The following is a 56767-nucleotide window of genomic DNA, read 5'->3' as shown; positions in this document are numbered from 1 at the left end:
ACCTGGGACAGGAGGCCGCCGATCACGCCGTTCCCGCCAGGTACCAGGATGAGGTCGCCCTTGCGCGCGTTGGCGATCCTCGGCGGAATCACGTCATGGTGGTAGTCGCCGGTGAACTGGCAGGCGAAGTCCGCCGGGATCTCGCCGGGCAGATCGTCCGGGTCGCACGGGCCGTCCTGGACGACCGGGCCGGGCGCCGCCAGCGGGGTGACTTCCAGCCCCGAGTGCCAGCCGCGGCCCGCCACGGTGCGGTCTTCGCCGTTCCGCGCCACGCGGGCGGCGTACCGCAGGTTCCAGAGGTTTTCTTGGGTGAGGCCCCGTGGCGCGAGGACCTTGACGGCGCCGGAGTCCTCGACGCGGACGGACACCGGGGCGGCGGGGCGGTCGTTGACGATCGTCGCGAACCGCTCACGCCAATCGCCGGATCCCGCCTCGGCGAAGAGGAACCCTGGATGCTCCGTCAGCTGTGCTCGCGGTGGCCGGACCAGCGAGAACGCCGCGCTCGTATGGACGGCGGTCCCGTCCGGCGTCTTCCCGAAGAGATGGACGATCGCGCCATGTGCCCCGTGGCCCTGACTCCGGTCGAGGACTACGTCGACGGACACCGAGGCGCCGGGCAGGACCGTGACGTCGATGGTCTCGTCCGACCCGAACGGGGCCGGTTCGTCGTCGTCGGCGGTCCATTCGATCCGCCGGCGATCGAATCCGATCTGCACCGGCTCGAGATTGGTCACGGTGAACACGCCGCGGTAGTGCGAGTCGCGATCGGCGAGCTGGACGGCCTGCCCGTCGGTCCGCACCGGTGGGCGGATCTGTGCCAGCTCGTCGCGGAGTACCCGGTACGAACTGCCCAGCACCAGCGTCCGTTCCACGGAAAGGGAAGTCCCGTCCGAGTGGGTGACGTCGAGCCGGACGGGGATCGGCGTCCACGCCCGCGCGTGGTCGACATCGGCGGCCAGTTCGCCGCCGAACACCGGTTCCGAGGTGGTGTACCCGGCCGACCCGATCTGCCACCGGAAGGAATCTCCTTGCCGCAGAACGGGATTCGCGTCGTCGATCTCGACGGCGCGGACGAACACGGCCAGCGGGTTGAACGGGTTCTGTGCGATGTCGAGCAGGGGGACCTCGGGTGCCCCGGCGATCTCGACCAGCAGGACCCGTTCTTCCCGCAGTGTTCCCGCCGTCGCCGTGACCGGCACCCGCCAAACACCGGGTTTGGGCGACGCCTGCAGCCGGACGTCCAGGCCGGCCAGCCCGTTGATCGTCACCCGTGTCCCGGCCTCGGCGTCCGGTTTCAGCGCGACGGTCACCTGGACGGCACCGCCCGGCGTGGTCGTGGCAGGAGCGGTCACCGCGGCGATCAGCGCGCCCGGCTGGACAAGGCCCTGCAGCGAGGCGAGCAGCTGTTTCGCGGCTTCGAGCGCGGCGGTGAAGCGAGCAGGGTCCAGCCTGACCAGGAGTTCGTACAGCCGCACCGCCTCCAACGCGGCGTTGAGCGCCTCGCCACGCCGGTCCGCCGCGATGAGCCGGTGCGCGAGGATGAATGCCGCGTACGCCCAGGAAGGCCGGTGCCCGGCGCCGCCTTCGGCCTCGGTGAGTTTCCGGTAGATGTCGCGGCATTCCCGTTGCGGGGCGACGGCTTCAGCAGTGCGGCCCGCGCCGGCGAACCGGATTGACAGATTGTCGAGCGCCCAAGCGAGCGAAGGCCGGTTGTCCAGCTCGCGGAAGACAGCTACACCTTCCTGCGTCGCGGCGATGGCCTCGTCGGGAAGTTTCGCGTTGGAGGCGTGTGCTCCGAGCATCACGGCGGACGAACCCCACGACGGCTTGTGGGCCGCGTCGGCCTCGGCGAGTTTCCGGTAGATGTCCCGGCATTCGCGGGCAGGCCTGACCGCTTCGTCGTACTGGCCTGCGCCCGAATACCGCATCGCGAGGTTGTCCAGCGCCCAGGCCAGCTTCGGCCGATCGTCGATCCTCCGGAAGACCTGAACGCCTTCCCTGGTCGCCTCGATGGCTTCGTCGAAGAGCTTCGCGTTGACAGCGTGTGCGCCGAGCATCACCGCCGCGTGTCCCCACGAGACCTGGTGAGTCGCGTTGTCCTCGGCAAGGGCACGGTAGATGTCGCGGCTTTCGCGCGCCGGTGGGACGGCTTCGGAGTAGCGGCCCGCGCCCGAGTAGCGCATGGCGAGGTTGTCGAGTGCCCAAGCGAGCCGGGGCCGGTCGGGGATAGCGCGGTAGATGTCGGCGCCTTCGATGGTCGCGGCGATGGCCTCGTCGAAGAGCTTGGCGTTGACCGCGTGCGCGCCGAGCATGACCGCGGCATGTGCCCAGCCCGCCCGCTGTGCCGGATCGGCCTCGGCCAGTCCACGGTGGATGTCGCGGCTTTCCCGTGCCGGTGGGGCGGCTTCGGGGTAGCGGCCTGCGGCCGAGTAGCGCATGGCGAGGTTTTCGAGCGCCCAGGCAAGCTGGGGCCGGTCGCCGATCGCGCGGTAGACATCCGCGCCTTCGGTGGTCGCGGCGATGGCCTCGTCGAAGAGTTTCGCGTTGACCGCGTGCGCGCCGAGCATCACCGATCTGAACGCCACCAACGGCTTGAACGCGGCCGGATCCGCGGTTGCCAGCCGCCGCGCGACGTCGCGAGCGTGCCGCGCCGGTTCGACCGCTTCGGCGTACCGGCCCGCCTGGGAGAGCCGGGAGGCCAGGCCGTCGAGTGCCGAGATCACGGCCGACATACCGGGGTGGTCCTCCGGCGGCGGTGTGCCGCCGGTGCCGCCCCACGGGCGCTGCCAGCCCGGCCCGCCGGAGAACGGCCGGGCGTACAGCAGCCCGTCCGCGGGCCGGAGGACGGCGAGGTCGAACTTCCCGTCGTAAGCCGCGGGCACCGGCAGGTCGCCCACCTGGCCCCACTGTTCCTCCACCGGGCGCCCGGACGAGGAGGGGGTGATCCTCCAGAGCCCGGAGGCGGGTTGCCAGATCGCCTCGTCGACGGTTCCGTCGCCGTCGTAATCCGCCGGCACCGGGACATCGGACGTGATCGCTTTTGCCGGTGAAATCGTCATGCGTGCCCCACCCTGTCACCGTTGTGTCGTGCAGGGATCACAGTGGCCCGCTCGGCTTCCGCGCCGCTATCGCGTCCGGGCGCCCTAAAGGGCTTCAGACGGCGCCCTTTCGCGCCAAGCACTCAGAGGACTAAATGCACCGTGTGGGTCTCGGCCTTCGGATGGGCCCAGGTCAGGAGGCGGTGAGCGGAGCTTTCGAGGGCGTCCAGATCGCGCTTCGGGACGCGCTCGAACGGCGTGATCGACAGTGCCGCCGCCTTCTTCGCCGCCTTGATCTCCCAGAAACCCTTCACGGATCCGTCGACCAGGATGGTGCCCTTGACCAGGCCGTTCTGCGTGATGACGACCTTGCGGTACTCGTCGCTGATCACCCGGGTGCGGTCGGCGTAGGACAGGACGGTCTGGTCGAACGGGCCCAGCAGGCGGGCAGGCGCGGGGGTGTCCGGATCCGGGCGCGGGGCGTCGGGCAGGTCGAAGAGCTCGCGGCCGTTCTCGTCGCGGAACGTCCGCAGCTCCGGGCGCAGCCGTTCGACGGCCTCGCCGAGCTTCGTGATCCCTGCCCACGCCTGCGCGTCCTGCACGCTGGCAGGCCCGAACGCCGCCAGATAGCGCTTGAACATCGCTTCGGGTGACAGGGACTCGTCCGGTTCGACGCCGAGCCAGTCGCCGGTCGTCTGATAGGTCGGCTGTCCCGACTTGCCCCACACACCGCGCGGCGGGATCTGCACCAGCGGCAGGAGCGCCCGCGCGACGTGCACCAGCGCCGACGGTCCCGCGCTCTCCCAGCGCTTCGTGAGTTCCGCGCCGAGTTCCGCGGACGACAACGGCCGCTCGCCGAGCAGTTTGCGGGCGGTGCGGGCGATCTCCTGGTGGTCGAGCCCCTTGATCTCCGGGGTGAACTGGGTGTTGTCCATGGAGCGGTCGTAGAGGGGCTGCACGATGGGCCGCCACGCCAGCGCGTCCGACGGCGTCACCAGATGGACCGTGCCGCGCATGAGCGCGATCCGCACGACACTCTTGTCCAGCAGCAGGTTCGCCAGGTCTTCCTGACGGAAGCCGTGGAGACGTGTCCAGAGCGCGAAGTACGGCGGGTTCGGTGCCTGCGCCTGCAACCCGGCGAGATGCTCGACCGCTTGGAGCGCGGTCATCTTCGAACGCCGGAGCAGCAGCTGCCGGTCCAGCATGGCGCGGTTCAGGGCGCGCCTGCTCAACGTGTCGGACATGGGGTTCACCTTAAACAGGATCAAGGACAGTTACGGTCCTCAATGCGCCGATCGTTGCCAGGGGATCCATAATCCCGGCCATGGAACTACCGCCGCCGGTGATCCGGGACTGGGACTACCCGCGCGGCACGGCGAGCATCGTGCTCATGGCCCGCTTCGCGGCCGAGAACGGCATCAAAGGACTGGAGTCCTACGAGCACGCCCCCGTGGACGGTCAGGTCGATGCCCGGCAGGAACTCGCGGTGGTCCGTGAGCTGGCCCGCGGGCTCGGTGGCGGGGACGACATCGCGCTGCGGCTGAGCAGGCGGTACCGCGTCAGCGCGTTCGGCATCTTCGGTTTCGCCTGCATCAGCAGCCCGACACTGGGTGACGCGATGCGCTTCGCCCTGCGGTACCTGGACCTGAGCTTCACCTTCTGCATCCCGCACGTGACCGTCGAGGCCGGACGGCTCGCGCTGGCGATGGACGACAGCCGCGTGCCGGGCGACGTCGCCCGCTTCCTGGTCCTGCGCGACCTCGGTGCCATCCACACCGTCATGCGTGACATCCTGCCGGAAATTTCCCTTCGCTCCTTGGCCTTCCGGCACGACAAACCCTCCACTGTGGACGAATACGTGCGGACCTTCGGGCTGGCGCCGTCGTTCTCCGCGCCGTCCCACGTCGCCACCCTGGACCCGGTCTTCCTCGACAGACCGCTGCCGCAGGCCAACGACCAGACGGTCGCGGTGTGCGCCGCGCAATGCGATCTGCTGGTGTCACGGAAACGGGAGCGGTCCGGGATCGCCCAGCAGGTGCGGGAACGGCTGGTGCGGCTCGGCGGGGTCGATGCCGGGATGGAGGAGGTCGCGCGGCGTCTCGCGCTCAGCCCCCGGACCCTGCGACGGCGGTTGTTCGAGGCCGGGACCGGCTACCGGGCACTGCTGGACGAGGTCCGCCAAGCGCTGGCGGAGGAGATGCTCGACACCGGGGCGCTCAGCGTGGAGGACGTCGCGCTGCGGCTGGGTTACGCGGAGGCGTCGAGTTTCATCTACGCCTTCAAACGCTGGAAGGGGATGACGCCGGCGGCCTATGCCCGGCGGAACGCGTTGCGAGCACGGCCGGGTAGGTGACGCGCAGCAGGTGCAGGATCGAATCGGTGAGGAAGACCCGAAGTTCCTCCCGGCCGAGCGTGCCGCGGATCAGCCACTCGCGTGACGCGGCGCGCAACATCCCGCCGTACGACCGGATCATCGCGCGGAGTTCCTCGCGGCCTTCGGTGATGTCGCTCATCAGGGCGGCCGCGAGCACGCGGTCGGCGGCGATCTCGTCGCCCTCCAGCATGATCCGCTCGATGTCCGGATCACGGCCGACGGCCTCCTGGCCGATCGCCGTCAGCCACGCCTGCTCGTTGCGCTCGACGACCTCGATCCAGTGCCGGACGCTGATCGCGAGCCGCTCTTCGGCGGAGGTGTCGGGCAGGTTTTCGATCACCGGCGCCGGCACGATCATCATCTGCCGGACGACTTCCAGGTACAGCTCGCGTTTGCCGCCGAAGTAGTGGTTGATCAGCGGCCGGGCCACCCCGGCCGCTTTCGCGATGTCCGAGGTCGAAACCGAGGCGTACGTGCCCGCGCCGAACAGCCGCCGGGCCGCGGCGAGGATCTCGGCACGCCGGGCGGCCGGTTCGAGGCGGCGCCGCCGGGTTTCCGGATCGGTGCTCATGGGCCGAGCGTAACCGTTTCAGGTGAGCGCCTGCCGTTATTCATTCGGAACAACCCGCAGGTAACCCCTGGGGCCTTCGAGGCGACGTTGGGGGCGGGGGGACCGGGTGTCATGGGTAGGGACGAATGACCAGTGCTGAACGCGATCCGGTCCGCCGTGTCGGCCGGTGGGTCAGTGTGCGGCTGCAGAAGCGTGACGTCCTGATCGAGGGTGACAGCGGAGACGAATGCGTCTCGTACGCGGGGATCGTGATCACCAGTTTCGAGAACGGCGACGAGGTCGGCGAACGCTGGATCCCGCTCGGCGTCGATCCGTCGGAGGCCGACGACGAGCAGCTCATCCAGCAGTTGCGGGACGCGCTGATCTGGCAGGCGAGGCGTCCGCCCCAAGCCGCGGGGGAGTAGCTGAAGGGGCCTTTCCCCGCATCCGACGAGGGGAAAGGGCCCTTCACCGCGTCACATGAGGGGAAAGGGCCCTTCAGCCCGCCCCCGTCACTGCGTCCGCAGGCCGTCGAAAGCGATCTTGCACACCGCGTCCGCCAGTTCCGTGCCCGCCGAACCCCGGCGCGGCCGGTACCACTCGATCAGCGAGTTCACCATGCCGTACAGCAGCCGCGCGGTGACCGCGGGATCGATGTCGGGCCGCACGTCGCCCTCGGTCTCGGCCCGTTTCACCAGTTCCGTGACCAGCCGGTCGAATTCGCGCCGCCGCGCCAGCGCCGCCCGCTCGATCTTGGTGTTGCCCCGCACCCGCAGTAGCAGCGTCACGAACGGCAGCTGCTCGACCAGCACGAGGACACTGCCCCGCACCAGATGCTCCAGCTTCTCGATCGCCCTGCCCTCGAAGGATTCCGTCTCCGCGGCGACGGCGAACAGGCCGTTCAGCGCGCGGTCGACGGCGAGCCGCAGCAGCTCTTCCTTGCTCGGGACGTGGTGGTAGATGGCGGATTTCGTGATGCCGAGCTTGCGGGAGAGGTCCTCCATGCTGGTGCCGTCGTAGCCGCGTTCGTTGAACAGTTTGACCGCGACCTGCAGCAGCGACTCGAGGTCGTAACCGGGGCGCCCCCGGCGGGCGGGGGTGGTCACCCGCGGTCCCGCTCGTCGAGGACGCGGCGCATCTTGCCCAGCGATCGCTCCAGCGTGTCCGGGTCGACGACCTCGACGCCGACGCTCACGCCGACCCCGTCCTTGACCCCGGCGACGAGCCGGGCGGCGGCCTGGTCGCGTTGCTCGGCCGTCGCGTCCGGGCGTGCTTCGACGCGGACGGTCAGGGTGTCCATCCGGCCCTTCGTGGACCGGATCAGCTGGAAATGCGGCGCGAGCGCGGGGGTGACCAGCACGACTTCCTCGATCTGCGTGGGGAAGACGTTGACGCCACGCAGGATGATCATGTCATCGCTGCGCCCGGTCACCTTCTCCATCCGCCGGTACGACGGCCGCGCGGTGCCGGGCAGCAGCCGGGTGAGGTCGCGCGTGCGGTACCGGATGATCGGCAGCGCCTGTTTGGTGAGCGAGGTGAACAGCAGTTCGCCGGTGTCGTCGACGGGTTTCTCGGTGAACGGGTCGATCACCTCGGGGTAGAAGTGGTCCTCCCAGATGTGCAGCCCGTCCTTGGTCTCGACGCATTCCTGCGCGACGCCGGGGCCCATCACCTCGGACAGGCCGTAGATGTCGACGGCGTCGATACCGACGCGTTCCTCGATCTCCGTGCGCATCTGCTCGGTCCACGGCTCCGCGCCGAAGATGCCGACCTTGAGCGAACTCGACTGCGGGTCGATGCCCTGCCGCTCGAACTCGTCGAGCAGGGTGAGCATGTACGACGGGGTGACCATGATGATCTCGGGCTTGAAGTCGGTGATGATCTGCACCTGGCGCGCGGTCATCCCGCCGGACGCCGGAATCACCGTACAGCCCAGTTTCTCGGCGCCGTAGTGCGCGCCGAGCCCGCCGGTGAACAGGCCGTAGCCGTAGGCCACGTGGACCTTGTCGCCCGGCCGTCCGCCCGCCGCGCGGATCGACCGCGCCATCACCGTCGCCCAGGTGTCGATGTCCTCGGCGGTGTAGCCGACGACGGTCGGTTTCCCGGTGGTGCCACTGGACGCGTGGATCCGGCTGACCTGCGCTTCCGGCACGGCGAACATGCCGAACGGGTAGTTGTCGCGCAGGTCCTGCTTGGTGGTGAAGGGGAACTTCGCCAGGTCTTCCAGCGTCTTGCAGTCGTCCGGGTGAACGCCAGCCTCGTCGAACTTCCGGGTGTAGAACGGCACGTTGTCGTAGGCGTGCCGCAGCGTCCACCGGAGGCGGCTCAGCTGAAGCGCCTGGAGTTCGTCGATGGTCAGGTTCTCGGCGTCGTCGCTGAAAGTCATCGTCATGCCTTCTGGATGGTGCGGCTGCGGCCGCGGAATTCGGCGACGACCTCCGGCCCGTCGGGGGTCTCCCGGTGCACGGTGACGTCGTAGATGCCGTTGCGGCCGTAACGGGTCCGCTCGGTGGCGGTGGCGATGAGGTGGTCGCCGAGCCGTCCGGCGGCGACGAAGGAGATCTCCGCGCCGGAGGCGACGGTGACCGGGCCATGGCTGTTGCAGGCGCAGGCGAACGTCGTATCGGCCAGCAGGAAGACATAGCCGCCGTGCGCGATGTCGTGGCCGTTCACCATCGTCTCGGTGATCTTCATCGAGGCGACCGCGTGCCCTTCGGCGGCCTCGATCAGCTCGATGCCCAGCGCGTTCGACGCCCGGTCGCCGGTGAACATCGCGTGGGCCGCGTTGGTAGTCAAGGCACCGCCTCGTGAGTTACTGACCGAATGGACGGTTGTTAAAGGATGCCGCCAGTAAAGGCGCGACGTCGCGCAGATGTCAAGGGTCCGCCGCCGTCCGGGGGTTTGCAAGTGCCGGGGCACGAGCTACAGTGAATTACTGAACGGACGGTCTGTAAATCAGTCAAGTATCCAGTCCACCATGAAGGGTCGCCCCATGGCATTGCTGCGCAGCTACGTCTCCGGCGGATGGCACACGGCGGAAAAGGACGGCGTACCGCTGCACGACGCCTCGACCGGTGAAGAGGTCGCCCGGGTCTCGTCCGACGGCATCGACTTCGCCGCCGCGCTGGAGTACGGCCGCCGCACCGGCGGTCCCGCGCTGCGTGAGCTGACCTTCCACCAGCGTGCCGCGCTGCTGAAGGCACTGGCCTCCCACCTGCGTGAACACCGCGACGAGCTGTACGCGCTCTCGGCCAGGACCGGCGCGACCAAGGGCGACTCGATGGTCGACATCGACGGCGGCATCGGCGTCCTGTTCGCCTACTCCAGCAAGGGCAAGCGCGAACTGCCCAACGACACCGTCTACGTGGACGGCAACGTCGAGCCGCTGAGCAAGGGCGGCACGTTCGTCGCCCAGCACATCGCCGTCCCGCTGCGCGGCGTCGCCGTCCAGATCAACGCCTTCAACTTCCCGGTCTGGGGCCCGCTGGAGAAGTTCGCGCCCGCGTTCCTCGCCGGCGTGCCGAGCCTGATCAAGCCGGCCAGCCAGACCGCGTACCTGACCGCGCGGCTGGTCGAGATCATCATCGAGTCCGGCATCCTGCCCGAGGGCACGCTGCAGTTCGTCGCGGGCAGCGTCGGCGACCTGCTCGACCACGTCACCGCGCAGGACCTCGTCTCGTTCACCGGCTCCGCGTCCACCGCGCAGAAGCTCCGCGCGCACCCCGCGATCGTGCGCAACTCCGTCCGGTTCAACGCCGAGGCCGACTCGCTGAACCTGTCGATCCTCGGCCCGGACGCCAAACCCGGCACCACCGAGTTCGACCTCTTCGTCAAGCAGCTCACCACCGAGATGACCGTCAAGGCAGGCCAGAAGTGCACCGCGATCCGTCGCGCCTTCGTGCCCGCGGACCTGCTGGACGCCGTCGCCGAGGCCGCGAGCGCGCGGCTGGCGAAGACCGTCGTCGGCAACCCCACCGCCGAAGGTGTCCGGATGGGTGCCCTGGCGAGCCTGGAGCAGCGCGAGGAGGTCCGGCGGTCGCTCAAGGCGCTGCTGGACGTCGGCACGATCGTCTTCGGTGACCCCGAGCAGGTCGAGGTCGTCGGCGCGGACGCCGAACGGGGCGCGTTCATCTCGCCGGTGCTGCTGAAGGCCGACCCGGAACGTTCCGAGCCGCACGAGGTCGAGGCGTTCGGCCCGGTGTCGACGCTGATGCCCTACACCTCGACCGAGCAGGTCATCGAGCTCGCCGCTCGCGGCGGCGGCAGCCTGGTCGGCTCGATCGTCACCGCCGACGCCGAGTTCGCGCGCGAGGTCGTCCTCGGTGTCGCGCCGTATCACGGCCGCCTGCTGGTGCTGGACGCCGACGACGCCAAGGAGTCGACGGGCCACGGTTCGCCGATGCCGCAGCTGGTGCACGGCGGACCCGGCCGCGCCGGTGGCGGCGAGGAGATGGGCGGCGTCCGCGGCGTGCTGCACCACATGCAGCGCACGGCGGTCCAGGGCAGCCCGAAGGTGCTCAGCACGGTCACCGGCCGCTGGGTCACCGGCGCCCCGCGTACCGAAGGCGACGTCCACCCGTTCCGGAAGTCCTTGGCTGAGCTGAAGATCGGTGACTCCGTCGTAGCCGGACCGCGCGAGGTCCTGCAGTCCGACGTCGACCACTTCGCCGAGTTCACCGGCGACACCTTCTACGCCCACACCGATCCCGAAGCCGCCGCGGCGAACCCGCTGTTCGGCGGGATCGTGGCGCACGGGTACCTCGTGGTCTCGTTCGCCGCGGGCCTGTTCGTCTCGCCGGAACCCGGCCCGGTCCTGGCCAACTACGGCCTGGAGAACCTGCGGTTCCTCACCCCGGTCAAGGTCGGCGACACCCTCACGGTGACCCTGACCGCCAAGCAGATCACCCCGCGCATCGACCAGGAGTACGGCGAGGTCCGCTGGGACGCCGACGTCACCAACGCCGACGGTGACTCGGTCGCCAAGTACGACGTGCTGACCCTGGTGGCGAAGGAGCAGTCATGACGGCCACGTTGCCCGAGGAAGACCTCGAACGGCACTTCGAGCACACCATCGAGCGCGACCAGCGCGTCGAACCGCGCGACTGGGTGCCCGAGGGCTACCGCAAGACGATGATCCGCCAGATCGCGCAGCACGCGCATTCGGAGATCATCGGCATGCAGCCCGAGGGCAACTGGATCACCCGCGCGCCTTCCTTGCGGCGCAAGGCGATCCTGCTCGCCAAGGTGCAGGACGAGGCCGGGCACGGGCTGTACCTGTACTCGGCTGCGGCCACCCTCGGCGCCGACCGCGCGGATCTGACCGACAAGCTGATCAACGGCAAGCAGAAGTACTCGTCGATCTTCAACTACCCGACGCTGACCTTCGGCGACGTCGGCGTGGTCGGTTGGCTGGTCGACGGCGCGGCGATCTGCAACCAGGTCCCGTTGTGCCGCAGCTCGTACGGGCCGTACGCCCGCGCCATGATCCGCATCTGCAAGGAGGAGTCCTTCCACCAGCGGCAGGGCTTCGAGCTGCTGATGACGATGATGCGCGGCACCGAAAAACAGCGCGCCATGGTGCAGGAGGCGGTGAACCGCTGGTGGTGGCCGTCGCTGATGATGTTCGGCCCGCCGGACGCGGATTCGCCGAACACCGCGCAGTCGATGGCGTGGAAGGTCAAGCGGCACACCAACGACGAGCTGCGCCAGCGCTTTGTCGACATGTCCATCCCGCAGGCTGAGGCGCTGGGCGTCACCTTCCCGGACCCGGACCTGAAGTGGAACGCCGAACGCGGGCACTACGACTTCGGCGCCGTCGACTGGGACGAGTTCAAGAACGTGTTGAAGGGCAACGGCCCCTGCAACGCCCAGCGCATCGCGCACCGGCGGCGGGCCCAGGAAGACGGCGCTTGGGTGCGCGAGGCAGCGGCCGCCCACGCCGCCAAGAAAGGGGCTTCGTGATGAAGCACGACTGGCCTCTGTACGAGGTGTTCGTCCGGGGCAAGCGCGGCCTGAACCACGTGCACGTGGGTTCACTGCACGCGGCGGACGACGAGATGGCACTGCACCACGCGCGGGATCTGTACACCCGTCGCAACGAGGGCGTGTCGATCTGGGTCGTGCGCGCGTCGGACATCACCGCGTCCTCGCCGGACGAGAAGGACCCGTTCTTCGCGCCCAGCGGCGACAAGGTGTACCGGCACCCGACGTTCTACGACATCCCCGACAACGTTCCGCACATCTGACATGAGCTTCGACAACGCCTACGAGGCGATCACCGAGGAAAACGACGCGCGCTGGGCCTTCGGCACCGGATTCGAGGATCCACTGTCCGGAGTGGACACCACGGTCCCGTCCGGTGTGGACGGTGCGCGGCTGGCGGCCTACTGCCTGATGCTCGGCGACGACGCGCTGATCTTCTCGCACCGGTTGCAGGAGTGGTGCACGAACGCGCCCGAACTCGAGGACGAGGTCGCGATCGCCAACATCGCGCTCGACCTGCTGGGGCAGGCGCGGCTGCTGCTCGCCCGCGCCGGCAAGGCAGACGGGAGCGAGCGTACCGAGGACTCCTACGCCTTCTTCCGGAGCGAGCAGGAATACCGCAACGTCCGGCTCGCCGAACTCGAAGGCGGGCACTTCGGGCACTTGATCGCGCGGATGCTGGTGTTCTCCATCTGGCGGCTGGCATTGCTGCAGCGACTCCAGTCCTCTGTGGACCCGGTGCTCGCGGCCATCGCGGACAAGGGTGTCAAGGAAGTCGCCTACCACCGCGACTACGCGGCACAGTGGGCCGTCCGGCTGGGCGACGGGACCGAGTTGTCCCGCTCCCGCATGCAGGAAGGGCTCGACGCTGTCTGGCCCTACGTCGGCGAGCTGTTCACGGCACACGAGATCGAGTTCGTCGAGTCGCCGTCGCTGCGGCCCGAGTTCGACGCGATCCTCGACCAGGTGCTCGCCGCCGCGACCCTGGACCGCCCTGAGATCGGCGCGCTCGCCGGGGTCTCCGGCCGGATGGGCCGCGACGGCGTGCACACCGAGCGGATGGGCTTCCTGCTGGCGGAGCTGCAGAGCGTCGCCAGGGAACACCCGGACGCGACATGGTGACCGCGTACGCCGTGGCGGCCACGGTCACCGATCCGGAACTGCCGATGCTCACCCTCGCCGATCTCGGCGTGCTGCGTGAAGTGTCCGAATCCGACGGCCGGGTGGTCGTCGCGATCACCCCGACCTACACCGGCTGCCCGGCGATGGACACCATGCGCGACGACCTCGTGCACGCGCTCACCGGTGCGGGCTACGGCGAGGTCGAGGTCCGCACGGTCCTGCAGCCCGCCTGGTCCACCGACTGGATCACCGAAGACGGCAAACGGAAACTCGCCGAAGCAGGCATCGCGCCGCCCGGAGCGGCGCCGGTCCGAACCGGTCCGATCCCGCTCACGCTGAGCCCGCCGGTGTCGTCGGTCCGCTGCCCGCACTGCGGCTCCGCGGACACCGAAGAGCAGTCCCGGTTCAGTGCGACGGCGTGCAAAGCCTTGCGCCGCTGCCGGTTCTGCCTCGAACCGTTCGAACACGTCAAGGAGATCTAGTGACTGCCACTCTCCGCCGCACGGGCTTCCACACCCTCAAGGTGTCCGACGTCCAGCGCCTGTGCGACGACGCCGTCGCGGTGACCTTCGACGTGCCCGAAGATCTCGCGGAGACCTTCCGTTTCAAGGCGGGCCAATCGCTGACCCTGCGCCGCGAGGTCGACGGCCGCGACGAGCGCCGCTCGTACTCGATCTGCGCGCCCGCCGGTGCGGCGCCGCGGGTCGGCGTGCGCGAGGTGCCGGGCGGGCTGTTCTCGTCGTGGCTGGTGCGTGACGTCAAGCCCGGCGACGAGGTCGAGGTCGCCGCGCCCACCGGTAACTTCAGCCCGGATCTGGAAGCCGCCGGACATCACGTGCTGATCGCGGCGGGCTCCGGCATCACGCCGGTCCTGTCGATCGCGTCCTCGCTGCTGAGCGATTCCGACGCGACGGTGACCGTGCTCTACGGCAACCGGCGCACGGACACGGTCATGTTCGCCGACGACCTCGCGGACCTGAAGGACCGTTATCCCGCGCGGCTCGAACTCGTCCACGTGCTCTCCCGCGAGCCGCGCGAGGCCGAACTGTTCACCGGCCGCCTCGACGTCGAGAAGCTGCGGCGCCTGTGCACCGTGCTGATCCCGGTCGAAGACGTGGCGCACTGGTGGCTGTGCGGACCGTTCGAAATGGTGACCGGCGCCCAGGAACTCCTTCGCTCGCTGGACGTCGCCGACGAGAACATCCACCAGGAACTGTTCTATGTGGACACTCCACCGGAGCCGGTGCACCACGTCGACCCGGCCGTCGTGGGCTCTTCCAGCGAGGTCACGCTGGTGCTCGACGGCCGGTCGACGACGATGACGCTGCCGCGCAACTCCTCCCTGCTCGACGGCGCGCAGAAGTACCGCCCGGACCTGCCCTTCGCCTGCAAGGGCGGGGTGTGCGGGACCTGCCGGGCGAAGATCTGCGACGGCAAGGTGGACATGCGGCGCAACTTCGCCCTCGAGAAGGCCGAAGTGGACGCCGGGTTCGTGCTCACCTGCCAGTCGGTGCCGGTGTCCGAAGCCGTCACCGTGGACTTCGACGCCTAGGACCTCGTGAGTGGTAAGGACGGTTAGAACCGCCCTTACCACTCACGAGGCTTTACCGCTCCAGCCATCTGGTGATGCCGATGTCCTTCAGGAACGGCCGGTCGTGGCTCGCCACGATCAGCGTGCCCCGATAGGCCAGCAACGCTTCGGTGAGCCGCCGCACGCTCGCCAGGTCGAGGTTGTTCGTCGGCTCGTCGAGCAGCAGCAGTTTCGGCGTGGGTTCGGTCAGCAGCAGTGCCGCCAGCGCCGCCCGGAACCGTTCCCCGCCGGACAACGACGCCACCTCCCGGTCGGCCGTCGTGCCACGGAAGAGGAACCGCGCAAGCCTCGCGCGGATCTCGTTGTCCGTGAGCGACGGCGCGACCAGGCGCACGTTGTCCACAATGGACATCGCGTCCTCGAGGGTGTCGATCCGCTGGGGGAGCAGTCTGCCGGGGACGAACAGCCGCACTTCGCCCGAGCGCGGCGGGAGCTCGCCGGTGATCGTGCGGAGCAAGGTCGTCTTCCCCGACCCGTTCGGGCCGACGAGCGCGATCCGCTCGGGGCCCATGACGTGCAGGTTCACCGGCGGCCCGAACCGGGGTTCGGCGTCGATCCGGAGTACGTCCGTTCCCCGCGCGACCGTGGTCTCCGGCAGCTCGACGCGGATCTCGGCGTCCTCCCGCACCAGTTCCTCGGCGGCTTTCAGCGCTTCGACGGCGTCCTCCAGCCTCCCTGCGTGCAGGTTCCGGTGCTTGCCCGCGGCGATCTGCGCGTCCTCCTGGCGTTTGCGCATCCGGACCTTGGGTTCGCGTTTCTGGTCCCACATCTTCTGGCCGTAGCGGGCCCGCCGGGCGAGTTTCATGCCGGCCTCGATCAGCTCGCGCTTCTGCCGCTTGACGTCCGATTCCGCCGCGCGCACGTGCCTGCGCGCGGCGTCCTGGGCGACCTCGACGGCATGCTCGTAGTCCGCGAGGTTGCCGCCGTACGTGGTCACCTCGCGGTCGCGGACCTCGACGATCCGGTCGACTAGCTGGAGCAACTCGCGGTCATGGGAGACCACCACGAGAATCCCGCTCCAGCCCTCCACCTCGCGATGCACGAGTTCGCGTGCCCGCAGGTCGAGGTTGTTCGTCGGTTCGTCGAGCAGCAGCGCGGCGGGACGCCGCAGGAGCAGGGCGGCCAGCCCGAGCAGCGTGAGTTCGCCGCCGGACAGCTCACCCGCCCGCTGGTCGAGGCGGACGGCACCCAGCCCGAGCCGATCGAGGATCGCGCGGATGCGTTCCTCGACGTCCCAGTTGTCGCCGATGGTGGTGAAGTGCTCCTCGGTGGCGGCGCCGCTCTCGACGGCCCTGATCGCCGCGCGGATCGCGGTGACGCCCAGCACGTCGTCGACGCGGCGGCCGGTGTCGAGGGCGAGGTTCTGCGGCAGGTAGCCGAGCTCGCCCGGTGCGGTGACGGAGCCCGTGGTGGCCTTCAGCCTGCCCGCGAGCAGGCGCAGGAGCGTGGACTTGCCGGATCCGTTGGTGCCGACCAGGCCGGTGCGGCCGGCCCCGATGGTGAGCGAAAGGCGCTCGAACACCGGGACACCGTCGGGCCAGGTGAAGGTGACGTCGGAAAACGTCAAGGAAGAAGACATGAGACTCCCTGCGAAGGAGGTGGGATGAGGGCGCAGGTTCGTCTCAGAAGATCACTGGGCCACCGTAGCCGGGCGGCGGTCCCGGTGCGACCGATTTAGCGGGAGCTGCCAGTCGGTGCCAGAGGCCGGTTGCCGTTTCGTGGCAACGGAGTCAGAACGATGGTTCCTCGGTGCGGGGTGTGTGCAGCGGCGGAGGCTTGCTGTCGTAGGCCTGGCCGGTTGGTGTGGTGATCGTCAGGGTTCCGTCCGGTGCCAGTCGGTAGATCCACCCTGGTTCGTCCTTGAGCCGATGGTCGCGGCGGCAGAAGTCGATGAGGTCGGCGGCGTCGGTGTTGCCCTGGAACTGCCACGGGATGGAGTGGTCGAGATCGCAGGCCTGGGCGGGCCGGTGGCACCCTGGTCTCCGGCATTCGCGGTCGCGGACCCGGACGAACTCGTCAAGACCGGCCGTCGGTCGATACCGGTCCCGGCCGAGATCTGCGACCTGGCCTGACAGCGGGTCGGTGATGATCCGCCGCAGCACCGTGTTGGGTCCGCTCGCGATGTGCCGCGCCAGCGACGCCGGGATGTGGCCGTGTCCGGCCATTTCCGTCGGGTCGTCGTTGAGGCCGAGGTAGGTGAAGAGGTCCATGTAAAGGAATACTTCGGCGCGTTCACTTTTCCCGCCGGTGCCGCCCAACAAGAGGTCGAGGGCGACGTCGGCGCGAAGCTGGTCCAGAGTGCGGGTCTCGTCGCCGGTCTTGAGCGCGCGGGCCTCCCGGTTGATCCGGTTGTAGGCGGCGGCGACCTTCTCCACTGGGCCGTCCTCGATCTCCAGCGAGGCCACGCCCGCCTCACCCTGACTTACCACGAGGCGGCGGCTTTCGCGGGCCTGCTCGCAGCGCTTGTCCGCGCCCTCACGATCGACAGTTGTCGCCGCGTGGTTCGCCGCTTTGCGGATCTGTTCGGCATTCTTACCGGGCAACCGGTCTTCCAGCAGGGCATCAGCGGCGAGCGCGTGCTCGTCTGACAGCCACGCGGTGGCCGTGACGACTTTCATCGCGCCGAACCCGTCCACCTGACCCTTGTCCATCAAGCCAAGGGTGCGGGGCAGCCTGGTGGTGAACGCCTCGGCGGCGGCGACCAGCCCGGCCGCGTACTTGTCGCCCACCGACAGGGCGAACGCGACTTCCTGAGTGACGCTACGCGCGCCTTCGCGATGCCGGTTCAGCTGGGCCAGGGCACGGAAGCGGATCGCTTCCAGCCGGGCGATCCCCGCCGACGCCGCTTGCGCGAGGGCGACGGATTCGTTGTCTTCCAACGAATCCACGGCGGTATTGATGGCCTTCAGGTTGTCGGGGTCGGTGATTCCTCAAGTAGCGCCACAGCGGTGGCTCGGTAAGTGTCCACCCGACGAACCTACAATCCCTCACCGACAGTTCTGGATCTTGTGGCTGCCGCCGCCGTTGTCGAAATTCGGTAATGGCAGTCGTGGTAAGCGAAGTCTGGAATGTACGCGCCGGGTGACGTTCACCCGGTAGTGGTAAACAGTGCGTGGGCTGGATTTCTCGGGCGCTATCCCGGATTTCAAGCGTCTCGTCGCAGGGGGGAGGCGATCAGGTCGATCGCGGCGAAGGTGGGGTGTCGGCTGAATCGACCGGCCGGGGCATACTGGCGGCGTGATTGAACGCCCCCACGTCCTGCTTTCCGCCGCGGTCTCGCTGGACGGTTACCTCGACGACGCGACCGACACCCGGCTGGTGCTGTCCACCCAGGACGACTGGGCCAGAGTGGACGGCCTGCGCGCGGCGTCGGACGCGATCCTCGTCGGCGCGAACACGGTCCGCGCGGACAATCCCCGGCTGCTGGTCCGTTCGCCGGAACTGGTCGCCGAGCGGGTCGCGGCCGGGCGTCCGGAACAGCCGGTCAAGGTCACGCTCACCCGGAGCGGCTCGCTCGATCCGGCGGCACAGTTCTTCACCGTCGGGGACGCGGAGAAGCTGGTCTACGCGCCGCCCGGTGTCGTCACGGGCCTGAAGGCGACCGTCGTCGAACTGGCGGGCCTGCGGGAAATGCTGGCCGACCTCCACGCGCGCGGCATCCGGCGGCTGATGGTCGAAGGCGGCGGCGCGATCCACACCCAGTTCCTCACCGAGGGACTCGTCGACGAACTGCACCTGGCGATCGCGCCGTTCTTCGTCGGCGATCCGCGCGCGCCGCGGTTCACCGGCCCAGGCGCGTTTCCTCGCGGGCTCACGCTGGTCGACAGCACCCGGCTGGGCGAAATCGCCGTCCTGGAGTACCACGCGACGCCGGAACCGTCCGAAGTGGACATTCTGCGGCTGCGCGAGGCCATCGCGCTGGCCGAGAACTGCCCGCCGCGCACCTTCCGCGTCGGCGCGGTCATCACCGGCGCCGACGGCGAAGTGATCTCCACCGGTTACTCGGGCGACGGCGATCCGAACAACCACGCCGAAGAAGCCGCGCTCGCCAAACTCGAACCAGGAGACCCGAGACTGGCGGACGCGACCATGTACACGTCGCTGGAGCCGTGCAGCTCCCGGACGTCACATCCGCGGAGCTGCACCCAGCTCATCCTCGACGCCGGCATTCCCCGCGTCGTGTTCGCCTGGCGCGAGCCGTCGGTGTTCGTCGACTGCGTCGGCGCCGAAACGCTGGAAGCGGCCGGACGCCGGGTGATCGAGGTACCCGCCCTCGCCGCCGACGTCCGCCGCGCGAACACCCATATCCCGGGTGTCCGCCCCTGATCTACTTACAGGCGTCGCAGCAGCCGCAGCCCTGACCGGTGCACGCCGAGCAGCAACCGTGGCGAAGCACGACCTTCAACAGACGCTTGATCATCGCTGTCCTCCCGATCGTTGTCGTCCCACCGCCCTGTCACGCTAAGTTCTGCGCATACGACAGTGGTACCGCCGGGAGGGCCATGACGCTGCTCCAGCGGGTGACGTCAGGACTCGAGGTCCCCCTCCAGCGATAGGTAGACCTCGCGCAGCTGAGCCAAAAGATCGGCGTCCGGCTCCGCCCAGAGCCCCCGATCGGCGGCTTCGTTCAGCCGCTCGATGATGCCGCGCAACGCCCACGGGTTGGCCTGGCGCAGGAACTCCTGGTTGACCTCGTCGAGTACGTAGGACTCGGTGAGCTTTTCGTACATCCAGTCGCCGACCACGCCGGCGGTGGCGTCGAAACCGAAGAGGTAGTCGACAGTCGCCGCCAGCTCGAAAGCGCCCTTGTAACCGTGCTTGCGCATCGCCGCCAGCCAGCGTGGGTTGACCACGCGGGCACGGAAGACACGGGCGGTCTCCTCGCCGAGGGTGCGGGTGCGGACCGCGTCCGGCGTGGTGCTGTCGCCGACGTAGGACGCGGGCGCGGTGCCGGTGAGCGCGCGGACCGTCGCGATCATCCCGCCGTGGTACTGGAAGTAGTCGTCGGAATCGGCGATGTCGTGCTCGCGGGTGTCGGTGTTCTTGGCCGCGACCACGATCCGCTTGTAGGAGTTCTCCATGTCCTCCCGCGCGGGCCTGCCGTCGAGGTCGCGGCCGTAGGCGAAGCCGCCCCAGACCGCGTAGACCTCGGCGAGATCCTTGTCGTCGCGCCAGTTCCCGGAATCCATCAGCGGCAGCAGGCCCGCGCCGTACGCGCCGGGCTTGGAACCGAAGATCCTGGTGGTGGCCCGGCGTTCGTCCCCGTGCGCGGCCAGATCCGCGCGGGTGTGGGCGCGGACGAAGTTCTGCTCGTCCGGTTCGTCCAGATTCGAGACCAGGCGCACGGCGTCGTCCATCAGCGCGATCACGTGCGGGAAGGCGTCGCGGAAGAAGCCGCTGATCCGGACGGTGACGTCGATGCGCGGGCGGCCGAGTTCGGCGAGCGAGATGGCTTCGATTCCGGTGACACGGCGCGACGCCTCGTCCCAGACCGGCTGGACTCCCAGCAGGGCCAGGACTTCCGCGGCGTCGTCACCCGACGTGCGCATGGCCGACGTGCCCCACACCGAGAGGCCGACCGAACGCGGCCAGTCGCCCGTGTCCTCCTTGTAGCGGCGGAGAAGCGAGTCGGCGAGCGCCTGCCCGGTCTCCCAGGCGAGACGGCTCGGGATGGCCTTCGGGTCGACGGTGTAGAAGTTGCGGCCGGTCGGCAGCACGTTGATCAGGCCACGCAGGGGAGACCCGCTGGGGCCCGCCGGAATGTAGCCGCCGTCGAGCGCGTGGAGCACGGCGTCGATCTCGGCGCCGGTGCCCGCCAGGCGAGGCACGATCTCGGTGGCGGCGAAGGTCAGCACGCGGGCGACGTCCTGGTGTTCCGGGACGTCGGCGACGACTTCGGCGACGGCGGCGGGGGACCAGTCACGGGCCTCCATCGCCTCGACGAGCGACCGGGCCTTCTGCTCGATGGCGTCCACTTCGGACAGTGGTGCGTCGCTGTTCTCCTTGAGGCCCAAAGCGGAACGCAGTCCGGGAACCGCGCCCTGCTTGCCGCCCCACATCTGCTGGGCGCGCAGCATCGCCAGCACGAGGTTGATCCGGGCTTCGCCTTCCGGCGCGGCACCGAGGATGTGGAGGCCGTCGCGGATCTGGGCGTCCTTGACCTCGCACAGCCAGCCGTCGATGTGCAGCAGGAAGTCGTCGAACTCCGCGTCGTGCGGGCGTTCCTCGACACCGAGGTCGTGGTCGAGCTTCGCGGCCTGGATGAGCGTCCAGATCTGCGCGCGGACCGCGGGCAGCTTCGCCGGGTCCATCGCGGCGATGTTGGCGTGCTCGTCGAGAAGCTGTTCCAGGCGGGCCATGTCGCCGTAGCTCTCGGCGCGGGCCATCGGCGGGATCAGATGGTCGACGATCGTGGCGTGCGCGCGCCGTTTCGCCTGGGCGCCCTCGCCGGGGTCGTTGATCAGGAACGGGTAGATCAGCGGCAGGTTGCCGAGGACGGCGTCCGGCGCGCAGGAGTCCGAGAGACCGGCGGTCTTACCGGGAAGCCATTCCAGCGAACCGTGTTTGCCGAGGTGGACGACGGCGTGCGCGCCGAACTCCTCCTCCAGCCAGCGGTACGCGGCGAGATAGTGGTGGCTCGGCGGGAGGTCCGGATTGTGGTAGATCGCCACCGGGTTCTCGCCGAATCCGCGAGGCGGCTGGATCATCAGGATGACGTTGCCGGACTGCAGGGACGCGAGCACGATGTCGCCGTTGTCGACGTAGAGCTCGCCGGGAGCGGGCCCCCAGTGCTCCTCCATCCCCTCGCGCAGTTCCGCGGGCAGCGCGGCGAACCACTCGCGGTACTTGTCGGCCGGGACGCGGATCGGGTTGCCGGACAGCTGTTCTTCCGTCAGCCACTCCGGATCCTGGCCGCCCGCGGCGATGAGCGCGTGGATCAGCGCGTCACCGTCGGGCTGGTCGGTGCCGGTGGGCTCGACGCCGGGGAACGGGTCCTCGCCGAGGTCGTACCCCCGGTCGCGCATGCGGCGCAGCAACTCGATCGCGGACGCGGGCGTGTCGAGGCCGACGGCGTTGCCGACGCGAGAATGCTTGGTCGGGTACGCGGACAGCATCAGCGCGATCTTGCGCTCCTGGGGCGGCGTGTGGCGCAAGCGAGCGTGGGCGAGCGCGATCTTGGCGACCCGGGACGCGCGCTCGGCGTCCGGCACGTACTTGGGAAGGCCGTCGTCGTCGATCTCCTTGAACGAGAACGGGACGGTGATGAGGCGGCCGTCGAACTCGGGGACGGCCATCTGGTTGCCCGCGTCGAGCGGGGAGAGGCCGTCGTCGTTCGCGGACCAGGTCTCGCGGTCGCTGGTGAGGCAGAGGGCCTGGAGAATCGGGATGTCGAGCGCGGCCATCTCGGAGACGTCCCACGCCTCGTCGTCCCCGCCCGCCCCGACCTCGGAGGGCTTGGTGCCGCCGGCGGCCAGCACGGTGACCAGGAGCGCGTCGGCCTTGGCCAGCTCGACCATCATCTCCGGCTCGCGGGTGCGCAGGGACGCGCAGTGGATCGGGAGCGCGCGGCCCCCGGCGTCCTCGATGGCGTCGGAGAGGGCGTGGACGAACTCGGTGTTCCCGGAGAGGTGATGCGCGCGGTAGTAGAGGATCGCGATGACCGGGCCGTCTGTTCGCTTCGGTGTGCGCTGGAGGACGCCCCACAGCGGCTGCACCTTGGGCGGCTCGAAACCGTCGCCGGTGAGCAGGAGCGTGTCGCTGAGGAAGCGGTGCAGCTGAGCGAGGTTCTCCGGCCCGCCCTGCGCGAGGTACGCGTGAGCCTCGGCCGCCGTACCGGCCGGGACCGTCGAGAGCTTCATGAGCTGCGCGTCCGGCGTCTGCTCGCCGCCGAGGACGACCACGTGCGCGCCACTCGCGCGGACCGTGTCGAGCCCCTCCTGCCAGCTGCGCTCGGACCCGAGGATCCGGATGACGACGATCTGGGCGCCGTCGAGCAGAGCGGGCAACTCGGCCAGGTCGAGCCGGGCGGGGTTGGCCATCCGGTAGTCGGCCTCGCCGGCGCGGGCGCTGAGCAGGTCGGTGTCCGATGTGGACAGAAGCAGGATCACGGCAGTCCTCACTCGGGGTGTCCGCGCCCCGGGTCGTGCGGTCGCGACGGCCGGAGTTCCTGGCTTCCCCTCTCGTGGCTGGGAGGGGTGACAGTGGCGGGACCGCCCCGGACTCTCACCGGGTTCCTCCCTCTGCCGACGCGTGGGTTCCCGCTCACTCTCCGGTGCGGTCCGGCGGGAGTCAAGGTGATGTGTCCGGCAGGTGGTGGGCGGGGGCGGGTGCTGGGTCGGCCAGGGGCGAGTGGGGAGGATTCAGGACGTTGAACGTCCGGAATCTTTCACCACCATGGGGTGATTTCAGCAGGTAGCCACCGCTACCCGGCGCGACACCGAACCTCGGTCACCGTATTTAGCCGACTAATTGCGAAGGTCCTGAAGTCTCGCGACCTGCTCCCGCAGTGAAACGACCGCCTCGGCGAGATCCACCGGATCGACCGTCCCGGCCCACTCCCGGATAAGCCGTGACCGCAGGCGGACGACCTCCTTCTCCGCGTCGCGCACGATCGCCGCCTGGGTGTACTCCTGCGCGTCGACGGCCGCTTCCTTGCGTCGCCGGTGCTCGGCGATCTGGTCGCTGAGCAGGTCGATCTCGGGCGGCGGATCGGCAGGGCCACGAGCAGGGGAAGCAGGAGTACCCCAGACGGCGTCCTTGTCGAGCAGCGGAGCCCAGATCCGGGCGTAGGCCTCGCGAACCTGCTCTTCCGTCACACCGTGTTCGCCCAGCACGCGAGTCACTCCGCCGCCGGCCGACGACAACGCGGCGAGCATCTCGAGGAAGCCGTCGTGCCGCAGCACTTCGCGGACTTCGGCGGTGACCGCGAAACCCGACTCGGTGCCCGCGGCGACGTCGGAAGCGGGCGCTTTCTCCAGTTGCCACACGAGGACATCGCGAGAAATCCCCAAGGCGCCGGGAAGTGCATACCCGACGCCATCGTCCAAAATGGCGAGCAGGAGTTCCTCCCCGCCGACCCGGTCCCGTCCCAGCCGGACTGCGTGCGCGTGCGCCCGCTCCACCAGGTTCACGCCGAACGTTCCGAAGAGGAGTCACCGATCCGCGGGAAGGGGGCGGTGGAGAAGATGATCTCCACCGCCACCTCGAAGAATGCCGCGATCCGCAGTGCGAGGTAGAGGCTCGGGCTGTACTCGCCGCGTTCGAGATAGCCGATGGTCTGGTAGTGCACGCCCAGCGCATCGGCGAGCTCGCGGCGGGAGATGCCCCGTTCCGCCCGTAGCATCGCGATCCGGTTGTAAACGACCTCGCTCATGAACTAGCCAATTCGCTGCATCGCCTTTTCCCGTCGTGCCGCCACCGAGGACCCGGACTCACGCCGTGCCATGCGCCGCAGGACGACCGGGGCCAGTGCCAATCCGATCACGGTCCACGCGGTCAGTACGCCGAGGGTCTCCCATGGCCGCCAAGACTGCCCGATCTCGATCATCACCGTCGAGTCCGGCAGCAGCGCCGAGCGCATGCCGAGGCCGAGCCAGTACATCGGGAACACCTGTCCGATGTACTGCAGCCATTCCGGCAGTGCGGTGATCGGGTAGAAGATCCCCGAGATCGCGCCGATTCCCAGGGTGGGCAGCATGATCAGGCCGATGCTGCGCGCGTTCGTGGTCAGTGAGCCGAAGATCGCGCCGATCGGCATGGTGGCGAGCAGGCCGAGCACCAGCACCCACAGCAGGCCCAGCCACGACGCCCACCCGCCGGGCGCGATGCCGTCGAACAGGATCAGGCTGGGGATCAGCACCAGCAGGATCCCGATGACCGTGCTGAAGGACACCGTGACGACCTTGCCGACGAGGTAGCCGATCATGCCGTTCGGCGTCGCCTTGGCGCGCAGGAGCGTGCCGTCCTCGCGTTCGACGGCGAGGATGCCCGCCATCCCGAGCATGCCGCTGAACACGATCGACGCGCCCAGCACGCTCGGCACGGTGGCGGCGCCGAGCGAGAACTCCATGCCCGGCAGTTTCGCGTCGCGCATGAAGAACATGACGACGACGAAGATCGCCGGGAAGAGGAAGGTGTTGAACAGGTCTTCGCCGTTGGTCATCATCTGGCGGGCTTCGAGCCAGCCTCGCCGGATGCCCAGCCGCACGCTGTGCTGAACCGGGTTCATCGCGCATCCACCTCCGTGAGCGGGGATTCCGCCTGGCGGACCAGGGTCATGTAGGTGTCCTCGAGCGACGCCCGCCGGACCTCGAGGTCGCCGATGGCGTCCCCGTGCTGCTTGAACAGTTCGTGCACGTACTTCGTCGATTCCGTGGTCGAGTGCACGAACCGCTGGCCGTCCAGCGTCCAGCGCACCTCGGCCTCGCCGGCGATCTGCCTGCTCAGCGCGTCGGCGGAACCGTCGGCGACGATCCGGCCGTGGTTCAGGATGAGGATCCGGTCGGCCAGCTTCTCGGCCTCGTCGAGGTCGTGCGTGGTCAGCAGGATCGTCGTGTCGTCGTCATCGGTCAGCCGGTGCACGAGTTCGTGGAACTCGCGCCGCGCCTCCGGGTCCAGCCCGGCGGTCGGCTCGTCGAGGAACAGCAGTTCCGGACGGCCGACGATGCCGATCGCGACGTCCAGCCTGCGCCGCTGCCCGCCCGAGAGCATCCGGACCTTCTTGTCCGCGTGCGCGGTCAGCCCGACCGCGGCGACCAGTTCGTCCGGATCCCACGGCCGCTTGATGCGGTCGGTGGAATACGGCGCGTAGTAGCCGCCGAGGTGCTCCAGCAGTTCCCGCACCCGCCACTTCGCGTGGTCACGCCAGGCCTGGAGGACGACCCCCAGCCGCGCCCTCCAGTTCTCGTCCGCGTGCGCCGGGTCGACGCCCAGCACGCTGACCTCGCCTTCCGAGCGCATCCGGAAGCCTTCGAGGATCTCGATCGTCGTGGTCTTGCCCGCCCCGTTGGGCCCCAGCAGGCAGATCACCTCGCCACGGTGCGCGGTGAAGTCGACGCCGTGGAGGACGTCGTTCGTTCCGTAGCGCATCCGGAGATCTTTGACGGAGATCATCACGTCTTGTGGATCTCTCATTGGTCACCCCCATCTCAGTGCTGCGACTGAATGTAGCACACCTACTACATATGATCTGAGAGGTACTCTCGCTCCAGGTCGCCATCTACAGTGAGCGCATGTCCACGAGCACGCGTGTCCGAGCCGACGCGTGCCCCGGTGTTTTCGCCACGCACGACGCGGCGGACGGTCCGCTCGCCCGGATCCGGCTGCCCGGCGGGGCCATCACGAAAGACCAGCTCGGGGCCCTCGCGGACGCCGCCGACGACCTCGGGGACGGCGCTCTCCACCTGACCTCTCGCGGCAACATCCAGCTCCGCGGCGTCACCCGTCCCGGTCTCGCGGCCAGGCTTTCCGCGGCCGGACTCCTGCCTTCGCCGCCGCACGAACGCGTCCGCAACATCCTCGCCTCGCCCCTGAGCGACGTCGCCCAACGTCTCGCCCCGGCGCTCGACAGGGCCCTGTGCGCCGTTCCCGAGCTGGCCGAACTTCCCGGACGTTTCCTCTTCGCCCTCGACGGCGGCCGCGGCGACGTCGCGGGGGAGGGCGCCGACGTCTGCTGGCGTGACGGCGCGCTGCTGCTCGACGGCGCCGACACAGGCCTGCGCGTCACCGCGGAGCACGCTGTCGAGACGCTGATCTCGGTCGCGCGCGCTTTCCTTCGCATCAGGGGAACCGCCTGGCGGATCGGCGAACTTCCCGGCACGGGACCACTTCTTCGGGACATCCCGGGCGAAAAGGAAGAACCGCGGGTCTTCGACACGAACCCGGGCCTGCCCATCGGGCGCATCGGTGACGCCTTCGGGGTCGCGCCGGTCTTCGGCCGCCTGACCACTGGACAGGCGCGCGCGATCGCGAAGGCAGGCAATGCGGTGGTGACGCCGTGGCGCTCGATCCTGGTCCTCGGCACGCTGGACGACGACGCCGGTCTGATCACCGATCCGGACGCGCCGTCGCTCGGGATCAGCGCCTGTATCGGCCGTCCGGGCTGCGCGAAGTCGCTCGCCGACGTCCGGGCCGAAGCGGCACGGGTCGGCCGGACCCCGATGGCCCATTTCGCCGGATGTGAACGGCGGTGCGGAAAACCCGCGCGCGAGCACGTCGACGTGCTCGCGACGGAGGACGGTTACCTGGTCGACGGGGCGTTCGTCCCGGTCGGCGAGCTGGCCGGGACGTTGGCGCGGAAGGACAGTGCCGAAGTGAAGGGACAGCAGTGATCGACTACCTCCGGGACGGTGCCGAGATCTACCGGCATTCGTTCGCCACCATCCGCGAGGAGGCGGATCTCGCGATCCTGCCCGACGACGTCGCGGTGCTGGCCGTGCGGATGATCCACGCCTGCGGGATGGTCGACCTGGTCGACGACCTCCGCTACAGCCTGGACGTGGTGGAATCCGGCCGGGCCGCGCTCGAGGCGGGCGCGCCGATCCTCTGCGACGCCAACATGATCGCGTCCGGGGTGACCCGCAAGCGTTTGCCTTCCGCCAACGAGGTGCTGTGCACGCTGTCCGACCCGAAGGTGCCGGGGCTGGCCGAGCGGATGGGCACCACCCGTTCCGCGGCCGCGCTGGAGCTGTGGCGCGACAAGCTGCCCGGTTCCGTGGTGGCGATCGGCAACGCGCCCACCGCGTTGTTCCGCCTGCTGGAACTGCTCGACGAAGGGGTCGGTGCCCCGGCGGCGATCATCGGGGTCCCGGTCGGGTTCGTCGGCGCCGCCGAGTCCAAAGTGGAGCTCGCCGAGCGGGCGCCCGCGCCGTACCTGGTGGTGCACGGACGCCGTGGCGGCAGCGCGATGGCCGTCGCCGCGATCAACGCGATGGCGAGTGAGGTCGAATGAGCGGGCCCGGGAAACTCTGGGGTGTCGGGCTCGGGCCCGGTGACCCCGAACTGATGACGGTGAAGGCCGCGCGGCTCATCGGCGAGGCCGACGTCATCGCCTATCACAGCGCCCGGCACGGCCGGAGCATCGCGCGTTCGGTCGCCGAGCCGTACCTGCGCGACGGCCAGCTCGAAGAGAAGCTGGTCTACCCGGTCACCACCGAGACCACCGACCATCCCGGCGGCTACGAAGGCGCCATCGCCGATTTCTACGAGCTCAGCGCGAAAAGGCTCGCCGAACACCTCGACGCCGGACGTGACGTCGTCGTGCTCTGCGAAGGCGACCCGTTCTTCTACGGCTCCTACATGTACATGCACGAACGGCTCGCCGACCGCTACGAGGCGACCGTCGTGCCCGGCGTGACGTCGGTCAGCGCGGCGTCGTCGGTGCTCGGCCGCCCGCTGGTGCAGCGCGACGAGGTCCTCACCATCCTGCCCGGGACCCTGCCCGCGCCGGAACTGGCGCGCCGCCTCGCCGACACGCAGGCCGCCGCGGTGCTCAAACTCGGCCGTACGTTCGGCAACGTCCGCGAGGCGCTGGCCGAGGCCGGGAAGCTGGACGACGCCTTCTACATCGAACGCGCGACCTGGCAGGCGCAGCGCGTCGAGCCGTTCGCCGACGTCGACCCGGAGTCGGTGCCGTACTTCTCGCTGGCGCTGCTGCCCAGCCCGGCCTACGCGTCCCGGCTCGCCGACGAACCGGAGAGCCCGCGAAAGACCGAAACGCACACCGGTGGCGAGGTCGTGGTCGTCGGTCTCGGCCCGGCGGGCCCCGGCTGGCTGACCCCCGAAGCGACCGAGGAACTGGCCGCGGCGGAGCACGTCGTCGGCTACGGCCCGTATGTCGCGCGGGTACCGCAGCGCGCGGGCCAGCAGCGGCACGCGTCGGGCAACCGCGTCGAGGCCGAACGTGCCGTCGAAGCGCTGGAATTGGCCGCGAACGGCGCCAAGGTCGCGGTGGTGTCCTCGGGTGATCCCGGCGTGTTCGCGATGGCGTCGGCGGTGCTGGAGCAGCTCGCCGCCGGGCACGGCACGGGGACGCGGGTGCGGATCGTGCCGGGGGTGACCGCCGCGCAGGCGGCCGCGTCCCGGGTCGGCGCTCCGCTGGGCCACGACTACTGCGTGCTTTCGCTGTCCGATCGGCTCAAGCCGTGGGAGATCATCGAACGGCGCCTCGACGCGGCGGGCGCGGCGGATCTCGTGCTCGCGCTGTACAACCCGGCCTCCCGCACCAGGACCACACAGCTCGCGCAGGCCCGCGACGTCCTGCTCCGGCACCGCGCGCCGGAGACGCCGGTCGTCGTCGCCCGTGACGTCGGCGGTCCCGAGGAGGATGTCCGCGTGGTCACCCTCGGCACGCTCGATCCGGCGGAGGTGGACATGCGCTGCCTGCTGATCGTGGGTTCGTCGAAGACCCGTGCCGAGAACGGGATCGTCTGGACGCCCCGCGGTTACGAGTGACGCCCGAGCCCGGCGTTGCGCGCCTGGCCGAGCAGCACCTCGCGATCGACGGTGCCGGCCTTCGCGTGAATCGACGAGACCACGTTGCGCACGGTCTTGGGGGCGAGCCCCAGTTGCCGTGCCACCTGCGTGATCGTCAACCCGCCCGCCAGGAGGTCCAGCACTTCGTGCTCGCGTGAGGTCAGCCGCGGGAACATCCGGACCGGCTCGGAGGCGGCCAGCAGGCCGTAGAGCCGGTCCGCCGCGCGTTCGCCGAACACGACCGCGCCCGCCGCGACCCCGCGGATGAACCGGACCAGGTCCGCGTGGCCTGCGGTCCGCGACAGGACGCCGCGGGCACCCGCGAGCATCGCGGCGACGCCGAGTTCGCCGTCGCCGGGCGGGGTCAGCGCGAGCACGGCGGTTTCCGGCACGCGCGACGCCAGCTCGCGGGTCACGGCGAGTCCGTCGAGCGCGGGCGGGTGAACGGACAGGACGAGGACGTCCGGGCGCAGCACGGTGGCGTGCCAGACCGCTTCGCGTTCGTCGGGGGTATAGGCGACCACTTCCAGTTCCGAGGACTCGGGCGGCTCGGGGACACCCGCGAAGACCACGCTCACCACTTGGGTTCGAATCGGCACGCCATCGGTTGTAGCGCAGAACTTTTGTACAGTGTCCGGCCGTTTTGGGTGAACAATGACCATTCGATAACGCTTCGACGATCAGGGGGGCCTGGTGCCGAGACGCGAGCGCCCGCTGGGGCCGGGTGACGACGTCGTCGTGAGGTTCGCGGCGGATCTTCGCCTGCTCCGGGAGAAGGCGGGCGGGCCGACGTACCGGGACCTCGCCGCCCGCGCGGGCTACTCGGCCGCCGCCCTCTCCGAGGCGGCGGGAGGCCGGAAGCTGCCGGGGCTCGCGGTGACGTCCGCGTACGTCACCGCGTGCGGCGGGGATCTCCCGGTGTGGGAGGACCGCTGGCGCGCCGTCGCCGCCGGGCTCGCCGCGGCCGACGGCGAACGCGACGACACCGAGCTCCCGTATCTGGGCCTGGCCGCGTTCCAGGCGACCGACGCCGACCGGTTCTTCGGCCGTGAGCGGCTGGTCGCCGAGCTGACCGGCAAGCTCGCGGAACGACGGCTCGTCGGCGTCTTCGGCGCCTCGGGTTCGGGAAAATCATCCGTCCTGCGAGCCGGGCTGGCGCCGTCGAGCGAACGCCCTGTCGACCTTCGCACGCCTGGAGCACATCCGCTCGAAGCGGACTGTGCCGTCGCGGGGCGGCTGCTGATCGTCGATCAGTTCGAGGAGCTTTACGCGCTCTGCCACGACGAAGGCGAGCGCACCGCCTTCATCGACGCGCTGCTGGCGCTCGCGAGCGACGAGCACGGGACCCGGGTCGTCCTCGGCGTCCGCGCGGACTTCTACGGTCACCTCTGCCGTCACGCGGGTCTCGTGGAGGCCCTCACCGACGCACAGGTGATGGTCGGCCCGATGACCGCAGACGAACTCCGCACCGCGATCGTCGAACCCGCCGTCCGCGCGGGCTGCCGGGTCGAGGCGGCGCTGGTCACGACGCTCGTCGCCGACGCCACCGGCCAGCCCGCGATGCTCCCGCTGGTCTCGCACGCGCTGCTGGAGACCTGGCGGCGGCGTCAGGGGATCACGCTGACCAGCGCGGCGTACGAGTCGGCGGGCGGGATCCTCAACGCGATCGCGCAGACCGCGGAGGCGGTGTACACGGATCTGGAGCCGGACAGGCAGGCCCTCGTCCGGCAGATCTTCCTGCGGCTGACCGCGCTCGGCGAAGGCACCGAAGACACGAAGCGCCGTCTCAACCGGCGCGAGCTCGACGACGATCCCGCGACGACGGAGGTTCTCGGACGCCTCGCCGACGCGCGCCTGCTGGTTCTCGACCGCGACGGCGTCGAGATCGCCCATGAGGCGCTGATCCGCGGCTGGCCCCGGCTACGCGACTGGCTCGCGGAGGACCGCGAAGGACATCGGCTGCATCGTCAGCTGGCCGAGGCGACCGACCTGTGGGAGTCGCTGGATCGCGACAAGGGCAGCCTCTACCGCGGTACGCGGCTGGGTCTCGCGGCCGAATGGGCGGCCAGGGCGCCGGACGCGTTGAGCACGCGCGAACAGGAGTTCCTCCGGGCCGGACTCGACGCGGAAGCCGAGGAGACCGCTGTCGGCCGCAAACGGACACGGAGGCTGCGCAGGCTTGTCGCGCTCCTCCACGTGCTGCTGATCCTCGCGGTCGTGGCCGTCGTGTACGCCGTCGACGCCGGGAACACCGCGACCGATCAGCGGAACGTGGCGCTCGCGCGCAAGGCCGTCGTCGACGCGAAGACGTTACGGGAGTCGAACCCGGCGTTGTCGACCCAACTCAGCCTCGCCGCGTACCGGCTCGCGCCGATCCAGGAGACCCACGACGGTCTGCTCGCGTCCATGGCGGCGCCGTTCGCCACCAGGATGACCTTCGACCCCGGTGACGTCACCGTCGTGCTGAGCGGGCAGCTCATGGTCACCTCCGACTCCTACCGGGCGACGCAGGTGTGGTCCATCGCCGATTCCCGGCGTCCGGAACTCCTGTCGACGCTGCCCGCTTCGGAAACGATTCGCGGCCCGCTCGCGTTCAGTCGCGACGGACGGGCCCTGGCGACCGCCACCCGGGAGCACGCCGTCCGGCTCTGGGACCTGACCGATCCACGGAATCCGGTGCGGAAGGCGGACGTCGCCGGGCACCGGGAGGCCCTGCTTTCCACCGGTTTCAGCCCGGACGGCCGCCTCCTCGCCACCGGTTCCGCCGACCGCACCGTCCGGCTCACCGACGTCTCCGACCTCGGCGCCCCGAAACCGCTCGGCGGGATCCCGGCCGACGAGCTCGAACGCGCCGTCTTCAGCCCCGACGGCAGGCTGCTGGCGGTCACGAACACGAACTGGACGGCGGAACTCTGGGACGTCACCACCCCGGCCGCGCCGCGACGGCGCTCCGTCCTTTCCGGACACAAGGATCTGCAGCTCACCCCGGCGTGGAGCCCGGACGGCAGACGGCTGATCACCACCAGCTGGGATCGCACGGCCCGGCTCTGGGACGTCGCCGATCCGGCGTCGCCGCGGCCGCTGTCGACGATGACCACCCCGGCCGTGGTCTGGGCGGCCGGGTTCAGCCCGAGCGGCAGGCTGGTGGTGACCGCGGGGGACGACCAGTCCGTGCGCGTGTGGGACGTCACGGGAGCGGCGGCGAAGGAACTGCCGCCGCTGTCCGGGCACACGAACGCCATCTGGTGGACCGGGTTCACCCCGGACGGCAAGACCATCGTGTCCACCAGCGCGGATCGGACCGTCCGGTTGCAGGACCTCGGCGAGCTCGCGCTGGCCTCGAGCGCGGGCTGGAACGTCGGCGCGTTCACCGAGCAGGGGCGGATCCTCGTCACCTCCGGGGACGACGTGCGGCTTTGGACGATGGACGACCTCCGTGCCCCGCGACAGCTCGCGAAACTCCCCGGACCGGCCACGGTCACCGCCGTCGCGCTCAGCCCGGACAAGCGCAGCCTCGCGCTGGCCGCGCACGACGGCGCGGGCGTCGCCGGGACGTTCCTGCTCCAGCGCTGGGACATCAGCGATCCGACGGCGCCGAAGCTGACGGCGTCCACCGAGGTCAAGCCGACGTATTCGCTCGCGTTCAGCCCGGACGGGAAGACGTTCGCCTCCGGCCACGACGACGGGCCGATCCAGCTCTGGGACGTCGGCGATCCCCAGCGGTTCGCCGAGCCGCGGACCCTCCCGGTCGGTGACGGCACGGTGTGGTCGCTCGCGTTCACGCCCGACGGGCGGACGCTCGTGGGCAGCCAAGGTCTCAGCTCGTCCGCGGTGACCTTGTGGGACGTCGCCGATCCGAAGCGGCCGAGTCTGGTGTCGACCCTGCGGCCCGACGCCGGCGCCCTGTTCAAGATGGCGCTCAGTCCCGACGGCCGGACCGTCGCCGCGGGCAGCAGCGACCGGAACGTCTACCTGTGGGACATCGCCGATCGCGCGCACGCCGTGCGGCTGGCGAAACTGGGCGGCAATCCCGAAGGCGTCGGGCATCTCGCGTTCGGCCCGGCGGGGCGGGAACTGGCGGCGTCGGCGTTCCGGACGGTGCGGGTCTGGGACCTCGCCGATCCCCGGAACCCGGTGGAGCGGGCGCAGCTCACCGGGTTCGCCGCGACGGTCAACTCGGTGGCCTACCGGGACGACGGGCAGACGCTCGCGATCGGGAGCAGCGGTGTGCAGCTGTGGCAGACGAACACGGACCGGGTGAGCGAAGAGATCTGCCGGTTGGCGACGCCGAGGATCACCAGGGAGGAGTGGGAGAGGTACTTTCCGGGGCTCGAGTACGCGCCACCGTGCGGATGACCAACTCTCTCCGTAATAAACATATAGCGCATGGGGGGACTTGCCACAAGACCCCGGTCATGCTTCAAACTCACTCGCCGTAGCCGAAACCTGGCGAAATGGGAGTCTGTGTCAACTCAGGGTCATGAAGAAGAGCTGCGGTCCGAACGCGAGTACGTCGCCGGGCTCTACACGCGCTTGGACGCCGAACGCGCGCGGGTGAAGGGGGAGTTCCAGGCCGCGCTGGGGGGAACCGGCGCGACGGCCATGGAACGCGACGTCGAGGTGCGTTCGCTGGCCAGGGAGTCGCGGCGGCTCGACGTCGTGGACAACGGCCTGTGCTTCGGCAGGCTGGACAGCGACGCGGGGGAGACCTTCCACATCGGCCGTATCGGTCTCTTCGACGAGGACAAGGACTACGAACCGGTACTGCTCGACTGGCGGGCGCCGGCGGCACGGCCGTTCTACACCGCGACCGCCGCGACACCGGAGAAGATGCGCCGCCGTCGCCAGTTCCACACGCACGGGCGTGCGGTGATCGGGTTCACCGACGAGGTGTTCGGCCGCCCCGGCGGCGACGCGGAAGGCGACGCGGCGCTGCTCGCGGCCGTCAACGCGCCGCGCGGTGAGGGGATGCGCGACATCGTCGCGACCATCCAGGCCGAGCAGGACGAGATCATCCGGCACGAGCACCCCGGTGTGCTGGTGATCGAGGGCGGGCCGGGCACCGGGAAGACCGTGGTCGCGCTGCACCGCGTCGCGTACCTGCTCTACACCCAGCGCGAGCGGATGGAACGCCACGGCGTGCTCGTGGTCGGGCCGAATCCGGCGTTCCTGCACCACATCGGCCGGGTCCTGCCGTCGCTGGGCGAGACCGACGTGGTGTTCATGACCACCGGCGATTTCGTCCCCGGCAAGCACGTCACCGCCGAGGACGGCCCCGAAGTGGTGCGGCTCAAGGGTTCGCTGAAGATGCTGGACGTCCTGGCCGCCGCCGTCGCCGAACGCCAGCGGTTGCCGGAGGAACCGCTGCCGATCGAGCTGTCCGACGTCACCGTCCGGATCGACGCCGAGACCGCGGAGTGGGCCAGGGACGAGGCGCGCAAGAGCGGCCTGCCGCACAACGAAGCGCGGGTGACGTTCACCGACATCGTCACCTACGTCCTGACCGAGCGGGCGATCGCGCGGATCGGCCGCGGCTGGCTGAGCCGGGACGACCGCGACGAATGGGAGCGGCTGCGGAAGGACCTGCTGAAGGAACTGGCGGAGAGCGAGACGTTCACCGCCGCGCTCGACGCGCTCTGGCCGATCCTGACGCCCGAGAGCCTGCTCGGGGCGCTCTACGCGTCCCCGGAACGGCTGACGGCGGCCGGTGCCGACCAGGCGCTGCTGCGCGCCGACGGGGAAGCCTGGACGGTGTCGGACATGCCGCTGCTCGACGAACTCGTCGATCTGCTCGGCCGTGACAAAGCGGCGGAGCAGGCGGCGGAAAAGGCCGTCGAGCGGGAGAAGAAGGCCGAGGCCGAGTACGCCGAAGGTGTGCTCGACACGATGAAGCTGGACCGCGAGGAGATGGACGAGGACGTCCTGCTGTCCGCGGAAAACCTGCTCTTCGCCGACGAACTCGCCGACCGGTTCGTCGAGCACGACACGCGCAGCCTCGTCGAGCGGGCCTCGGCGGACCGGGACTGGACGTACCGGCACGTCGTGGTCGACGAGGCGCAGGAACTGTCCGAAATGGACTGGCGGGTGCTGATGCGGCGCTGCCCCAACCGGTCGTTCACCGTCGTCGGCGATCTGGCGCAACGCCGGTCCGAAGCCGGGGCGCGGTCCTGGGGCGCGATGCTGGAGCCGTACGTGCCGGGCCGCTGGGTCTACCGCTCGCTGACGGTGAACTACCGGACGCCGGCGGAGATCATGGCCGTCGCGGCCTCGGTGCTCGCCGAGTTCGCGCCCGACGTCCGGGCGCCGGAGTCGGTCCGTTCCAACGGTGTCGCGCCGTGGGCGCGGAAGGTCACCGGGGATTCCCTGGCGGGGGCCATCGAGGAGTTCGTCAAGGACGAAGCGGGCCGCGAGGGCACCAGCGTGGTGATCGGGCCGCCGGGGGTGCCGGGCACGGTGCCCGCGTCGGAGACGAAGGGGCTCGAGTTCGACGCGGTCCTGGTGGTGGACCCGGTGCGGATCCTCGCCGACGGGCCACGTGGGGCGGCCGAGCTCTACGTCGCGCTCACCCGGGCCACGCAGCGGCTCGGGGTGCTCTACAGCGATGCTTTGCCGCCGGCGTTGGCCGGGCTCTAGAGAGAGCTGAAGGGGCCCTTCACCGCATCACATGCGGTGAAGGGCCCCTTCGCTGTGTCCTATGCGGGGAAAGTCCCCTTCAGCTCAGCGCGTCGGGTCCTTGCCGTTCGGCTGCCTCGGGCCGGGACCCGGCGACCACCAGCCGGGGACGACCTTCTCGCCGTGGATGATCGTCGGCGCGATCCCCTCGGTGAACGGTTCGACCTGCAGCAGCTGGCCCCACGACTGGCTCGGCTGACCGATCAGGTAGCTCGGCACCTCGGGTTCGGCGGCGACCTCTTCGAGCCAGCCGATCGGACCGCCGTTGGTGCTGGACGCCCAGTTCGCCTCGTCGGCCACGGCGCCCGCGGTGATCCGGTACTCGGGCATCTTCGAGATGCCGTCGTGCGAGGTCACCGGCTGCACGCACGGGTAGACGAACGACGCCGGCCAGTCGACGTACACCGGCTTGCCCGCGATCTTCTCGGTCAGCGTGGTGAACGTCGGCACGCGCGGCGCCGAGGCGGCGATCCAGCCGTCTTCGGTGAGGTCGTTGTCGACGATGTTGATCCGCACGGACGTCGTCTCGGCGGGGAGGTCGCGCAGGTTGATCCGGGTGTCGTTCCAGCCGTTGGTCCCGGCGCCCGGCGGGAGCACGAACTGGCTCCGGACGATCTTCACGCCTTCGCCGGTGTTCACGCCGTAGTCGAGGCTGACCGACGTCGGCCGCCGCGAGGCACCCGCGGTGGCGACCACGATCTGGCCGTCAGCGGGCTTCTCGGCGAGGGCGTACCAATCGCTGCGAAGCCGTCCGGCCCGCGTCTCGGGGTCGAGGAAGCTGCTCCACATCGGCACTTCGTCGGGCTTGAAACCGTGCGGCGGTTCGGCCAGCGGATCCTTGTCGTCGATCGCGCGGGTGTGGAACCCGGTCTGCACGCGGCCGTTGTCCTGTTCCGGATCGGGCAGCGGCGGCGGGGTCTGCCCGGCGGGCGGCTCCTCCTTCTTCACCGGCACCGTCCGCTGTTCGGGCTGGGCCCGCAGGATGCTGGTCGCGGCGTCCCGTTCCACCATCACGTGGTCGGAAAGGTTGCAGCTCTTGCCGGACAGATGCCCGAAGTTCGCGGCGCCGAGGCTGTAGGAACCGGCCTGGTTGTGGATCGCCCACGCCATGCTGACGAACTCGCCCCCGGCCATCAGGCCACAGACGACCACCAGCGAAAGCGACCCGAGCCGCAGCGACCGGCTCCGGCCTTCTTGCGGCCCGGCGGGCAGCCCGGGCCGGTGCGCGCGGACGTTCTCCACGAACGCGTAGATCCCGGAGATCGCGGCCGCGATGAGCAGGATCGTCGACAGCGGGATTCCGCCGATCGACGGCGCCACCCCGGTCCACTGCACGCCGAGTTTCGAGACGAACCAGAAGGAGTTGGGCCCGGTCGCGGCCAGCGCGCCGACCACGAGCAGCCCGGCGAGGAACGCCGCCCGGTTCCGTCTCGACCGCAGCACCGTCGAACTGGTCGCCAGCGCGGTCAGCGCCGCCATGGCCGCGCCGACGGCGGCGAACGCGCCGAAGTGGTGCGTCCACTTGGTCGGGGTCAAGGCCAGCAGGAGGAAGAAGAGCGCGACCGTGCCGATCAGGCGGCGGCTGGGGCCGAGCGCGGCGCCCGGGATCCGGCCGCGGCGCAGCAGCACCACCAGGCAGGTGCCGGTGCACAGCAACACGAGCAGGACGGGGAAGCGGCGCGGCATCGAGCCGTCCGGCAGGCTTTCGAAGAGCAATTGGTAGCGCGCGAGCTCTTGGAACCACGACAGGTTCGGGCCGACCTGGGTGCGGATCCGGGTCGCCTCCTGCACGGTGGCGAAGGTCTGGTCGGCGAAGACGACGATCAGCACCAGCAGCCCTGCGGCCAGCACCGGCGCGAGCACCGGCAGCCAGCCGTTCTCGGCGCGCTGGCGGACCAGTTTGAACAGCGGGCGCGCGGCGACCAGGAACGGCGCGACCGCGATCAGCCCGGTCGGCGTCGCGGCCAGGGTGAACCCGGCGGCGGTGAGGCCGAGGGCCAGCGGCAGCAGGCGGCGCGTCACGAGCGCGCGCTCCACGGCGCAGATCGCCAGCAGCGAGCCCAGCGCGGCGACCGGTTCCGGCCGGACACCGTTGTTGAACGGCATCCACCAGACCAGGAAGACCGCGGCGGCGGCCCAGCCGGCCGCGCGGCTCGTCCGGACCTGGGTGCCGAGGCGCGGCATGACCTCGCGGCTGATCAACAGCCAGCTCAGCACGCCGAGCACGAACGACGGGAGCCGGATCCACGGCGGCACCGTGCTGACGTGCGCCATCAGCTGGAACACGTGGTAGAACCAGCCGAACGGCGCTTCGGCGACGCCGAACCAGCGGTGGTAGTTGGTCATGTAGCCGGTGTCTTCGGCGACTCTGGACATCGTGAGGATGTAGCCGTCGTCCGAGGTGACCGGGCCGATGAAGACCCACGCGCCGAGCGCGATGATCACCGTCGCGTCGCGGGCGGTCAGCCGCCACCAGCCGACCGGCGCCCAGCGGGGCGCGCGGCGGGCGAACCCGGAGTCCATCCGCCACACCGCGATCAGGCAGCCGATGAACGACAGCGCCGCGATCAGGCCGATGATCCACTTCAGCACCGTCGGCGAGGTCTGGTAGCGGGTGTCCGGGACGACCGAGACGTGCAGCCCGGCGATCGGGTCCTTGCCCGCGTTGATCGACGAGTAGATCCCGACCAGCCGCGGCCGGACGTCGCCCTCGGCGTGGAAGACCACGGTCTCGGCGACGGTCAGCGTCATCTGGTTCGCGTCGGCGACGAGTTTGATGTCGCAGTTGGGAGGAGTCGTCGACTGAGGAGGCAGCGGTTGCTGCACGATCTGCTGGCCCTGACTGGACGCGAGCAGCACGCCGTTGTCGATGCGCAGCTGCAGGCCGACGCCCTTGCCCGCGCGCGGGTCGGTGCGGCCGTCGGGCACGGTCGAGAACAGCAGCGCCTGACCCTGTGAACGCGCGTCCAGCGACCGCACGGTCGTGCACGGCAGATCGACGCGCAGGTCTTGAGCCCAGTACCCGGTCAAGGGCGCGTTGACGGAGCGGGTGTCGCCGCCCGTTGGCCAGACGACCTCCGCTGTGTCCTGCACCACCGGCAGGAAGGGGAAAGCCAGCGCGCACAAGGCGGAAAGCAACCCCAGCGTGACAGCGATCAAACGCATCGGCGCAACGCTAACGGGTCTGGTCCGAACGGCTTACGCAGGGCTGCCCTTGGTCTCGGCGTCGAGCCAGGTTAAGGCGTCCTGAACCGTCGTCACGCTGGCGGTTTCGGGGCGCCACGGCCGCCGGGCGACGACCATGGGGAGGCCGAGTTCGCGGGCCGCGGTGAGCTTCGCGGCGGTCATCGCGCCGCCGCTGTCCTTCGTGACGAGCACCTCGACGCCGTGCCGTTCCATCAGCCCGCGTTCCTTGTCCACCGTGTACGGACCGCGGTCCAGCAGGACTTCGCACCGCCTGGGGAGCCGCACCTCGGGTGGATCGACGCAGCGGATCAGGAACCACAGGTCGTCGAGCCCGGCGAAGGCGGCGAGACCTTGACGGCCGCTGGTGAGGAACACGCGTTCGCCGAGAGCCGGGAGCAGCCGCGCGGCGTGGTCGAGGTCGTCGGCCCAGTGCCACGTGTCGCCGGGCTGTTCGGTCCAGCCAGGCCGGGCGACCCTGAGCAACGGTGTGCTCGTTTCGCGCGCGGCTTCGGCCGCGTTGGCGCCGATGCGTTCGGCGAAGGGGTGGGTGGCGTCGATCATCGCGGCGACGTCGTTCTCGGCCAGCCAGCGCGCGAGACCTTCCGGGCCGCCGAAGCCGCCGACGCGGACTTCACCGTCCGGCAGTTTCGGACGCGCGACGCGGCCCGCGAGCGACGACACGACGTGTTCGCCGCGCGCCGCCAGCTCCTTCGCCAGCTCGCGTGCTTCGCCGGTGCCGCCCAGGATGAGCACTCTCATCGGGCTACGGCGGCACGCCAGCGTTCGAGGGTGCGCAGGTTGGCGAGCGTCTCCGCCCAGGTGAGTTCGGGCGCTTGACGGTCATCGAGGTGCGTCGCGACGTGGTCGGCTTCGCGGGCGAAGAGGCCCTGCGTCGCCTCGACTTCGATCACCTCGGGTTCCCCGCCTTCCGGCGTGAGGATGATCTGGGAGGTCTTCGGCCTGCGCATTTCGTGGATCCACGCCGGCTTCGGCACGTACAGCTGTCCTTGTGAGCCGTACACGCGGATGTGGTCGTCCTGCGTCAGCTGGAAGCCGCAGGCCAGTTGCGCGAGGATCCCGCCCGGCAGCCGCAGCATGCCGAACGCGACCTCGTCGATACCGTTTTCGTCGAGCCTCGCCATCCCGAGCACTTCTTCGGGCTCGACGACGTCCTGCCCGGTCGCGGCCTGCGAAACCAGCCGCGAAAGCGAGGTGCAGTAACACCCGACGTCGAAGATCCCGCCACCGCCCAGCGCGGGATCGGTGAGCCGGGGGACGGCGAAGTTGTAGCTGAAGGCGACGTCCACGGCACGGACCTCGCCGATGGCGCCGCAGGAGATCAGCTCGGCCAGCCGCCGGATCTGCGGATGCAGCCGGTACATGAACGCCTCCATGAGGAAGACGTCGTTGACGCGGGCCGCTTCGATGACCTTCTCGGCTTCGCTGACGGACACGGTCAGCGGCTTTTCGCACAGGATGTGCTTGCCCGCCTCGGCCGCGCGGATCGCCCATTCGCCGTGCAGCGGATGCGGCGTCGAGATGTAGACCGCGTCGACGTCCGGATCGGCGAGCAGATCCTCGTAGGAGCCGTAGCATTTCGGGATCTCGAAGCGGCTCGCGAACTCGGCGGCCCGGTCGCCGGACCGCGCGGCGACGGCCTCCAGCACGCCGTGCTTGCTCTCTTCGACGCCCGCCGCGAACTCGGCGGCGATGGTCCCGGCGGCCAGCAGGCCCCAGCGAAGGTTCTTCACAGCGACTCCGGTTGGTTGGCGCGATCACGAGTGGCCGAGTACAGGAAACTGTCGGGAAACCCTTCGGCGGCAAGGACTTTCCCGACGAAGATCATCGCCGCGCGATTGATCCCGGCCTCGCGGGACTGGGCGGCGATGGTGCCGAGAGTCCCGCGCAACACCTGCTCACCGGGCTGACTCGCCAGCGCCACCACCGCCGCGGGGCAGTCCTCTTCATAGAAGGGCAGCAATTCGTCGACTACCTGCTCGATGCGGTTGATCGCCAGATGCAGCGCGAGGGTGGTGCCGGTGCGCGCGAAGTTGGCGAGCGTTTCCCCCGGTGGCATGGCCGTGGAGCGTGCCTGCGCTCGCGTGACGACCAGGCTTTGGCCGACCTCGGGCACGGTGAGTTCGCGGTTGAGCAGCGCGGCCGCGGCGGCGAACGCGGGAACGCCGGGGGTGACGTCGTAGGGGACACCCGCGGCGTCGAGACGGCGCATCTGTTCGGCGACCGCGCTGTAGATCGACGGATCCCCGGAACAGAGCCGCGCGATCTCATGGCCGTTGTGGTGGGCCTCGACCATGCGCTCGACGATCGCGGGCAGGTCGAGGTTCGCGGTGTCGACGAGGTCCGCGTCGTCCGGGCAGTACTCCAAGAGCGCCGTGGGCGTCATGCTGCCGGGGTACAGGCAGGTTCCGCAGCGGGCGAGCAGGTCACGGCCCCGCACGGTGATGAGGTCGGCGGCGCCGGGACCGGCGCCGATGAAGTGCACGGTCAAGGTCTGCTCCGATAGCTCCACTGCGTCACGGCTCGCGCCGGGGTCCAGCCGGTGAATCCGCCCAGCGGCGCGGCCTGTTCGACGCCGACGCGGATCAGCTCGCCGCCGTGTCCGGTGTACGCGCGGGCCAGCGCCTGTTCGGATTCGAGGGTCACGCCGTGCGCGACGATCCGTGCGCCGGTCGCCAGGCAGGCGTCCAGAACACCCGGAATGGTCAACCCGCCGCCAAGGAAGATCGCGTTCGGCCTGGTCAGCCCTTCGAGTGCTTCCGGGGCCGCACCGATCACCACGTCGAGTTCCGGGACGCCGAGCGTGTCCGCGTTCCGGGCGATCCGGGTGGCTCGCTCCGGGAGGCGTTCGATCGCGATCGCCCGGTTCAGCGGATGCGCCCGGGACCACTCGATCCCGACGCTGCCCGCGCCCGCGCCGACGTCCCACAGCAGTTCGCCGGGCGACGGCGCGAGCCTGGCCAGCGCGGACGCGCGGAGGTCGCGTTTGGTGAGCTGGCCGTCGTGCTCGAAGGCGTCGTCCGGCAGGCCGGTCAGCGGCAGCGCGGGACCGTCGGCCTCGACGGCGAACACGGTCAGCGAGCCGGGGCCGATCCGCTCGTCCGGGCCGCCGAGGTCGGACAGCGCGGTGACGCGGCTCCGTTCGTATCCGCGGGCTTTGAGCAGGTCGAGCAGGTCTTCTGCGTTCGCGCCGAGCACGAGGACCTTCCGGCCCGGCGCCAGCGCCCGGCTCACCCGGCCGATCGCGCGGCCGACGACGGTGACCACCTCGGTCTCCTCCGCCGCCCAGCCGAGCTTCGCGCGGGCGAGCGTCACCGAGGAGAGCGCGGGCAGGATCTCGACGTCGTAGCCGCGCCGGAGGAGCGTCGTGCCGATGCCGGACAGGAGGGGGTCGCCGCTGGCCAGCACGCAGACCCGGCCCTTGCCCGCCAGGAAGTCGTCCAGGGCGGGGAGCAGGGGGCTGGGCCACGGCTCGGATTTCACCTCCGAGGGCAGGTACGCGAGTTGCCTCGGCGAGCCCACGACGACGTCCGCGCGCAGCACCGCTTCCCTGGCCTGCCCGGACAGGGCGGACCAGCCGTCGGCCCCGATCCCGACGACCGTCAGGGGTGATTTTTCGCGCACGTTCGTCACCGTAGATGAAGGTTTTCCTATGCGATGATCGGCCGGACGTCGTCGACGACAGGAGAGCTGTGAAGCCGTACCCGTTCACCGCCGTTGTGGGGATGCCGGATCTGCGCCTGGCGCTGGTGCTTTCCTCCATCTCGCCCGCCGTCGGCGGGGTGCTGGTGCGCGGGGAGAAGGGCACGGCGAAGTCGACGATGGTGCGCGCACTGGCCGGTCTGCTGCCCGGCGTCGACGTCGTGGACGCGTGCCGGTTCTCGTGCGACCCTGTCGAACCCGACCCGGCCTGCCCGGACGGCCCGCACGCCGAGGGCTCGGCCGCGCACCGCCGTCCCGCGCGGCTGGTGGAACTGCCGGTCGGCGCGGCCGAAGACCGCGTGATCGGCTCACTGAACCTGGAACGCGCGCTCGCCGACGGCGTGACCGACTTCCAGCCCGGTCTGCTCGCGTCGGCGCATCGTGGCCTGCTGTACGTCGACGAGGTCAACCTGCTGCACGATCACCTGGTCGACACGCTGCTCGACGCCGCCGCCATGGGGCGCGCGACCGTCGAGCGCGAAGGTGTCTCGGTGTCGCACGCCGCCCGGTTCGTCCTGATCGGCACGATGAACCCCGAGGAAGGCGAGCTGCGGCCGCAGTTGCTCGACCGGTTCGGGCTCACCGTTGAGGTCGCGTCCAGCCGGGATCCCGAACTGCGCGTCGAGGTCGTCCGGCGGCGGCTCGCCTACGAGGCGGATCCCGACGGTTTCGCCGGGCAGTACGCGGCGGCCGACGCCGGACTGGCGGCCGACATCGAGGCGGCGCAACGACTTCTGCCGTCGGTGAAGCTGCCGGACGACGCGCTGCGGCAGATCGCCGAGGTCTGCGCGTCCTTCGAGGTCGACGGGATGCGCGCGGACATCGTGACCGCGCGGACCGCCGTCGCGCACGCCGCCTGGGCCGGGCGGACCGAGGTGACCACCGAGGACGTGCGGGTCGCGGCCCGGCTCGCGCTGCCGCACCGCCGTCGCCGGAATCCCTTCGACGCGCCCGGAATCTCCGAGGAACAGCTGGAACAAGCGCTGCAGGACGCCCAGCCGGAGGATCCCGGTCCGGAAGACGACGGCCCCGGCTCGGGTACCCCGCCGGAGGGCGGCGAGACCTCGGGTCCGCCCCCGTCGGAGGGCGGCCAGGAACCTTCAGGCGGCGGCAAGAGCGGCGGTGACCAGAAGCCGGTCGGAGCCGGGGAAGCCTTTCGTGCCCGGCGTTTCGAGGTGAAGGGCACCGGCGAGGGCGCCGCCGGGCGGCGGTCTCGCGCGATCACCGACAACGGCCGGACCATCGGCGTCCAGCCCGCCGGGACCAAGGACGGTCATCCGCATCTGCTCGCGACCGTGCGCGCCGCCGCGCCGCACCAGCGTTCCCGCGGCCGCAGTGGCGCCGGACTCGTGGTGCGGCCACAGGATCTCCGGTTCGCGCGGCGGGAAGGGCGCGAGGGCAACCTGGTGCTGTTCTGTGTCGACGCGTCCGGCTCGATGGGCGCTCGCCAGCGGATGCGCGAGGTCAAGACCGCCGTGCTGTCGCTGTTGCTCGACGCCTACCAGCGCCGCGACAAGGTGGGCCTGGTGACCTTCCGCGCCTCCGGCGCCGAACTCTCGCTTCCGCCGACGATCAGTGTCGACGCGGCGGCGTCCCGTTTGGACGGTCTCGCGACCGGCGGCCGGACGCCGCTGGCCGAAGGGCTCCTGGAGGCGGCGAGGGTGCTGCGGATCGAAGCGGTCCGCGATCCGCTGCGGCGCCCGCTGCTCGTCGTCGTCACCGACGGCCGCGCCACCAGCGGTGCCGACGCCGTCAAACGGGCACAGCAGGCGGCCGGGCTGCTGGCCGGGAACGTGACTTCGGTCGTGATGGACTGCGAGAGCGGGAAGATGCGGCTCGGGCTCGCCGCGGAACTGGCGGAACACCTGGGCGCGGAACACGTCCCGGTCGCCGAAGTCGCCGCCGACACCCTGGCGGGCGCCGTCCGCACCCGGATCTCCGGAAGGGCCGCGTAATGCCCCAGGGCAAACCGGAAACCGTGCCCGCCGACGGGCTCACCACCCGCCAGCGCCGCAATCGTCCCTTGCTCGCCGTGCACACGGGCGAGATGAAGGGGAAGTCCACGGCCGCGTTCGGGATGGCGTTGCGCGCCTGGAACCAGGGCTGGTCGATCGGGGTGTTCCAGTTCGTCAAGTCGGCGAAATGGCGCGTCGGCGAGGAAGCCGCGTTCCGCGCGCTCGGCAAGCTGCACGAAGACACCGGCCAGGGTGGCCCGGTCGAATGGCACAAGATGGGCGAGGGCTGGAGCTGGGCTCGCAAGTCCGGCACCGAGGAGGATCACGCCGTCAACGCCCGCGAGGGCTGGGCCGAGATCAAACGCCGTCTCGCCGCGGAATCCCACGACTTCTACGTCCTCGACGAGTTCAGCTACCTGCTCAAATGGGGCTGGCTCGAGGTGGACGACGTCGTCTCGACGCTGACCTCGCGCCCCGGCCACCAGCATGTGGTGATCACCGGCCGGTACGCGCCGCCGGAGCTGATCGAGGCCGCGGACCTGGTCACCGAGATGACCAAGGTGAAGCATCCGATGGACGCCGGGCAAAAGGGCCAGCGAGGCATCGAATGGTGAATCGCGTGGTCATCGCCGCGCCCGGCTCCGGGCACGGCAAGACCACGATCGCCGCGGGCCTGATGGCGGCGTTGCGGGCGCGGGGACTGGAGGTGTCCGGGCACAAGGTCGGCCCCGACTTCATCGACCCGAGCTATCACGCCCTCGCGACCGGGCGGCCGCCACGCAACCTCGACCCGTTCCTGCAGGGCGAGGAGCAGCTGATCCCGTTGCTGCTGCACGGTTCCGCCGGGGCCGACATCGCGATCATCGAAGGCGTGATGGGCCTGTTCGACGGCGCGCTCGGCACCGAGGGCTACGCCTCGACGGCGCACGTCGCGCGGCTGCTGGACGCTCCGGTGGTACTCGTCGTGGACGCCTCGGCCGCGTCGCGCAGTGTCGCGGCGACCGTGCTCGGGTTCGCGCAGTACGACACGCGCGTCCGGCTCGCCGGCGTCATCCTCAACAAGCTGGGCTCGCAGCGGCACGCGGACGAGATCGTCACCGCGCTGGAAGCGACCGGTGTCCCGCTGCTGGGAACGTTGTACCGCAACGAAGAGATCCACGCGCCCAGCCGTCACCTCGGCCTGGTCCCGGCGGCCGAACGCGCGAGCGAGTCGGAACGGCTGCTGCCGGAACTGGCCGGATGGATCAGCGAAGGCGTCGACCTCGGCGCCGTCGTCCAGGTCGCTCGCTCCGCCTCCCGCCTCTCGGGTGAACCCTGGCGGCCACCGCTCTCGCACGACGGCCCGCGCACGGTCGTCGCGGCCGCCGCCGGTCCGGCGTTCACCTTCCGCTACACCGAGGCCGTCGAACTGCTCGCCGCCGCCGGTGTCGACGTCGTCGAGGTGGATCCGTTGCAGGACAAGGAACTTCCCGAGGGCTGCGCCGGACTGTACTTCGGCGGCGGCTTTCCCGAGGTGCACGCCGAAGAGCTGTCGGCGAACGTCCCGCTGCGGACGGCGGTGGCGCGGGCCGTCGGCGACGGGATGCCCGTCGTGGCCGAATGCGCCGGACTGCTGTACCTGTGCCAGGACATCGACGGGTTGCCGATGACCGGCGTCCTCGACGCCTCGGCGACCATGACCAAACGCGGGAAACTCGGCTACCGCAAGGCTTTCTCGCCCGCGGACACCCTACTGGCCGTCGCGGGCCAACGCGTCACCGGCCACGAATTCCACCGCACGATCGTCGAACCCGGCAGCGGCCCGACGCCCGCCTGGGGCTGGGATCGCACGCCCGACGGCTTCGCGTCGGCGACGCTGCACGCGTCCTACCTGCACGTCCACTGGGCGGGCTACCCCGAACTCGCCGAGCGGTTCGCCGCCGCGGTACACGCCCATGGCTGACTACGACCTCTGGCACCACGGCGACCGCGAGGTCGGCGAAGGGCTCGTCGACCTCGCGGTCAACGTCCGGCTCCCGGCCCCGCCCGCCTGGTTGCGCGCCGAACTGGCGGCCGCCCTGGACGACCTGGCCGCGTATCCGGACGTCACCGCCGCCGTGGAGGCGGTCGCCGCCCGGCACGCGCTGCCGAAGTCGCAGGTGCTGGTGACGTCGGGCGCGGCCGAGGCTTTCACCTTGCTGGCCACGGCGTTGCGGCCGTCGCGGGCGGTGGTCGTGCATCCGCAGTTCACCGAACCCGAAGCCGCTCTGCGCGCGGCCGGTCACCCGGTGCACCGGGTTCTGTTGTCGCCCGACGACGGTTTCCGGCTTCGCCCGGTCCCGGAGGACGCGGACCTGGTGTTCGTCGGGAACCCCACGAACCCGACTTCGGTACTGCACCCGGCCGCGGACCTGCTCGCCCTCGGCCGCCCGGGCCGCCTGGTCGTCGTCGACGAAGCCTTCCTCGACGCCGTCCCCGGCGAGACCGAAACCGTTGCCGGACAACCGGGTTTCGTCGTCCTCCGCAGCCTGACGAAGACGTGGGGGATCGCCGGACTGCGCGCGGGCTACGTCTTGGCGGAAGAGTCCGTTGTGGACAGTCTGCGCGCGGTTCAGCCTCCGTGGTCGGTGTCGTCGCTCGCAGCCGTCGCCGTGGTGGCCTGCTGCCGCCCGGCGGCGCTGGAGGAGGCCGAAAAGCTGGCGGTGGCGGCGGAATCGGACCGGGAGTACCTGGTTTCCGGCCTGACCGACCTGGGCGTCGACGTGCTGGGGGAGCCGCGAGGGCCGTTCGTGCTCATCCGGCTCCCCGGCGCGGACGGTGTCCGGGAACGGCTGCGAGAGCACGGTTTCGCTGTCCGGCGTGGGGACACCTTCCCGGGGCTGGACGCGCGGTACCTCCGGATCGCCGTCCGGGACCGGGACACGGTGGACGGGTTCCTGACGGCACTCGCCGAGGTCAGGCGGCTCCCTTCTTGAGGAGTTCGATCATCGACGAGTAGCTGCTCTGGCCGAACCCGGCGGCGATGGCCTTCTCGGTCAGTTCCTTGTTCCTGAGCGGGATCTCGGCGTCCACGCCCTGCTCCTCGCTGGTGTCGACGATATGCCTGAGCGCCGTGAGATTCATTTCCAGGGAACCGAAATCGCCGGGATACTCGCCCTTGTCGATGGCGGGTGCCTCGGCCTTCAAGATCCCGTCGACCACCGAGGGCAGGAACCAGTCCACGGCGAGTTCCGTGAACTCGGTCGCCGGGACCCCCGCGCTGCCGACCAGGGCGGCGGCGTGCAGGAAACCGTTCATCGACGAGTACATCAGGCTCAGCAGAGCGGTGTTGTACAGCACCGCGAGGCCCGGGTCCGTTCCCAGGTAGGTCGCGTCGCCCAACGCGGCCAGCGTCCCCCTGTGCGCGTCGAAGACCTCGGCCGAGCCGCTGTAGAGGAACACCGAACCCGGCCGGCCGACCAGTGCCGGCGGGACCATGATGGCGCCGTCGAGGTAGCCGATTCCGCGATCTCCGGCCCAGCGCACGGTTTCGTGCGCTTCCTTCGGCGTACCGGAATTGAGATTCACCACCACCCGGCCACGCAGCGCTTCTTCGGCCGGTGCCAGCGCGGAGTACAGGGCGTCGTAGTCGGCGAGGCAGACCACGGTCACCTCGCTCGCGGACACCGCGTCCGCGATGCCGTCCGCCTCTCGCGCGCCTTGGGCGACCAAGGGCGCGGCCTTGCCGGGGGAACGGTTCCACACGGTCACCTCGTGGCCGTGGTCGAGTAGTGCCGCCGCGAGCGCCGCGCCCATCGGGCCGAGCCCGGCGACGGTGACGGAGGTTTTCTTTTCGGTCATGGGGAAAGGCTAAAGTCTCTCATCGGTGTGAGAGTCAACTCCCGATCGTGTAAAGGTTGTTCCATGCGGATCGGTGAGCTGGTGCGGCGGACGGGCGTGCGGGAGCGCCTGCTCCGGTACTACGAAGAACAAGGCCTCCTGCATCCGGTGCGAAGGCCGAGCGGGTATCGCGAGTACTCCGAACAGGACGTCGGGCGGGTGCGCAACATCCGGACGCTGCTGTCCGCGGGTCTGGGCACCGCCACCATCGCCGGGGTGCTGCCGTGCATGGTCGATCTGGGGAACGGCCTCGCGCCCGCTTGCGCCGACCTGTTGCCCGAGTTGTACCGGGAGCGGGAGCGGATCAGCACGGCGATCGACGAGATGACCGCGACGCGGGAGGTGCTGGACGGCATCATCGCCGCGACGGTCCCGCACGCCGACGAGGTCGCCGTGGCCTTGGCACGACAGGCCGCGGGCTAACGGTGTGAGGCCCGCGCGCGATCTTTGGTCTTCCCCAGGGCAGGTGGTTGGATGAGCCGGTGAACTTCGTGATCGGCGTCTTCGATCTCTTCGCCTACACCATCCCCGGCGCGCTCTACGTCGCGTTCTTCGGCTACCTCGGGGTGAAACTCCACCTCCTGACGGCGGCGTCCATCGGCGGGGTGCCCACCTTGGTGGCGGTCGTGGTGATCGTGGTGCTGAGCTTCCTGCTGGGCTATCTGGCCTATCCGCTCGGCGACGCGCTGGAACGGATCGTGCCGCGCAGGCGGGAGCGGAACGCCGCCGAGGAGTTCGTCCGCCGGATGCCGGCGGCCGAGGACCGGCCGTTCCTCAAGGAGAACACGCATCTCCTGCTGTGCGCGCTGCAACTGCACGACAAGGAGGTCGCGAGCGACGTCACGCGGCTGCGCGCGTCCGGTCTCATGGTGCGCAACTGCGCGCCGCCGTTGCTGTTCGGAGCGATCGCGGCGATCGTCGAGATCTTCGCGGGCAAGCACCCGTTCATCGCCGCCGGTCTCGCGGTGCTGCTTCTGCTCGCGTCGCTCACGCTGGTTTCGCAGGGCCGCAAACTCGGGCTCTGGGCGGGGATGAAGACCCTCGAACTGTGCTTCTGGCTCCCGGAAATCGACGAGAAACTGGCGACGGACAAGGCCGCTTGACTCGGTCGCCTCAGAACGACAAAGCCAGCAGAACCCCCGCGACGGCGACTTCGACACAGCCGCCGAGCACGTCTCCGGTGACTCCGCCCAGCCGTTGGACGCACCGCGCCAGCAGCGCCGACGCGGCCAGATAGCCGAGCGCCACCGCGATCAGGCCTTGCCACCAAGGCAGCACGAGCGCCGCCGCACCCGCGAGCACGGCGAACACCACCGCGGCCGCCCACACCGGCACCGAACCGGCGACGGTCGCACCCAGCCCCTCGGGCCGCGCCGAGGGGACGCCACGCGCGCAGCACAGCGAGAGCACCCCGCGTCCGGCGATAACCGCGATCGCGGCCGCCGCGATCCCGTGTCCGGCGGAGATCGCCCCGGCCAGCGCGCCCGTCTGGACGAGCAGGACCAGCACCAAGGTCGCGATCCCGGTCGGCCCGGAATCCCCGCGCCGCATCACTTCCAGCGCCCGCGCACGGTCGTAGGAGGCGCCGAGCCCGTCGGCCGTGTCGGCGAGCCCGTCCAAATGGAGCCCGCGACTGCCCAGCGCCACCGCGCCCAACGCCAGCGCCGCCGACGCGAACGCGGGCAGCCCTGCCAGATCACCCAAGAAGACGATCACCGAAGCGACGGCCGCGAGCGGGAGGACGGCCAGCGGAGCGAGCACCATCGCGCCGCCCGCCACCCGTCGGTCGATCACTCCCGGGGCGGGCACCCGGACCGTGGTCAGGGTGCCGACGGCCATCTTCAGCGCGTCCGCGATCAAGCGAGATCCGCCAGCAGGCCCATGTCCGCGATGATCGCCCGCGCCGCCCTCAGCGTAGGTACCGCCTGCACGGCGCCGCTGCCCTCGCCGAGCCGCAGCCCGAGATCGAGGATCGGCTCCAGTCCGAGCGCTTTCAGCGCGTAGGCCTGCGACGGCTCGGTCGACCGGTGCCCGGCCTGCCACCACTGCTCGGCGCCCGGCGCGATCTCGCGGGCGACGAGCGCCGCGGCCCCGGAGAACACGCCGTCGAGCAGCACCGGCACCCCGCGAACCGCCGCCTGCACGAGAAAGCCCGCCGTCGCGGCGAGACAAGCGCTGCCGAGCACGGTCAGCAGCGCGAAGGGGTCTTTCACCGCATCGGCCCTGATCAACGCGGCCTCGACGACCGCGAGCTTCCGCGCGCGCCCGTCCTCGTCGATCCCGGTGCCCGTACCGACGACGTCTTCCGGGAGAAGGCCGAGCACCGAAGCGACCACGGCCGCGCAGATCGTCGTGTTGCCGATCCCCATGTCACCCGGGATGAGCAGATCCGCGCCGCCGTCGATCTCCTCGTCCGCGATCGCCAGCCCGTGCTCGAACGCCGTCCGCGCCTCCCCTGCGGCGAGCGCGTCCTCGACGTCGATCGAGCCGGAACCCCGCCGCACCTTGTGCGCGGTGACCTCGGCGGGCACGTCCGCGCCGTCCCAGTCCACGGCGATGTCCAGCACGCGCACCTTCGCCCCGGCGAGTCCGGCCAGCACACTGACGCCGCTCTTCCCGGCCAGGAACACCCGCACCATCGCCGCGGTGACCTCGCGCGGATACGCCGACAGCCCGGAAACCCCATGGTCCCCGGCGAACACGACCACCCGGACGTCGTCGAGCGGCCGCGGCGGCACGGTGCCGTGCGCGGCGCTGAGCCAGGCGGCCAGGTCTTCGAGCCGTCCGAGCGAACCCAGCGGCTTGACCAGGCCGTCGAGTCTGGTGCGCGCGGCGGCTTCGGCGGCGGCGTCCGGGGTGGGGATACGCATGGTTGCTCCCTAAGGCAGGTCCAGCATCCGTCCGGCGACGACCAGCACGGTCCGGTCGGAGACGGCGGACACCCGGTTGTTCAACGCGCCCAGCACATCACGGAACACGCGCCCGGACACCGTCGCGGGCACCACACCGCTGCCGACCTCGTTGCTGACCGCGATCACCGGCACGTCGGCCTGCGCCCACGCGGCAAGGAAGTCCTCCAGCCGGTCGTCGAGCCGCCGTTCCCAGCCCTTGCGCTGCTCCCAGGCGCCGACCTCGTCGAGCACGCGGGCGATCCAGGTGCCGAGGCAGTCGATGAGCAGCGGATGCGTCGCCGTCCGCAGCACCGTGGCCAGGTCGGTGGTCTCGATGGTCTTCCAGGTGCTCGGCCGCCGCGCGCGGTGCGCGGCCACGCGAGCGGCCCATTCGGGATCGTCGGCGCTCGGGGGCAGCCCGGGCGCGAGATAGGTCAGGTGCGGGTGACGGGACGCGAGCCGCTCGGCGTGGTGTGACTTCCCAGAGCGGACGCCGCCCAGGATCAGCACCTTGCCGTCGTCGCGCGAGTAGCGGCGAAGTGCCCGCGCGAGAGTCTCCAGAACCCTCGCGAGGCGATGCGTCAGCTTGGTCATACCCCGCATTCTCGTGCACGCGCTACCGTTCGCCACGTGCCACTCCGACAAGCCGCCACCGCAGCCGGACTCGTTACCGGTTACGTCGCCGACGTCGTGTTCGGAGATCCACGGCGCGGGCATCCGGTCGCCGGCTTCGGCCGGGCCGCGCAAGCTCTTGAACAGCGGGTTTGGGCCGATTCGAAGGTGCGGGGCGCGGCGTACACCGCCGCGTGCGCGGGGACGGTCACCGGATTGGGGGTCGCCGCCCAGATCTTGACCCGGAAGCGTCCTTTCACCCGGTTCGTCCTCACCGCGGCGTCCACTTGGGTGGTTCTCGGCGGTCGGGGGCTCGCCGCCGAGGGCACGCGGATGGCCGGCCTGCTCGACGAGGGCGACCTGCCCGGCGCGAGGCGGCGGCTCTCGCACCTGTGCGCTCGTGACGCCACCGGCCTCGACACCGGACAACTCGCGCGCGCGACCACCGAGTCCATCGCCGAGAACACCTCGGACGCCGTCGTCGCGCCGCTGCTGTGGGGCGCGGTCGCCGGAATTCCCGGCCTCCTGGGGTATCGCGCGCTCAACACCCTGGACGCGATGGTCGGCTACCGGTCGCCGAAGTACGCCAACTTCGGGTGGGCCTCGGCCAGGGCGGACGATCTGGCCAATCTGGTGCCCTCCCGCGTCGGCGCGGCGCTGACCGTGGTCTCGGCACCGCTGGCGGGCGGCTTCGCCAAACCCGCGTTCCGGATCTGGCGCCGCGACGGGAAGCACCACCCGAGCCCCAACGCGGGCCAGGTCGAATCCGCTTTCGCCGGTGCGCTCGGCATCCGGCTCGGCGGGACGAACAGCTACGACGGCCGCACCGAACGCCGCGGCGTCCTCGGCGACGGTCGCGAGCCGGAACCGGTGGACGTGCGTCGCGCGGTCCGGCTCTCGCGAGCCGTTGGCCTCGCCGCGCTGGCCGTCGCGGTGGCGGTCACGCGGTGAGCGGCCTGCTCGTCGCGGGGACGACGTCGGACGCGGGCAAGAGCCTGGTCACCGCCGCGTTGTGCCGCTGGCTCGCGCGCCAGGGCGTGCGGGTCGCGCCGTTCAAGTCCCAGAACATGTCGAACAACTCGATGGTGTGCGCGGACGGCGCCGAGATCGGCCGCGCGCAATGGCTGCAGGCGCGGGCGGCCCGCGTCGAACCCGAGGCCGCGATGAACCCGGTCCTGCTGAAACCCGGGAGCGACCGCCGCAGTCACGTCGTCGCGCTCGGGAAACCGTTCGGCACGCTGGAGGCGGGGGAGTACGCGACCGGCCGGGCCGGGCTCGCCGAGATCGCCTTCGACACGTTCTCGTCGTTGCGGCGCCGCTTCGACGTCGTGCTGTGCGAAGGCGCGGGCAGCCCGGCCGAGATCAACCTGCGCGCGGGCGACTACGTCAACATGGGGCTGGCGCGGCGCTTCGGCCTGCCCGTGGTGGTCGTCGGCGACATCGATCGCGGCGGCGTCATGGCCGCGATGTTCGGGACCCTCGCTCTCCTGTCAGCCGAAGACCAAGCGCTGGTTTCGGGGTGGCTGGTCAACAAGTTCCGTGGTGACGTGGGCCTGCTGCGACCTGGTCTGGAGACACTGGAGAAGCTCACCGGCCGCGAGGTCTTCGGCGTTCTGCCCTGGCTCGACCAGGTGTGGATCGACTCCGAGGACGCGCTGGCCGCCGCGGGCTGGGGCGCGACCGGCGGCTCGCTGCGCGTCGCGGTCGTGCGCTTTCCCCGCGCCTCCAACGCGACGGACGTCGACGCGCTCGCCGCCGAGCCCGGTGTCTCCGTCGCGCTGACGGCCGATCCGGATACCGTCCTTTCCGCCGATGTGGTGATCCTGCCGGGTTCCCGCGCGACCGTGGACGACCTGGCGTGGCTGCGTTCCCGCGGTTTGGCGGCCGCCGTACTGGCGCGGGCCGAAGCGGGCCGCCCGGTGCTGGGGATCTGCGGCGGCTATCAAATGCTGGCCGCCGAGATCGAGGACGACGTCGAGTCCGGCGCCGGAACCGTCCCCGGCCTCGGTCTGCTGCCGACGCGTGTTTCGTTCAGCGCCGACAAGGTGCTGGCACGCCCGACAGGTGCCTGGCGCGGCCAGCCCGTGGAGGCGTACGAAATCCACCATGGCGCCGTGACGGCCACCGGTCCCGCCGAGTCCTTTTTGGACGGATACCGGCAGGGGACGGTGTGGGGCACCATGTGGCACGGCGCCTTCGAGAACGACGGCTTCCGCCGTGCCTGGCTGGGCGAGGTGGCGGACTGGTCACCGGCCGCCGGGGCGCGGGGATTCGGTTCGCTGCGGGAGAGCATGCTCGACAGGCTCGCCGACGCCGTCGAGGACCACGTCGACACCGTGGGACTCCAGCGTCTTATCGAAACCGGCTGCCACGTCGACCTTCCCTTTGTGCCGCCTGGAGCCTGAGCCCGGCGTCAGCGCGCGCAGCACCAGCCGGACCACCGACTCGCCGAACTCCTCGGTGAGCGGCCCGGTCCGCAGCAGCCACCGGTAGTAGACCGCTCCGTAGTACAGGTCCACCGCGGCCTCGATGTCGCCGCCGTCGATCTGCCCGGCCTCGGCGCCGGTCCGGAATCGTGCCCTTGTCGCCTCCAGCCATGGCTTCATCAGCCGTTCGTCGAGTTCCGCCGACAGTTTCACGTCACCCTGGATCGCGGTCAGCAGCGCGCGGTAGAACGCCTCGTAACCCGTGTCCGCCAACGGGTCCACAGTGGACCGGAGCACCGTGCGCAGATCCGCTCCGAGATCACCGGTGTCCGGGAAGCTCAGCTCGCCCGCTCCCTGGACCAAGGTCAGGTACGCGTCCAGCACCAGCGCGCCCTTGTCCGGCCACCACCGGTAGATCGTCTGTTTTCCCACTCCCGCCCGCGACGCGATCGCCTCCACCGCCAGCTTCGGGTAGCCGACTTCGCCGAGCAGTTCGGTGGCCGCCGTGAGGATCGCCTGCCTCGAACGTTCGCTGCGCCGAGCCGGATCCGGGGACTTGACGTTTCCAGCCATGCCGGTACTGTAGCACAACGAGACGAGACGGTCCGTCTCGCAAGGAGCGAAGGAGTCGGAAATGCGTACTTGGTTCATCACCGGGGTCAGTCGCGGGTTCGGTCGTCTCATCGCCGAGCACGCGGTGAAGGCGGGGGACAACGTCGTCGGCACGGCACGCCGGCCCGAGGAGCTGGACGAGCCGGTGGCCGCGAGCGAAGGCAGATTGGTGATCCTGCCTCTCGACGTCACGGACAGAGCCGCCGTCTTCGAGACGGTCGAGAAGGCGGCCGAAGCGTTCGGGCGGATCGACGTCGTCGTCAACAACGCGGGCTTCGGCCTGATGGGCGCGGTCGAAGAGGTCGGCGAGGACGACGCGCGGGCCATCATGGAGACGAACTTCTTCGGCGCGCTGTGGGTCAGCCAGGCCGTGCTCCCCGTGCTGCGGAAACAGGGGGAGGGCCGGATCCTGCAGATGTCGAGCGTGAGCGGGCTGATGGCCGTGCCGACCATGGGGCTCTACAACGCGAGCAAGTTCGCCCTCGAAGGCCTCAGCGACGCGCTCGCGCAGGAGGTCGAAGGCTTCGGCATCCATGTGACCCTGGTCGAGCCGCGGATCTACGCCACCGACTTCATGGGCGCCAGTCTCCAGATGTCACCGATGCGCCCGGCCTACGATCCGGTGCGCGCGGCGCTGATGGCGAAGTACGCCGACGGTGTCCCCGGCGACCCGGTGAAGGTCGCCGAGGCCGTCCTCGAACTGGTGGCCAGTGACGCGCCGCCCCGCCGCCTGCTGCTCGGCGACGGGGACTTCGACGTCATCGTGGACCTGCACCGGGACCGCGTCGCGGAATGGCGCTCGTGGGAGCCGGTCAGCCGGGCTGCGGGCTAGGCGTCCTTGCGAACCAACGATTTCTCGGTCAATGCTTTTTCCGACAGGGCGCCGAAGGCCAGGCCGAGCACCGTCCACAGCACCACCTGAGTGCCGACCGAGGCCAGCCGGAAGGTCCACAGGGTGGAACCGGGGAACTCGGCGGGGACTTCGTCGATCGACGGCAGCAGCGCCGCCGCCACCGCGATCAGCACGACGTACCCACCCGCGGCGATCAGGCCGCCACGCCAGGCGCCGAGCTTGTCGGCCAGCTTCCGGCCGAACGCCGCCGCGAGAATGCCGATCAGCAGCGAAAGCGCGACGAAACCGAAGTACAGGGACGTCCGGCTCCCGATCGTGCCCGCCTGCCCGACGGCGGGGGGATTCGCCGGGTACTTCAAGAACGGCACCAGGAACACGACCACGAACGCGCCCCCGGCGAGCAGGGCTGCGGTCACCCGCGGCCGCAGGGTGCCGAGCCGTCCGTAGACGAAGGCGAACGCGAGCGAGAACAGCCCGCCGACGGCGACGCCGTACAGGCCGACGCCGGTCAGCAAACCGACGGTGCTCTGCACGCCCCGCGTGACGAGCTCTTCCTCTTCGGCCGGAGCGGGTTCATGAGCGGCTGGGTCATGGGCGGCCGGATCTTGAGCGCCCGTGTCGTGATGGGAGTGAGCCGCGGTGCCTTCGAGACCGATGGCGGTCTCGACCGAGGGCTCACCGAAGAAGTACGCGAAAAGGGTCGCCAGGACACCAGCGATCAGGCCCGCGAGCATGCCGCGGACCAGCAAGGACCTCATCATGGGGCGCGTGCCGCCTAGTGGCAGGGGAAGGCCAGCAGGTGCCGGCCGTCGTGGACGAACTCGTGGACGTACGAATTCGCGAACACCGACAC

48 protein-coding genes, 1 pseudogene and 1 riboswitch (2 of these 50 running past the window's edge) are annotated in these 56767 nt (G+C 70.2%); of the genes and pseudogenes, 23 read left to right on the top strand and 26 right to left on the bottom strand.

Annotation, left to right across the window (positions count from 1 at the left end; genetic code table 11):
* On the bottom strand, positions 1-3059 hold the 5' portion of the coding sequence (locus ACLJRM_RS28565) for a tetratricopeptide repeat protein (protein ID WP_410664797.1). The gene continues 1810 nt to the left of window position 1, outside the view; only the first 3059 of its 4869 coding nucleotides appear in the window; it begins with the start codon at positions 3057-3059; the stop codon falls past the left edge of the window.
* 122 nt (positions 3060-3181) lie between these two features.
* Positions 3182-4282, bottom strand: coding sequence for a winged helix DNA-binding domain-containing protein (locus ACLJRM_RS28560; protein ID WP_410664796.1), 1101 nt, complete (start codon positions 4280-4282; stop codon positions 3182-3184).
* A gap of 80 nt (positions 4283-4362) precedes the next feature.
* On the opposite strand from ACLJRM_RS28560, the gene ACLJRM_RS28555 reads away from it, so the two are divergent.
* Complete coding sequence (locus ACLJRM_RS28555; protein WP_101605709.1) at positions 4363-5391, top strand: AraC family transcriptional regulator; 1029 nt, start codon at positions 4363-4365, stop codon at positions 5389-5391.
* Here the strand turns inward: ACLJRM_RS28555 and ACLJRM_RS28550 are convergent.
* Positions 5318-5983 carry a TetR/AcrR family transcriptional regulator gene (locus ACLJRM_RS28550; RefSeq protein ID WP_101605710.1) on the bottom strand — a complete coding sequence of 222 codons (666 nt, stop codon included), beginning with the start codon at positions 5981-5983 and terminating at the stop codon, positions 5318-5320. The two genes, ACLJRM_RS28555 and ACLJRM_RS28550, sit on opposite strands and share 74 nt — an antisense overlap.
* 125 nt (positions 5984-6108) lie before the next feature.
* Between ACLJRM_RS28550 and ACLJRM_RS28545 the strand changes: the two genes are divergently transcribed.
* Complete coding sequence (locus tag ACLJRM_RS28545) at positions 6109-6387, top strand: hypothetical protein (protein WP_101605711.1); 279 nt, start codon at positions 6109-6111, stop codon at positions 6385-6387.
* 87 nt (positions 6388-6474) lie between these two features.
* On the opposite strand, the gene ACLJRM_RS28540 is transcribed toward ACLJRM_RS28545, so the two are convergent.
* The 3 genes from ACLJRM_RS28540 to paaI are packed head-to-tail and all read right to left on the bottom strand — an operon-like array spanning position 6475 to position 8734.
* Entirely contained in the window at positions 6475-7068 is a 594-nt protein-coding gene (locus ACLJRM_RS28540; protein WP_101605712.1) for a TetR/AcrR family transcriptional regulator, read from the bottom strand.
* A complete protein-coding gene (gene paaK / locus ACLJRM_RS28535; RefSeq protein ID WP_410664795.1) occupies positions 7065-8354 on the bottom strand; it encodes a phenylacetate--CoA ligase PaaK in 1290 nt (429 codons plus the stop codon). The genes ACLJRM_RS28540 and paaK overlap by 4 nt, the downstream gene beginning before the upstream one ends.
* Positions 8351-8734 carry a hydroxyphenylacetyl-CoA thioesterase PaaI gene (paaI, locus tag ACLJRM_RS28530; protein WP_101605714.1) on the bottom strand — a complete coding sequence of 128 codons (384 nt, stop codon included), beginning with the start codon at positions 8732-8734 and terminating at the stop codon, positions 8351-8353. Before paaI ends, paaK begins: the two co-directional genes overlap by 4 nt.
* Before the next feature lie 220 nt (positions 8735-8954).
* Here paaI and paaZ point away from each other — a divergent pair, with 220 nt between their 5' ends.
* From paaZ to paaE, 6 genes are read left to right on the top strand one after another with little or no spacing between them, the layout of a single operon-like run.
* Positions 8955-10985: a phenylacetic acid degradation bifunctional protein PaaZ gene (gene paaZ, locus ACLJRM_RS28525; protein WP_101605715.1), complete on the top strand. Its 2031-nt coding sequence runs from the start codon at positions 8955-8957 to the stop codon at positions 10983-10985.
* Entirely contained in the window at positions 10982-11923 is a 942-nt protein-coding gene (gene paaA / locus ACLJRM_RS28520) for a 1,2-phenylacetyl-CoA epoxidase subunit PaaA (RefSeq protein WP_410664794.1), read from the top strand. Before paaZ ends, paaA begins: the two co-directional genes overlap by 4 nt.
* Positions 11923-12207 carry a 1,2-phenylacetyl-CoA epoxidase subunit PaaB gene (gene paaB / locus ACLJRM_RS28515; protein WP_101605717.1) on the top strand — a complete coding sequence of 95 codons (285 nt, stop codon included), beginning with the start codon at positions 11923-11925 and terminating at the stop codon, positions 12205-12207. The genes paaA and paaB overlap by 1 nt, the downstream gene beginning before the upstream one ends.
* 1 nt (position 12208) lies before the next feature.
* Positions 12209-13066 carry a 1,2-phenylacetyl-CoA epoxidase subunit PaaC gene (paaC, locus tag ACLJRM_RS28510; RefSeq protein ID WP_101605718.1) on the top strand — a complete coding sequence of 286 codons (858 nt, stop codon included), beginning with the start codon at positions 12209-12211 and terminating at the stop codon, positions 13064-13066.
* Positions 13060-13548 carry a 1,2-phenylacetyl-CoA epoxidase subunit PaaD gene (paaD, locus tag ACLJRM_RS28505; RefSeq protein WP_101605719.1) on the top strand — a complete coding sequence of 163 codons (489 nt, stop codon included), beginning with the start codon at positions 13060-13062 and terminating at the stop codon, positions 13546-13548. Before paaC ends, paaD begins: the two co-directional genes overlap by 7 nt.
* Positions 13548-14618: a 1,2-phenylacetyl-CoA epoxidase subunit PaaE gene (gene paaE / locus ACLJRM_RS28500; protein WP_410664793.1), complete on the top strand. Its 1071-nt coding sequence runs from the start codon at positions 13548-13550 to the stop codon at positions 14616-14618. The genes paaD and paaE overlap by 1 nt, the downstream gene beginning before the upstream one ends.
* 52 nt (positions 14619-14670) lie before the next feature.
* Here paaE and ACLJRM_RS28495 read toward each other — a convergent pair whose 3' ends face one another.
* Positions 14671-16236, bottom strand: a complete 1566-nt coding sequence (locus ACLJRM_RS28495; RefSeq protein WP_410664792.1) for an ABC-F family ATP-binding cassette domain-containing protein — start codon at positions 16234-16236, stop codon at positions 14671-14673.
* A 151-nt stretch (positions 16237-16387) separates the two neighbouring features.
* Positions 16388-17545, bottom strand: coding sequence for a DUF222 domain-containing protein (locus tag ACLJRM_RS28490; protein ID WP_410664791.1), 1158 nt, complete (start codon positions 17543-17545; stop codon positions 16388-16390).
* Between the two features lie 349 nt (positions 17546-17894).
* Here ACLJRM_RS28490 and ACLJRM_RS28485 point away from each other — a divergent pair, with 349 nt between their 5' ends.
* Positions 17895-18983 carry a dihydrofolate reductase family protein gene (locus tag ACLJRM_RS28485; RefSeq protein WP_410664790.1) on the top strand — a complete coding sequence of 363 codons (1089 nt, stop codon included), beginning with the start codon at positions 17895-17897 and terminating at the stop codon, positions 18981-18983.
* A 200-nt stretch (positions 18984-19183) separates the two neighbouring features.
* On the opposite strand, the gene cobN is transcribed toward ACLJRM_RS28485, so the two are convergent.
* The 5 genes from cobN to ACLJRM_RS28460 all read right to left on the bottom strand — a co-directional run bounded on the left by cobN (position 19184) and on the right by ACLJRM_RS28460 (position 25790).
* Positions 19184-22765 carry a cobaltochelatase subunit CobN gene (gene cobN / locus ACLJRM_RS28480; RefSeq protein ID WP_410664789.1) on the bottom strand — a complete coding sequence of 1194 codons (3582 nt, stop codon included), beginning with the start codon at positions 22763-22765 and terminating at the stop codon, positions 19184-19186.
* A gap of 53 nt (positions 22766-22818) precedes the next feature.
* Positions 22819-22894: riboswitch (cobalamin riboswitch) on the bottom strand.
* Positions 22895-23122: 228 nt separating this feature from the next.
* A complete protein-coding gene (locus tag ACLJRM_RS28475) occupies positions 23123-23788 on the bottom strand; it encodes a Clp protease N-terminal domain-containing protein (RefSeq protein WP_410664788.1) in 666 nt (221 codons plus the stop codon).
* On the bottom strand, positions 23785-24030 hold the full coding sequence (locus ACLJRM_RS28470) for a helix-turn-helix transcriptional regulator (protein ID WP_101605726.1): 246 nt from the start codon (positions 24028-24030) through the stop codon (positions 23785-23787). The genes ACLJRM_RS28475 and ACLJRM_RS28470 overlap by 4 nt, the downstream gene beginning before the upstream one ends.
* A gap of 3 nt (positions 24031-24033) precedes the next feature.
* Positions 24034-24885 carry an ABC transporter permease gene (locus ACLJRM_RS28465; protein WP_101605727.1) on the bottom strand — a complete coding sequence of 284 codons (852 nt, stop codon included), beginning with the start codon at positions 24883-24885 and terminating at the stop codon, positions 24034-24036.
* Positions 24882-25790 (bottom strand): ABC transporter ATP-binding protein, encoded by a 909-nt coding sequence (locus ACLJRM_RS28460; RefSeq protein WP_101605728.1) that lies wholly within the window; start codon positions 25788-25790, stop codon positions 24882-24884. The genes ACLJRM_RS28465 and ACLJRM_RS28460 overlap by 4 nt, the downstream gene beginning before the upstream one ends.
* A 98-nt stretch (positions 25791-25888) precedes the next feature.
* Between ACLJRM_RS28460 and ACLJRM_RS28455 the strand changes: the two genes are divergently transcribed.
* From ACLJRM_RS28455 to ACLJRM_RS28445, 3 genes are read left to right on the top strand one after another with little or no spacing between them, the layout of a single operon-like run.
* Complete coding sequence (locus tag ACLJRM_RS28455; protein ID WP_410664787.1) at positions 25889-26986, top strand: precorrin-3B synthase; 1098 nt, start codon at positions 25889-25891, stop codon at positions 26984-26986.
* Entirely contained in the window at positions 26983-27606 is a 624-nt protein-coding gene (locus tag ACLJRM_RS28450; protein WP_101605730.1) for a precorrin-8X methylmutase, read from the top strand. The genes ACLJRM_RS28455 and ACLJRM_RS28450 overlap by 4 nt, the downstream gene beginning before the upstream one ends.
* Entirely contained in the window at positions 27603-29108 is a 1506-nt protein-coding gene (locus ACLJRM_RS28445; RefSeq protein ID WP_101605731.1) for a precorrin-2 C(20)-methyltransferase, read from the top strand. The genes ACLJRM_RS28450 and ACLJRM_RS28445 overlap by 4 nt, the downstream gene beginning before the upstream one ends.
* Here ACLJRM_RS28445 and ACLJRM_RS28440 read toward each other — a convergent pair.
* Entirely contained in the window at positions 29099-29728 is a 630-nt protein-coding gene (locus ACLJRM_RS28440; protein WP_233224285.1) for a LuxR C-terminal-related transcriptional regulator, read from the bottom strand. The two genes, ACLJRM_RS28445 and ACLJRM_RS28440, sit on opposite strands and share 10 nt — an antisense overlap.
* Positions 29729-29822: 94 nt before the next feature.
* Here ACLJRM_RS28440 and ACLJRM_RS28435 point away from each other — a divergent pair, with 94 nt between their 5' ends.
* Complete coding sequence (locus ACLJRM_RS28435) at positions 29823-33485, top strand: hypothetical protein (protein ID WP_410664786.1); 3663 nt, start codon at positions 29823-29825, stop codon at positions 33483-33485.
* A gap of 108 nt (positions 33486-33593) precedes the next feature.
* Positions 33594-35762: an RNA polymerase recycling motor ATPase HelR gene (gene helR, locus ACLJRM_RS28430; protein WP_410664785.1), complete on the top strand. Its 2169-nt coding sequence runs from the start codon at positions 33594-33596 to the stop codon at positions 35760-35762.
* An 84-nt stretch (positions 35763-35846) separates the two neighbouring features.
* On the opposite strand, the gene ACLJRM_RS28425 is transcribed toward helR, so the two are convergent.
* The 5 genes from ACLJRM_RS28425 to cbiE are packed head-to-tail and all read right to left on the bottom strand — an operon-like array spanning position 35847 to position 42638.
* Complete coding sequence (locus tag ACLJRM_RS28425; RefSeq protein ID WP_101605733.1) at positions 35847-38966, bottom strand: arabinosyltransferase domain-containing protein; 3120 nt, start codon at positions 38964-38966, stop codon at positions 35847-35849.
* Positions 38967-38999: 33 nt separating this feature from the next.
* Positions 39000-39746 carry a cobalt-precorrin-6A reductase gene (locus ACLJRM_RS28420; RefSeq protein ID WP_410664784.1) on the bottom strand — a complete coding sequence of 249 codons (747 nt, stop codon included), beginning with the start codon at positions 39744-39746 and terminating at the stop codon, positions 39000-39002.
* On the bottom strand, positions 39743-40738 hold the full coding sequence (locus ACLJRM_RS28415) for a Gfo/Idh/MocA family protein (RefSeq protein WP_410664783.1): 996 nt from the start codon (positions 40736-40738) through the stop codon (positions 39743-39745). The genes ACLJRM_RS28420 and ACLJRM_RS28415 overlap by 4 nt, the downstream gene beginning before the upstream one ends.
* Positions 40735-41496 (bottom strand): precorrin-4 C(11)-methyltransferase, encoded by a 762-nt coding sequence (gene cobM, locus ACLJRM_RS28410; protein WP_410664782.1) that lies wholly within the window; start codon positions 41494-41496, stop codon positions 40735-40737. The genes ACLJRM_RS28415 and cobM overlap by 4 nt, the downstream gene beginning before the upstream one ends.
* Positions 41493-42638 (bottom strand): precorrin-6y C5,15-methyltransferase (decarboxylating) subunit CbiE, encoded by a 1146-nt coding sequence (gene cbiE, locus ACLJRM_RS28405; RefSeq protein WP_410664781.1) that lies wholly within the window; start codon positions 42636-42638, stop codon positions 41493-41495. The genes cobM and cbiE overlap by 4 nt, the downstream gene beginning before the upstream one ends.
* Positions 42639-42697: 59 nt before the next feature.
* Here cbiE and ACLJRM_RS28400 point away from each other — a divergent pair, with 59 nt between their 5' ends.
* Genes ACLJRM_RS28400 through cobC form a run of 4 tightly spaced genes read left to right on the top strand, consistent with a single transcriptional unit; the run spans position 42698 to position 47616 of the window.
* Positions 42698-44662: a putative cobaltochelatase gene (locus ACLJRM_RS28400; RefSeq protein ID WP_410664780.1), complete on the top strand. Its 1965-nt coding sequence runs from the start codon at positions 42698-42700 to the stop codon at positions 44660-44662.
* Positions 44662-45276, top strand: coding sequence for a cob(I)yrinic acid a,c-diamide adenosyltransferase (cobO, locus tag ACLJRM_RS28395; RefSeq protein ID WP_101605739.1), 615 nt, complete (start codon positions 44662-44664; stop codon positions 45274-45276). Before ACLJRM_RS28400 ends, cobO begins: the two co-directional genes overlap by 1 nt.
* Entirely contained in the window at positions 45270-46604 is a 1335-nt protein-coding gene (locus ACLJRM_RS28390) for a cobyrinate a,c-diamide synthase (RefSeq protein WP_410664779.1), read from the top strand. The genes cobO and ACLJRM_RS28390 overlap by 7 nt, the downstream gene beginning before the upstream one ends.
* Positions 46597-47616, top strand: a complete 1020-nt coding sequence (gene cobC, locus ACLJRM_RS28385) for an Rv2231c family pyridoxal phosphate-dependent protein CobC (protein WP_410664778.1) — start codon at positions 46597-46599, stop codon at positions 47614-47616. The genes ACLJRM_RS28390 and cobC overlap by 8 nt, the downstream gene beginning before the upstream one ends.
* On the opposite strand, the gene ACLJRM_RS28380 is transcribed toward cobC, so the two are convergent.
* On the bottom strand, positions 47597-48481 hold the full coding sequence (locus tag ACLJRM_RS28380; protein WP_410664777.1) for an NAD(P)-dependent oxidoreductase: 885 nt from the start codon (positions 48479-48481) through the stop codon (positions 47597-47599). The two genes, cobC and ACLJRM_RS28380, sit on opposite strands and share 20 nt — an antisense overlap.
* A 63-nt stretch (positions 48482-48544) precedes the next feature.
* On the opposite strand from ACLJRM_RS28380, the gene ACLJRM_RS28375 reads away from it, so the two are divergent.
* Together ACLJRM_RS28375 and ACLJRM_RS28370 are read left to right on the top strand one after the other, a co-directional pair.
* Entirely contained in the window at positions 48545-48943 is a 399-nt protein-coding gene (locus ACLJRM_RS28375) for a MerR family transcriptional regulator (protein ID WP_101605743.1), read from the top strand.
* A 59-nt stretch (positions 48944-49002) separates the two neighbouring features.
* Positions 49003-49623 carry a hypothetical protein gene (locus ACLJRM_RS28370; RefSeq protein ID WP_410603944.1) on the top strand — a complete coding sequence of 207 codons (621 nt, stop codon included), beginning with the start codon at positions 49003-49005 and terminating at the stop codon, positions 49621-49623.
* 10 nt (positions 49624-49633) lie between these two features.
* On the opposite strand, the gene ACLJRM_RS28365 is transcribed toward ACLJRM_RS28370, so the two are convergent.
* Genes ACLJRM_RS28365 through ACLJRM_RS28355 form a run of 3 tightly spaced genes read right to left on the bottom strand, consistent with a single transcriptional unit; the run spans position 49634 to position 52005 of the window.
* A complete protein-coding gene (locus ACLJRM_RS28365) occupies positions 49634-50380 on the bottom strand; it encodes an adenosylcobinamide-GDP ribazoletransferase (protein ID WP_410664776.1) in 747 nt (248 codons plus the stop codon).
* Complete coding sequence (gene cobT / locus ACLJRM_RS28360) at positions 50377-51390, bottom strand: nicotinate-nucleotide--dimethylbenzimidazole phosphoribosyltransferase (protein WP_410664775.1); 1014 nt, start codon at positions 51388-51390, stop codon at positions 50377-50379. Before cobT ends, ACLJRM_RS28365 begins: the two co-directional genes overlap by 4 nt.
* 9 nt (positions 51391-51399) lie before the next feature.
* Positions 51400-52005 (bottom strand): bifunctional adenosylcobinamide kinase/adenosylcobinamide-phosphate guanylyltransferase, encoded by a 606-nt coding sequence (locus ACLJRM_RS28355; RefSeq protein WP_101605747.1) that lies wholly within the window; start codon positions 52003-52005, stop codon positions 51400-51402.
* A 36-nt stretch (positions 52006-52041) separates the two neighbouring features.
* Here ACLJRM_RS28355 and ACLJRM_RS28350 point away from each other — a divergent pair, with 36 nt between their 5' ends.
* A complete protein-coding gene (locus tag ACLJRM_RS28350; RefSeq protein WP_410664774.1) occupies positions 52042-52974 on the top strand; it encodes a cobalamin biosynthesis protein in 933 nt (310 codons plus the stop codon).
* Positions 52971-54428 (top strand): cobyric acid synthase, encoded by a 1458-nt coding sequence (locus ACLJRM_RS28345; protein ID WP_410664773.1) that lies wholly within the window; start codon positions 52971-52973, stop codon positions 54426-54428. Before ACLJRM_RS28350 ends, ACLJRM_RS28345 begins: the two co-directional genes overlap by 4 nt.
* 33 nt (positions 54429-54461) lie before the next feature.
* On the opposite strand, the pseudogene ACLJRM_RS28340 reads toward ACLJRM_RS28345, so the two are convergent.
* Positions 54462-55022: pseudogene (locus ACLJRM_RS28340) on the bottom strand (TetR/AcrR family transcriptional regulator); the annotation flags it as partial.
* Positions 55023-55083: 61 nt separating this feature from the next.
* On the opposite strand from ACLJRM_RS28340, the gene ACLJRM_RS28335 reads away from it, so the two are divergent.
* Positions 55084-55893 carry an SDR family NAD(P)-dependent oxidoreductase gene (locus ACLJRM_RS28335; RefSeq protein ID WP_410664772.1) on the top strand — a complete coding sequence of 270 codons (810 nt, stop codon included), beginning with the start codon at positions 55084-55086 and terminating at the stop codon, positions 55891-55893.
* On the opposite strand, the gene ACLJRM_RS28330 is transcribed toward ACLJRM_RS28335, so the two are convergent.
* Positions 55890-56675: a CbtA family protein gene (locus ACLJRM_RS28330; RefSeq protein ID WP_410664771.1), complete on the bottom strand. Its 786-nt coding sequence runs from the start codon at positions 56673-56675 to the stop codon at positions 55890-55892. The genes ACLJRM_RS28335 and ACLJRM_RS28330 overlap by 4 nt on opposite strands.
* A 14-nt stretch (positions 56676-56689) precedes the next feature.
* Positions 56690-56767, bottom strand: partial view of a CbtB domain-containing protein gene (locus tag ACLJRM_RS28325; RefSeq protein ID WP_101605752.1) — the 3' end only. 129 nt of this gene lie beyond the right edge of the window; only the last 78 of its 207 coding nucleotides appear in the window; its start codon lies off the right edge, out of view; the stop codon is at positions 56690-56692.

Source organism: Amycolatopsis sp. lyj-84 (genome assembly GCF_046549075.1).
In the GTDB taxonomy this organism is placed as follows: Bacteria; Actinomycetota; Actinomycetes; order Mycobacteriales; family Pseudonocardiaceae; genus Amycolatopsis.
This window is presented reverse-complemented; position numbering and strand designations above follow the sequence as displayed.

Excerpts from the sequence above, each read along its gene's own strand:
- paaC (WP_101605718.1), top strand. The coding sequence starts at position 12,209 with ATGAGCTTCGACAACGCCTACGAGGCGATCACCGAGGAAAACGACGCG.
- cobT (WP_410664775.1), bottom strand. The coding sequence starts at position 51,390 with ATGCGTATCCCCACCCCGGACGCCGCCGCCGAAGCCGCCGCGCGCACC.
- cobC (WP_410664778.1), top strand. The coding sequence starts at position 46,597 with ATGGCTGACTACGACCTCTGGCACCACGGCGACCGCGAGGTCGGCGAA.
- ACLJRM_RS28375 (WP_101605743.1), top strand. The coding sequence starts at position 48,545 with ATGCGGATCGGTGAGCTGGTGCGGCGGACGGGCGTGCGGGAGCGCCTG.
- cobO (WP_101605739.1), top strand. The coding sequence starts at position 44,662 with ATGCCCCAGGGCAAACCGGAAACCGTGCCCGCCGACGGGCTCACCACC.
- ACLJRM_RS28550 (WP_101605710.1), bottom strand. The coding sequence starts at position 5,983 with ATGAGCACCGATCCGGAAACCCGGCGGCGCCGCCTCGAACCGGCCGCC.
- ACLJRM_RS28455 (WP_410664787.1), top strand. The coding sequence starts at position 25,889 with ATGTCCACGAGCACGCGTGTCCGAGCCGACGCGTGCCCCGGTGTTTTC.
- ACLJRM_RS28465 (WP_101605727.1), bottom strand. The coding sequence starts at position 24,885 with ATGAACCCGGTTCAGCACAGCGTGCGGCTGGGCATCCGGCGAGGCTGG.
- ACLJRM_RS28420 (WP_410664784.1), bottom strand. The coding sequence starts at position 39,746 with ATGAGAGTGCTCATCCTGGGCGGCACCGGCGAAGCACGCGAGCTGGCG.
- ACLJRM_RS28545 (WP_101605711.1), top strand. The coding sequence starts at position 6,109 with ATGACCAGTGCTGAACGCGATCCGGTCCGCCGTGTCGGCCGGTGGGTC.
- paaB (WP_101605717.1), top strand. The coding sequence starts at position 11,923 with ATGAAGCACGACTGGCCTCTGTACGAGGTGTTCGTCCGGGGCAAGCGC.
- paaA (WP_410664794.1), top strand. The coding sequence starts at position 10,982 with ATGACGGCCACGTTGCCCGAGGAAGACCTCGAACGGCACTTCGAGCAC.
- paaZ (WP_101605715.1), top strand. The coding sequence starts at position 8,955 with ATGGCATTGCTGCGCAGCTACGTCTCCGGCGGATGGCACACGGCGGAA.
- ACLJRM_RS28425 (WP_101605733.1), bottom strand. The coding sequence starts at position 38,966 with ATGCGTTTGATCGCTGTCACGCTGGGGTTGCTTTCCGCCTTGTGCGCG.
- ACLJRM_RS28390 (WP_410664779.1), top strand. The coding sequence starts at position 45,270 with ATGGTGAATCGCGTGGTCATCGCCGCGCCCGGCTCCGGGCACGGCAAG.
- ACLJRM_RS28335 (WP_410664772.1), top strand. The coding sequence starts at position 55,084 with ATGCGTACTTGGTTCATCACCGGGGTCAGTCGCGGGTTCGGTCGTCTC.
- ACLJRM_RS28380 (WP_410664777.1), bottom strand. The coding sequence starts at position 48,481 with ATGACCGAAAAGAAAACCTCCGTCACCGTCGCCGGGCTCGGCCCGATG.
- ACLJRM_RS28330 (WP_410664771.1), bottom strand. The coding sequence starts at position 56,675 with ATGATGAGGTCCTTGCTGGTCCGCGGCATGCTCGCGGGCCTGATCGCT.
- ACLJRM_RS28560 (WP_410664796.1), bottom strand. The coding sequence starts at position 4,282 with ATGTCCGACACGTTGAGCAGGCGCGCCCTGAACCGCGCCATGCTGGAC.
- ACLJRM_RS28355 (WP_101605747.1), bottom strand. The coding sequence starts at position 52,005 with ATGACCAAGCTGACGCATCGCCTCGCGAGGGTTCTGGAGACTCTCGCG.
- ACLJRM_RS28460 (WP_101605728.1), bottom strand. The coding sequence starts at position 25,790 with ATGAGAGATCCACAAGACGTGATGATCTCCGTCAAAGATCTCCGGATG.
- paaI (WP_101605714.1), bottom strand. The coding sequence starts at position 8,734 with ATGTTCACCGGCGACCGGGCGTCGAACGCGCTGGGCATCGAGCTGATC.
- paaK (WP_410664795.1), bottom strand. The coding sequence starts at position 8,354 with ATGACGATGACTTTCAGCGACGACGCCGAGAACCTGACCATCGACGAA.
- ACLJRM_RS28555 (WP_101605709.1), top strand. The coding sequence starts at position 4,363 with ATGGAACTACCGCCGCCGGTGATCCGGGACTGGGACTACCCGCGCGGC.
- ACLJRM_RS28470 (WP_101605726.1), bottom strand. The coding sequence starts at position 24,030 with ATGAGCGAGGTCGTTTACAACCGGATCGCGATGCTACGGGCGGAACGG.
- ACLJRM_RS28445 (WP_101605731.1), top strand. The coding sequence starts at position 27,603 with ATGAGCGGGCCCGGGAAACTCTGGGGTGTCGGGCTCGGGCCCGGTGAC.
- ACLJRM_RS28495 (WP_410664792.1), bottom strand. The coding sequence starts at position 16,236 with ATGTCTTCTTCCTTGACGTTTTCCGACGTCACCTTCACCTGGCCCGAC.
- paaD (WP_101605719.1), top strand. The coding sequence starts at position 13,060 with ATGGTGACCGCGTACGCCGTGGCGGCCACGGTCACCGATCCGGAACTG.